50 protein-coding genes and 1 other RNA gene are annotated in these 57,671 nt (G+C 36.2%); 17 read left to right on the top strand and 34 right to left on the bottom strand.

Annotated elements, in window-relative coordinates; genetic code table 11:
* The first annotated feature begins 387 nt into the window (after positions 1–387).
* Entirely contained in the window at positions 388–1,116 is a 729-nt protein-coding gene (gene blaIND / locus DDF69_RS20210) for an IND family subclass B1 metallo-beta-lactamase (RefSeq protein ID WP_114822359.1), read from the top strand.
* 52 nt (positions 1,117–1,168) lie between these two features.
* Here the strand turns inward: blaIND and DDF69_RS20205 are convergent, their stop codons facing one another.
* The 4 genes from DDF69_RS20205 to DDF69_RS20190 all read right to left on the bottom strand — a co-directional run bounded on the left by DDF69_RS20205 (position 1,169) and on the right by DDF69_RS20190 (position 5,509).
* Entirely contained in the window at positions 1,169–2,344 is a 1,176-nt protein-coding gene (locus tag DDF69_RS20205) for an aminotransferase class V-fold PLP-dependent enzyme (RefSeq protein ID WP_228412060.1), read from the bottom strand.
* Between the two features lie 100 nt (positions 2,345–2,444).
* Entirely contained in the window at positions 2,445–3,584 is a 1,140-nt protein-coding gene (locus DDF69_RS20200; protein ID WP_034697821.1) for a hypothetical protein, read from the bottom strand.
* Positions 3,585–3,610: 26 nt separating this feature from the next.
* Positions 3,611–4,513 carry a TssN family type VI secretion system protein gene (locus tag DDF69_RS20195; protein WP_114822357.1) on the bottom strand — a complete coding sequence of 301 codons (903 nt, stop codon included), beginning with the start codon at positions 4,511–4,513 and terminating at the stop codon, positions 3,611–3,613.
* A gap of 54 nt (positions 4,514–4,567) precedes the next feature.
* Entirely contained in the window at positions 4,568–5,509 is a 942-nt protein-coding gene (locus tag DDF69_RS20190; protein WP_114822356.1) for a type VI secretion system baseplate subunit TssG, read from the bottom strand.
* A 446-nt stretch (positions 5,510–5,955) separates the two neighbouring features.
* Between DDF69_RS20190 and DDF69_RS20185 the strand changes: the two genes are divergently transcribed.
* From DDF69_RS20185 to DDF69_RS20155, 7 genes are all read left to right on the top strand, one after another.
* The gene (locus DDF69_RS20185; protein WP_114822355.1) at positions 5,956–6,747 is read left to right on the top strand and encodes a S1/P1 nuclease; all 792 of its coding nucleotides are present in this window, start codon (positions 5,956–5,958) and stop codon (positions 6,745–6,747) included.
* A gap of 365 nt (positions 6,748–7,112) precedes the next feature.
* Positions 7,113–7,979, top strand: a complete 867-nt coding sequence (locus DDF69_RS20180) for an RNA polymerase sigma factor RpoD/SigA (RefSeq protein ID WP_002979276.1) — start codon at positions 7,113–7,115, stop codon at positions 7,977–7,979.
* A gap of 186 nt (positions 7,980–8,165) precedes the next feature.
* A complete protein-coding gene (locus DDF69_RS20175) occupies positions 8,166–8,774 on the top strand; it encodes a hypothetical protein (protein WP_114822354.1) in 609 nt (202 codons plus the stop codon).
* Between the two features lie 15 nt (positions 8,775–8,789).
* Positions 8,790–9,290: a GNAT family N-acetyltransferase gene (locus DDF69_RS20170; protein WP_114822353.1), complete on the top strand. Its 501-nt coding sequence runs from the start codon at positions 8,790–8,792 to the stop codon at positions 9,288–9,290.
* Between the two features lie 55 nt (positions 9,291–9,345).
* Entirely contained in the window at positions 9,346–10,464 is a 1,119-nt protein-coding gene (locus tag DDF69_RS20165; RefSeq protein WP_114822352.1) for an FAD-dependent monooxygenase, read from the top strand.
* 73 nt (positions 10,465–10,537) lie between these two features.
* Positions 10,538–12,571, top strand: a complete 2,034-nt coding sequence (locus tag DDF69_RS20160; protein ID WP_114822351.1) for a S9 family peptidase — start codon at positions 10,538–10,540, stop codon at positions 12,569–12,571.
* A gap of 126 nt (positions 12,572–12,697) precedes the next feature.
* Positions 12,698–12,976, top strand: a complete 279-nt coding sequence (locus DDF69_RS20155) for a hypothetical protein (RefSeq protein ID WP_114822350.1) — start codon at positions 12,698–12,700, stop codon at positions 12,974–12,976.
* A 308-nt stretch (positions 12,977–13,284) separates the two neighbouring features.
* Here DDF69_RS20155 and DDF69_RS20150 read toward each other — a convergent pair whose 3' ends face one another.
* The 8 genes from DDF69_RS20150 to DDF69_RS20115 form a co-directional block, all read right to left on the bottom strand.
* A complete protein-coding gene (locus DDF69_RS20150) occupies positions 13,285–16,035 on the bottom strand; it encodes a multicopper oxidase domain-containing protein (protein WP_114822383.1) in 2,751 nt (916 codons plus the stop codon).
* Between the two features lie 105 nt (positions 16,036–16,140).
* Positions 16,141–16,614, bottom strand: coding sequence for a DUF3347 domain-containing protein (locus DDF69_RS20145; RefSeq protein ID WP_114822349.1), 474 nt, complete (start codon positions 16,612–16,614; stop codon positions 16,141–16,143).
* A 117-nt stretch (positions 16,615–16,731) separates the two neighbouring features.
* A complete protein-coding gene (locus DDF69_RS20140) occupies positions 16,732–17,112 on the bottom strand; it encodes an HYC_CC_PP family protein (RefSeq protein ID WP_228412058.1) in 381 nt (126 codons plus the stop codon).
* A 130-nt stretch (positions 17,113–17,242) separates the two neighbouring features.
* Positions 17,243–19,480, bottom strand: coding sequence for a TonB-dependent receptor plug domain-containing protein (locus DDF69_RS20135; RefSeq protein WP_114822348.1), 2,238 nt, complete (start codon positions 19,478–19,480; stop codon positions 17,243–17,245).
* A 43-nt stretch (positions 19,481–19,523) separates the two neighbouring features.
* Complete coding sequence (gene kdsA, locus DDF69_RS20130) at positions 19,524–20,333, bottom strand: 3-deoxy-8-phosphooctulonate synthase (RefSeq protein ID WP_034697782.1); 810 nt, start codon at positions 20,331–20,333, stop codon at positions 19,524–19,526.
* A 922-nt stretch (positions 20,334–21,255) separates the two neighbouring features.
* The gene (locus tag DDF69_RS20125) at positions 21,256–21,780 is read right to left on the bottom strand and encodes a DUF1697 domain-containing protein (protein WP_114822347.1); all 525 of its coding nucleotides are present in this window, start codon (positions 21,778–21,780) and stop codon (positions 21,256–21,258) included.
* A 113-nt stretch (positions 21,781–21,893) separates the two neighbouring features.
* On the bottom strand, positions 21,894–23,387 hold the full coding sequence (locus DDF69_RS20120; RefSeq protein WP_114822346.1) for a hypothetical protein: 1,494 nt from the start codon (positions 23,385–23,387) through the stop codon (positions 21,894–21,896).
* 89 nt (positions 23,388–23,476) lie between these two features.
* Positions 23,477–26,962, bottom strand: a complete 3,486-nt coding sequence (locus tag DDF69_RS20115) for a DUF2723 domain-containing protein (protein WP_114822345.1) — start codon at positions 26,960–26,962, stop codon at positions 23,477–23,479.
* 222 nt (positions 26,963–27,184) lie between these two features.
* Between DDF69_RS20115 and DDF69_RS20105 the strand changes: the two genes are divergently transcribed.
* From DDF69_RS20105 to DDF69_RS20085, 5 genes are all read left to right on the top strand, one after another.
* Positions 27,185–28,222, top strand: coding sequence for a PLP-dependent cysteine synthase family protein (locus DDF69_RS20105; protein WP_034697765.1), 1,038 nt, complete (start codon positions 27,185–27,187; stop codon positions 28,220–28,222).
* 84 nt (positions 28,223–28,306) lie between these two features.
* Positions 28,307–29,578 carry an aminotransferase class I/II-fold pyridoxal phosphate-dependent enzyme gene (locus DDF69_RS20100; protein ID WP_185144378.1) on the top strand — a complete coding sequence of 424 codons (1,272 nt, stop codon included), beginning with the start codon at positions 28,307–28,309 and terminating at the stop codon, positions 29,576–29,578.
* Positions 29,579–29,645: 67 nt separating this feature from the next.
* Complete coding sequence (locus DDF69_RS20095; RefSeq protein WP_114822343.1) at positions 29,646–30,524, top strand: DMT family transporter; 879 nt, start codon at positions 29,646–29,648, stop codon at positions 30,522–30,524.
* A 278-nt stretch (positions 30,525–30,802) separates the two neighbouring features.
* Positions 30,803–31,564 (top strand): hypothetical protein, encoded by a 762-nt coding sequence (locus DDF69_RS20090; RefSeq protein ID WP_114822342.1) that lies wholly within the window; start codon positions 30,803–30,805, stop codon positions 31,562–31,564.
* A gap of 158 nt (positions 31,565–31,722) precedes the next feature.
* Positions 31,723–33,912, top strand: a complete 2,190-nt coding sequence (locus tag DDF69_RS20085; protein ID WP_114822341.1) for a B12-binding domain-containing radical SAM protein — start codon at positions 31,723–31,725, stop codon at positions 33,910–33,912.
* 357 nt (positions 33,913–34,269) lie between these two features.
* Here DDF69_RS20085 and DDF69_RS20080 read toward each other — a convergent pair whose 3' ends face one another.
* The 3 genes from DDF69_RS20080 to atpD all read right to left on the bottom strand — a co-directional run bounded on the left by DDF69_RS20080 (position 34,270) and on the right by atpD (position 37,041).
* Positions 34,270–35,088, bottom strand: coding sequence for a hypothetical protein (locus DDF69_RS20080; protein WP_114822340.1), 819 nt, complete (start codon positions 35,086–35,088; stop codon positions 34,270–34,272).
* Positions 35,089–35,169: 81 nt separating this feature from the next.
* Positions 35,170–35,451, bottom strand: a complete 282-nt coding sequence (locus tag DDF69_RS20075; RefSeq protein WP_034697749.1) for a FoF1 ATP synthase subunit delta/epsilon — start codon at positions 35,449–35,451, stop codon at positions 35,170–35,172.
* Positions 35,452–35,532: 81 nt separating this feature from the next.
* Positions 35,533–37,041, bottom strand: a complete 1,509-nt coding sequence (atpD, locus tag DDF69_RS20070; RefSeq protein ID WP_062674887.1) for a F0F1 ATP synthase subunit beta — start codon at positions 37,039–37,041, stop codon at positions 35,533–35,535.
* Positions 37,042–37,328: 287 nt separating this feature from the next.
* On the opposite strand from atpD, the gene DDF69_RS20065 reads away from it, so the two are divergent.
* Positions 37,329–38,255 carry a bifunctional riboflavin kinase/FAD synthetase gene (locus tag DDF69_RS20065; RefSeq protein WP_114822339.1) on the top strand — a complete coding sequence of 309 codons (927 nt, stop codon included), beginning with the start codon at positions 37,329–37,331 and terminating at the stop codon, positions 38,253–38,255.
* Positions 38,239–39,288 carry an acyltransferase family protein gene (locus tag DDF69_RS20060; protein WP_114822338.1) on the top strand — a complete coding sequence of 350 codons (1,050 nt, stop codon included), beginning with the start codon at positions 38,239–38,241 and terminating at the stop codon, positions 39,286–39,288. Before DDF69_RS20065 ends, DDF69_RS20060 begins: the two co-directional genes overlap by 17 nt.
* Positions 39,289–39,297: 9 nt before the next feature.
* Here the strand turns inward: DDF69_RS20060 and DDF69_RS20055 are convergent, their stop codons facing one another.
* Positions 39,298–39,789 carry a hypothetical protein gene (locus tag DDF69_RS20055; RefSeq protein ID WP_228412057.1) on the bottom strand — a complete coding sequence of 164 codons (492 nt, stop codon included), beginning with the start codon at positions 39,787–39,789 and terminating at the stop codon, positions 39,298–39,300.
* A gap of 83 nt (positions 39,790–39,872) precedes the next feature.
* Positions 39,873–40,226, bottom strand: a complete 354-nt coding sequence (locus DDF69_RS20050) for an MmcQ/YjbR family DNA-binding protein (RefSeq protein WP_114822337.1) — start codon at positions 40,224–40,226, stop codon at positions 39,873–39,875.
* A gap of 116 nt (positions 40,227–40,342) precedes the next feature.
* Between DDF69_RS20050 and DDF69_RS20045 the strand changes: the two genes are divergently transcribed.
* A complete protein-coding gene (locus tag DDF69_RS20045; RefSeq protein ID WP_114822336.1) occupies positions 40,343–40,999 on the top strand; it encodes an NAD(P)H-binding protein in 657 nt (218 codons plus the stop codon).
* Between the two features lie 4 nt (positions 41,000–41,003).
* Here the strand turns inward: DDF69_RS20045 and DDF69_RS20040 are convergent, their stop codons facing one another.
* The 12 genes from DDF69_RS20040 to DDF69_RS19985 all read right to left on the bottom strand — a co-directional run bounded on the left by DDF69_RS20040 (position 41,004) and on the right by DDF69_RS19985 (position 52,585).
* Positions 41,004–41,909, bottom strand: a complete 906-nt coding sequence (locus tag DDF69_RS20040) for an ADP-ribosylglycohydrolase family protein (protein WP_114822335.1) — start codon at positions 41,907–41,909, stop codon at positions 41,004–41,006.
* 11 nt (positions 41,910–41,920) lie between these two features.
* Positions 41,921–42,496 (bottom strand): glutathione peroxidase, encoded by a 576-nt coding sequence (locus tag DDF69_RS20035; protein ID WP_114822334.1) that lies wholly within the window; start codon positions 42,494–42,496, stop codon positions 41,921–41,923.
* A 34-nt stretch (positions 42,497–42,530) separates the two neighbouring features.
* Positions 42,531–43,193, bottom strand: coding sequence for a histidine kinase (locus DDF69_RS20030; protein ID WP_114822333.1), 663 nt, complete (start codon positions 43,191–43,193; stop codon positions 42,531–42,533).
* 98 nt (positions 43,194–43,291) lie between these two features.
* Positions 43,292–44,014, bottom strand: coding sequence for a 3-deoxy-manno-octulosonate cytidylyltransferase (kdsB, locus tag DDF69_RS20025; protein WP_114822332.1), 723 nt, complete (start codon positions 44,012–44,014; stop codon positions 43,292–43,294).
* 139 nt (positions 44,015–44,153) lie between these two features.
* Complete coding sequence (locus DDF69_RS20020) at positions 44,154–45,140, bottom strand: phosphatase PAP2 family protein (RefSeq protein WP_114822331.1); 987 nt, start codon at positions 45,138–45,140, stop codon at positions 44,154–44,156.
* A gap of 400 nt (positions 45,141–45,540) precedes the next feature.
* On the bottom strand, positions 45,541–46,794 hold the full coding sequence (locus tag DDF69_RS20015) for a pyridoxal phosphate-dependent aminotransferase (protein ID WP_114822330.1): 1,254 nt from the start codon (positions 46,792–46,794) through the stop codon (positions 45,541–45,543).
* Between the two features lie 22 nt (positions 46,795–46,816).
* A complete protein-coding gene (locus DDF69_RS20010; protein ID WP_114822329.1) occupies positions 46,817–47,728 on the bottom strand; it encodes a hypothetical protein in 912 nt (303 codons plus the stop codon).
* Positions 47,729–47,746: 18 nt separating this feature from the next.
* Positions 47,747–49,462: a phospho-sugar mutase gene (locus DDF69_RS20005; RefSeq protein WP_114822328.1), complete on the bottom strand. Its 1,716-nt coding sequence runs from the start codon at positions 49,460–49,462 to the stop codon at positions 47,747–47,749.
* Between the two features lie 64 nt (positions 49,463–49,526).
* On the bottom strand, positions 49,527–50,228 hold the full coding sequence (locus tag DDF69_RS20000) for a GIN domain-containing protein (RefSeq protein ID WP_114822327.1): 702 nt from the start codon (positions 50,226–50,228) through the stop codon (positions 49,527–49,529).
* A gap of 189 nt (positions 50,229–50,417) precedes the next feature.
* Positions 50,418–50,807, bottom strand: a complete 390-nt coding sequence (locus DDF69_RS19995) for a hypothetical protein (RefSeq protein WP_114822326.1) — start codon at positions 50,805–50,807, stop codon at positions 50,418–50,420.
* A 208-nt stretch (positions 50,808–51,015) separates the two neighbouring features.
* Positions 51,016–51,966, bottom strand: a complete 951-nt coding sequence (locus DDF69_RS19990) for a glycosyltransferase family 2 protein (protein WP_047429937.1) — start codon at positions 51,964–51,966, stop codon at positions 51,016–51,018.
* 16 nt (positions 51,967–51,982) lie between these two features.
* Positions 51,983–52,585, bottom strand: coding sequence for a DUF4199 domain-containing protein (locus tag DDF69_RS19985; protein ID WP_114822325.1), 603 nt, complete (start codon positions 52,583–52,585; stop codon positions 51,983–51,985).
* Positions 52,586–52,716: 131 nt separating this feature from the next.
* Between DDF69_RS19985 and ffs the strand changes: the two genes are divergently transcribed.
* An RNA gene (ffs, locus tag DDF69_RS19980) (signal recognition particle sRNA small type) lies at positions 52,717–52,814 on the top strand.
* A 117-nt stretch (positions 52,815–52,931) separates the two neighbouring features.
* Here the strand turns inward: ffs and DDF69_RS19975 are convergent.
* The 5 genes from DDF69_RS19975 to DDF69_RS19955 all read right to left on the bottom strand — a co-directional run bounded on the left by DDF69_RS19975 (position 52,932) and on the right by DDF69_RS19955 (position 57,620).
* Positions 52,932–53,618 (bottom strand): metal-dependent hydrolase, encoded by a 687-nt coding sequence (locus DDF69_RS19975; RefSeq protein WP_114822324.1) that lies wholly within the window; start codon positions 53,616–53,618, stop codon positions 52,932–52,934.
* 114 nt (positions 53,619–53,732) lie between these two features.
* Positions 53,733–54,182 carry an SRPBCC family protein gene (locus tag DDF69_RS19970; protein ID WP_114822323.1) on the bottom strand — a complete coding sequence of 150 codons (450 nt, stop codon included), beginning with the start codon at positions 54,180–54,182 and terminating at the stop codon, positions 53,733–53,735.
* Positions 54,183–54,198: 16 nt separating this feature from the next.
* Complete coding sequence (menA, locus tag DDF69_RS19965) at positions 54,199–55,128, bottom strand: 1,4-dihydroxy-2-naphthoate octaprenyltransferase (RefSeq protein ID WP_114822322.1); 930 nt, start codon at positions 55,126–55,128, stop codon at positions 54,199–54,201.
* Positions 55,129–55,209: 81 nt separating this feature from the next.
* Complete coding sequence (locus DDF69_RS19960) at positions 55,210–56,046, bottom strand: 1,4-dihydroxy-2-naphthoyl-CoA synthase (protein WP_034697698.1); 837 nt, start codon at positions 56,044–56,046, stop codon at positions 55,210–55,212.
* Positions 56,047–56,367: 321 nt separating this feature from the next.
* A protein-coding gene (locus DDF69_RS19955; protein ID WP_114822321.1) for an IS3 family transposase occupies positions 56,368–57,620 on the bottom strand; the annotation gives its coding sequence in 2 pieces (ribosomal slippage) (positions 56,368–57,293 and positions 57,293–57,620; 1,254 coding nt in all).
* Positions 57,621–57,671 lie beyond the last annotated feature (51 nt).

Here is a 57,671-nt window from a genome sequence, read left to right as displayed (position 1 = left end):
CAGCGAAACGTTACTTACTGCTCTATCCCAAATAAACCTAACAGGTTTTTGAAACCTGTTAGGTTTGCTTTAATTCATCAAAAAATTTAAACCATTAAGGAAGATTTAAGAAATAAAGTACCGTTAAGATAAATCATTCTGATTTTAAGCTTACAGCGAAAAGTTACTTACTGCCCTATCCCAAATAAACCTAACAGGTTTTTGAAACCTTTTAGGTTTGATACTCATACAAATCTGCATTTATTATCTTCCTCAAACTGTTAAAAAACGGTTAAACTCTCCTTCTCTAAATAGCCGAAAATTTATTTTTACCTAGGTTTGCAAAACTTTCTACAGGCTTTGTCTTTCCGACAAATACCCAATCTTTAATTATTACTTAAAAAAATTATGAAAAAAAGCATTCCGTTTTTTATTATTTCGATGTTGCTAAGTCCATTGGCAACGGCTCAAACCACTCAGGTAAGAGATTTTGTTATTGAACCACAGATTCAACCCAATTTTTATATTTATAAAACTTTCGGAGTATTCGGAGGGAAAGAATATTCTACCAATGCGGTTTATCTGGTGACAAAAAAAGGAGTTGTTTTGTTTGATGTTCCCTGGCAGAAAACACAGTATCAAAGTCTTTTAGATACTATTCAGAAAAGACATAACCTTCCAGTTATTGCGGTATTTGCCACTCATTCGCATGAAGACAGAGCCGGAGATTTAAGCTTTTATAATAAGAAAGGCATCAAAACCTACGCTACAGCGAAAACCAACGAGCTTTTGAAGAAAGATGGAAAAGCAACTTCTACTGAGCTTATTAAAACAGGAAAGCCATATCGCATTGGTGGAGAGGAATTTATAGTTGACTTTCTTGGGGAAGGACATACTGCTGATAATGTAGTGGTTTGGTTTCCGAAATATAAAATACTGGACGGAGGATGTCTTGTCAAGAGCAAAGCAGCCGTTGATCTTGGCTACACGGGAGAAGCCAACGTTGCCCAATGGCCACAAACCATGACAAAACTTAAAAACAAATATTCACAAGCGACCTTGATCATCCCTGGACACGATGAATGGAAAGGAGGCGGACACGTAGAACACACCCTTGATCTTCTGAATAAAAAATAAATTTAAAGAGCCCTGGCGAATGCCAGGGCTCTTTAAATTTAAAACCATCATTTTAATGTTGTATATTTTCTAAAAGTTGTGATATTTTTTCAATTTCTTCCATTGTATTGAAGTAATGAGGGGATAAACGGATTGCATGATCTACATTTCTAGAGGTAAAATCAATTAATGCATCCTGTCTGCGGTTTTCCTTAAAAAACACGTTATGATCACTCAAAGCTTTATGAATCTTTTCAACCTTTCCATCTGTCTGGCAAAAAGTCACAATACTGCTTAGCCTGTTTCCTTTATCAAGTACTTTGAAACCATTATTCTGCAGATTAATTCTTAAAGTATCGGTCAATTTCCGGTTGTAATTCTCAATTTGATCCATTCCAATCGCATTGGCATAGCGTAAAGCCTCTGCGAATCCAGCTAAAGCAACATAAGGTCTTTCAAAAAGCTCAAATCTTTTAGCAGTATCATGGAGCTGAAAATCATCAAATAATGTCCATTGAGCACCAAAACTATCTAAAAACAGAGGATACATTTTCTGGTTTAATATTTTATCTGAAACGTATAAAAATCCAGTTCCTCTGGGCCCTCGCATAAATTTCCTTCCGGTTGCCGTCAGAAAATCACAATGGATTTTTTCTACATCCACCACAATCTGTCCTACTGACTGACAGGCATCCACAAGATACAGAACATCATACTGTTTACATAACTTCCCCACTCCTTCTACATTCTGAATTAAACCGGAATTGGTAGGAATGTGAGTAACAGCAATTAATTTAGGGTTATGTTTTTTGATCAGATTTTCAAAATCTTCAAGATCCAATTCATGGTCAGGAAGATTGGCCACTCTGATGATTTCAATACGATATCTTTTCTGCAACGAAATAAACGCAATCTGATTAGAGATATAATCATCATTGGTGGTGATGATACAATCTCCTTCTTTAAAATCAATACTGGATAAAGCTTTTGCATATCCATCTGTAGAACTGCTTACAAATGCAATATGGGAAGGTTTTGTATTAATCAATTTTGCAGTCTCTTCATAAAACTGATTGATGATATCAGGGTTTTGCACCGCCGCTGCATATCCTCCCAATTCCTGTTCTTCATATAAAAACTTAATGGTAGTCTCCACAACCGATTTAGGCATTAATGAAGCCCCTGCACTGTTTAAAAATATCTTATCCGAACATCCCGGAGTTTCCTGTCTTATAACCTCTAAATTCATTTTATCAATCCTTACAACAAATGTACTTTTAATTTTTGCTAAATAGGCCTATAAAAAATCCCGAATTTTCATCCGGGACTCTATTTTTTATTCAATGATTTTAATCTAAAACACTCCAACCTCTTTTTGGGTTTGTGTTTGTGGAAACTTCCTGCTCATTAACGATAATATTTTCTTTTCTCTGACCGATATAATCCAGCTCGCTCAGTTTAGAGAAGATAATTTCAAGGCTTCTCAACATCTGTTGAATATAAAGCAATGGTTCACCACAATTATGGTGGTCATAGTTTGTTTCTGCTACAATAGACAACTGGTTCAGTAAAGTATGAGGGGCAATTTCACTCCATTCCAAACTGTAGTTCAGCATTTCCTCCAATTCTGCAGGAACAAGAAGCTGGGTTGAATTGTATAAATGAAGCGCCAGTCTCGCAAAAGACTCAATTAAAAATACTGGCGGCTGCCAAGGCGTAATATTTCTGAACTGGAAATACATATCTCCAAAAGTATTCACCATAGTAGTACACAAGAACTTAACGTTTTGTGCCAATGCGGTATTCTGATTTTTATGGGATGCTTTCTGAATGATTTTAAAAGCATACTGCTGAAGATTTCCGATAGACTTCGCATAGCTGCTGTAATAATCCACCAAAGCCGGATGACTCTGTACAGAAGTACAAGGTGGAATAAAGTTGGAGTCCACCTGAGCAATATTTCCTTTTAAATCTACCTTACCGATGATAAGATAATTTCCTCCGGAATAGCTGCTGTTTAAAGACGTTACAGGAAGCAGTTCAATATGGTGATTCGGCTGTGCACTCGGGTGGCGTGGCGGAATTTCCTCAGGATCAATATCTCCAAAAGGTACTTTATCAAAAGGATTTACAGAGATCAAAATATAATATTCACCATCAGCCTGCTCTTCATTCATTGATTTCGCCAATGATTTCACGCTGATTCTTCGGTCCGTAAGTTCAATACGGTACCCTGCCATTGTCACAGCGCTGCAACGCTTGATGACCAACTGTACATCATTGGTTGCCGTGTTGTGAACATCAAAAATGGTACGGTCTGTAAACTCATTGGAAATAGGTAGAAGCCCGTAGTTATATGTAGTAATTCCAAGGGAATTGGAATCTCTAATGGTATCAATTAAGAAATTATCCTGATCATTAAGGTGTCTCTGGGAAACTTTCATCCCATCCACCCAATTGATGGCAAAATGTTTAATAGGCTGTATCATGTTTAATACTTTTTAATTTTTTGTGTTTATGATTTTCTTGTGACTCCCTCCTCTTCATGCTGAATAACTCTCTTACAAATCACCACTTCATTTTCAGAAATGTTGTTTGTCGTAATGTCGTGGTCGAAATCTATATATTTTCTAAAGCTGAAAAACGATTTTTTGGTGTAGAAGATCCAGTAATAAGGTTCATTTCCTTCGTCAGAAAGATGAATAATGGAACCTGGATTTTTGTGGTTGTAATCATCTACTACTCTATAGAACCAATCTCCGAAAGTAACCCCTGTAGGAAGTGTTTTCGCTTTAATTCTGAAACGGTTGGTATCTTCCAGTTTCTTGCTCAGTTCAACATTCAGTACCATTAGTCTGTCAAAATCTGCCCCTTCAAAATCTGGCAGCTTCTGCTCCGGTGAATATCTCCATGTTTTATAAATATCAAAAGGAATGCTGATAAACTGGATATAGCAGTAATAAAATACCATCGGAACCACAAAGATCACCATACTTGTTGCCGCCATCACAGCGTATCCTGTGCCTTTGCTCATCCAGTTGAAGATCAGGGTGAAAAGATATCCGCCCAAAGCAATACACGTCAATGAAAGGATAGATTCAAACAAAATACTCATTGCCAGAGAATCAATATGCTTTTTGAAATATTTATGCAGCAGATTCACATGAATAATCCCAAAAATAAGGTAGATCACCTGTGCAATAAGATACCAGTACGGATTAAAAAGATTTCCTGCAAATCCAAAAACGCCCGGGATAGCCAGACATAAGCTGCAAAGGAGTACATATATAATAATAACTTTAATTTTGATCGCAGGTTTATTTCTCCTGATTACACCGAGTATAACCATCATAATAATTGCGATTAAAGGCATTAAGATATACCTTAAAAAAATACCTTTTACTGAAGAAATTTCCATTTGTTTCTTTTCGAATTTATACTTTGTTGGTAGTTGTAAATATAATAAAATAATTTAGAGGAATGTAGAGTATCCAAGGCGGCTGGCATTTCTTCCATCGTCTTCAAGACTGAATGAATATTCCTCTTTTTCTGTAACAAAATTCTCTTCCACATCCACTGTTACAGGAAGAAAATAGTCATACAGTGACTGAAGCACATTTCTGAACGGACTTCCCGGAATATACTTCTTCATATCCCCATAAGGAATAGGGCCAATGTTCACCACCCAGTTTCGCTGCCCGTCCATATGAGGACCGCTTGGAATATAGGTGACTCCCAATCTTGAATTTCCCAATAACATGGAATCATCATTTTTCTCAATTCCGTCAATAATATTAGGTGAAAAAGTTACTTGTACCGGTACCTGCAGAAAAGCAGTCATACATCTTTCAAACCATCTTTTGTCTCCTCTGATCTGATGGAAAAAAGGTAAAATATGCATAAAAATATAGGCACTCTGCTTGTCCAGCATTTTGATCATGGGCCAAAGCTCACTTACTGTTTCCAGCAAAGAATCTGTACTGCTGGTGATATCAAATTCTGATTCTTTAAGCAAAGCACTGATTTCCGTAAAAAATACTTCCAGCTCAAAAGGTCGGAAAAACTTACGGGCATCATCCTCTACCCTTTTCTGTTTACGGATTTCCCTTACCACAGTATCAACATTCTTTCTGGAAGCTCCCAGAGACGGCGGATGAAATAATCCTTCCGGAAGATAGTCGTAAATACCTTCTCTGTAACTCTCTATAGTAAAAACTTCCTCGTCAAATCCTAAATAACTGCTTGAAATACTTTTTATATCCTTCAGGTAAGCCCTGTCGTTCACGCCGACACGCTCAATGAATATATTGCTTACCGCACGATGGTATTTCAAGAGGTTTACAGCCACAGCTTCAGCCTTAAAGTCTGTCTGCAGCTTATTGTAATGCATATCTACAATATTATTCTCATACATAGTGTTTCCTCTGATTATGACTTGTAAAGATAATATATCTCATAAGTTTGAAAAAATATTTTTACAACAATTTTATCCTAAAAGTAGTAATTTATTGACACTAATAGGAATATTTTTCTACAAATTCCGTGAAAATACGGTAAATAGCCTATTTATTTGCTTTTTTAAATTTAAAATTAACTATTCAGAATCAATCGATTAAAGGGTTTTAATTTATAGTTTAAAGTTCAAGGTTTAAAGTTGTGATTCACGTTTTAAATTGTAATCTGTATTGTTCTCTGCTGTCCCTTTATTACCGGAAAAATTCAAGCCGTCAAACCTACTGTAATTGCTTCTTTTATTTAAATTAAATTTTATTAATATCATCATATGGAATAAATTCAGGATAAAGCATGCTCATTCCGAAAGCGGGCCGTATCTTTGCAGACTGAAAATTGTTATTTAAAATGAAAAGTATTTATTCTAAAATTCTGATTTTAGCATTCATGGCCTCTTCACTTTATTCTTATGCGTGGGGATTAACGGGACACAGAGTGATTGCAGACATTGCACAAAACCACCTTTCCCGCAAAGCAAGAAGAGAGATTAAAAAGATCATGGGAAAAGAACGTCTCGCTTACTGGGCAAACTGGCCGGATTTTATCAAATCGGATACCACAGGTGCATGGAAGCAGGCTTCATCATGGCATTATGTAAACATTGATCCGATGACTGATTTTAAAGCATTTGAACAAAATTTAAAAGCACAGGCAGGACCAAGCCTTTATACACAGGTAAACACATTGTCAAGTCAGATCAAAGACAAAAACACTTCTGAAAAAGACAGAAAAATTGCTTTAATCTTCCTTATCCACATTATGGGAGATCTTGCACAGCCTCTACACGTAGGAAGAGCTGAAGACTTAGGCGGAAACAAAATCAATGTTACCTATTTCGGGGAAAAAACCAATTTACACTCTGTTTGGGATGGAAAGTTAGTAGATTCTCAAAAATACAGCTATACTGAATATTCTAAACTTCTGGATATCAAATCTAACGAAGAAGTGGCACAGATCCAATCCGGAACCCTGGAAGACTGGTTGTATGATTCTCATAAAATCGCCAACAAAATCTATGCACAGACTCCAAACGATTCTAAATTAGCTTACGACTATCAGTACAAGTTTAATGAAACAATGGAAAGACAGCTTCTATACGGTGGATTAAGACTGGCAAAAATATTGAATGAGCTTTTCTAAGTAGATTTCGAATTGCGGGTTGCGGGTTTTTAACCCAAAACCATTTACAATATAGCTCTTAGAGATAAAAACGGGACTTCGGTTTCGTTTTTTTTTGTTCAAAGTTTAAGGTTTAAGGTTTAAGGTTTAAGGTTTAAGGTTTAAGGAAATTACGGGATTCTAAGTAGTGTTTTCATTATTAATTTAAATTTTATCCCGTCATCAAGAAAAAGATCAAACTACTCATTATCAGATAATTAAATTTATTTAAAATAATACTAATACCTTCTGCATTATTCATTGTACAAAAAATATTGCACCTTGTGTAACCTTTTTACCTTTTCATACGTATATATTATAGTAACTCTTTTTTGAGGATAAAATAAATGAGACAATTAAAAATCACTAAGCAGGTTACCAACAGGGAAACTGCTTCATTAGACAAGTATTTGCAGGAAATTGGTAAAGTGGAACTGATCACTGCGGACGAGGAAGTAGAATTGGCACAAAGAATACGTGCAGGCGACAGAGCCGCACTTGAGAAATTAATCAAAGCCAACCTTCGTTTCGTAGTATCTGTATCTAAACAATACCAAAATCAAGGTCTTTCTTTACCCGATTTGATCAATGAAGGTAACTTAGGATTAATGAAAGCGGCAAAAAGGTACGATGAAACTAGAGGTTTCAAATTTATCTCTTATGCAGTATGGTGGATCCGTCAATCAATCTTACAGGCATTGGCTGAACAGTCAAGAATTGTAAGATTACCGTTGAACAAAATTGGATCGATCAACAAAATCAATAAAGCATACGCTCACCTTGAGCAGGAAAATGAAAGACCACCTTCTCCGGAAGAATTGGCTGAAGTTCTTGACATGAGCGAGGAAGATATCAAAGAATCTATGAAAAACTCCGGAAGACACCTGTCTATGGATGCGCCTTTGGTAGAAGGTGAAGATTCTAATCTTTATGATGTATTACGTTCAGGAGAATCTCCAAGTCCTGATAAAGATCTGATGCTGGAATCTCTACAAATTGAGATTGAAAGAGCATTGAATACTTTGACGCCAAGAGAGGCTGATCTGGTAAGATTGTACTTCGGACTGAACGGAAAACACCCAATGACTTTAGAGGAAATTGGTGAAACTTTCGATCTTACAAGAGAGAGAGTTCGTCAGATCAAAGAAAAAGCAATTAAGAGACTAAAACACAATACCAGAAGCAAGATCCTTAAATCTTACCTGGGTAAATAATTTTAGCGTAAAAAATTTTATAGGCGGAGTCTGGTTTCAGGCTCCGTTTTTTTATGGATGTAACATTTTTCAAGGTTTGTTCAACTAATTAAAATCATATCCTTTGATCACCTGTATTAGCATTGAAATGATTAATTTTAGTTGCTTTGGATATGATGCTGATCTTCAACCAAAACAAAACATACTATGAAAAAAATATTTTTCGCTTCTATTCTGGCTTTATCTCTAATTTCCTGCAGCGAAAACAAATCGAAGCAGGCACCTGTAGTAGAAAATGCAGTTGACAATGCTGAATCTTCAGTTTCAGGAGCTATTAAGAAAAACACCAGATACTCCTCACGTGAGGGAAACCTTGTTCATGAAATCTATCAGGAACTTATAAAAAATGACAAAGCTTTACAGGATCTTGATACGAGAATAGACAATATTCAAAAGGAAGCTGAAACCTCCATTTCGGAATATGATGATATTATCGGTAAATCGGAAACATATTATAATGATGCAACGGCACTATCAAATTCGGTAACCGATTCTGTTACAAAGAAGCAAATTGAAAAAGAGATAAAAGCAAGTGCTGAAAAATATAATGTAAAAACACAGACGATCAAAGACCTCATCGCAAAAATAAAAGCAAACAGGACCACACTTCATGATCAATATCTTGTATTCAAAATCAGAAAAACACTTCCTGAAATTGAAAAATATCAAAAGGCTCACCCTCTGAAAACAGATAGTCTCAATCAATTTATCAACAAGCAGAATACATTGCTGCAAGAACTGAAAAATTTAAAATAAAAACCATCACACTTCATGAAATATACTACCCAATGGCTTACCGATAAAAGCCGAGTAAAAGACCTCGTAGACTTTTTTATTACCCATAAAACAGATTCTTATATTTCTCATGGCGAAATGATGTCCGGCAGAGCCATAGACTCTCACCATTGGAATCCTGATCTTGAACTGATCCTGACAGAACAGTTGATCACCGATTTTAATTCTGACGGCAGTTCCAAACTGAATATTCTGATCGCAGAAAATGAAGGTGGAGAAATTGTCGGTATGATGGTTTTCAACGTCATCAACAGTCCTTTTAAAAAATACGCCATTCTGGAGGATATGCTCCTGGATCAATCTGTAAGAGGTCAGTCCCTGGGAAGTACCCTTTTGGAGAAAGCCATTCATGAATCTAAAAACTGGAATATCAGTTTTATTTTATTGGAAAGCGGAGTCAACAACCATGGCGCTCACAACTTTTTCAGTAAATATGGTTTTAAAAAAGTATCGGAGAGTTATATTTTAACGTTATAGAGTAATCAAACAGAATCTTTCGCAACGTTGTGAAAATCTGCAAAAAACAATATCCATGAAAACTATTTCAATCATCGGAGCCGGAATAGGAGGACTTACCCTCGGAAATGTACTGAAACAGCATCAGTATGATTTTACGATCTATGAATCTGCTCCCGAAATAAAACCCGTAGGAGCCGGAATTATGATGGCCGTCAATGCCATGCAGGTTTTTGACCGTTTGGGTTTAAAAGAAAAGATTGAAAATGCAGGTAATAAGATCCATAGAATCGTTATCGCCAATGAGTCTTTGCAGACCATCTCCAAAACAGAAATTCTGGAATTGGAAAAGCAGTATAATTCCTGTAATGTTGCCATTCACCGGGCTGAACTTCAGAAAATTCTGGCAGAAAACCTTTCGTCTGATTGTATCAAATTAAATCATTCATTACAAAAAATAAGAAAAGAGGAAAACTATATTTTAGATTTTGACAATGGAACCCGGATTGAAAGTACCATTGTTTTTGGTGCAGACGGCATAAAATCTCCTATCCGTAATCAGATCCTGAAAATGGGTATCATAAGAAACTCCGGGCAGAAATGCTGGCGTGGACTGGTAGATTTTGATCTTCCGGAAAAACATCATCAGGAAGCTTTTGAAATGTGGGGCAAAGGAAAACGTTTCGGTTTTGTAAAAATTTCTGATAGAAAAGTATACTGGTATGCCTGTATCAATGAAAAAAGCTTCGGGAGATATCTTGAAATTGCAGAGATTTTTAATGATTTTGATCCTTTGGTCTTACAACTTATTGAAGCTACAGCAAACGAAGATATTATTTGTAATACAATTTCCGACCTCGCTCCTATTCCCAAATGGTATTCTGAAAATCTATGCCTGATTGGTGATGCTGCTCACGCCACAACTCCCAATATGGGACAAGGTGCCTGCCAGGCCATTGAAGACGCTTATATCATTGGGAAATTGCTGGAAAGTCATCAGGATTTCAATACTATTTTCAAAAAGTTTCAAAGTACCAGAAGGAAAAAGGTTGATTATATCGTTCATACAAGCCGTACCATCGGAAAGGTTTCTCAATGGGAAAAAGGGAATTCCCTACGTAACTTTCTGTTGGGTTTAATTCCGGAAAGCATAAATCAGAAAATGGCAAAAAAAATCATTGAACTGGAAATGTAGTTCATTATTATAAAAATTGATAAAAATTTAAAAATCATCAACAATTTATTAATAACAACTAAAACTTAAAAACATGAAAAAAATCTTTTATGTATTGCTCCTGCTCATAGGAGTACATACAGCACGAGCACAGGAAGTCCCGGTACTGGACAGAGCTTTATTCTTTGGTAACCCGGAAATTGCCGGAGGACAGCTGAGTCCCGATGGGAAATGGATTTCCTTTACAAAAGAATATGAAGGGATTATGAATATCTGGGTAAAAAAAATTGATGAACCTTTTGAAAAAGCACGTCCTTTAACAAACAGCAAACGCCCGTTGAATGGATATTTCTGGACAGAAGACGGAAAATATATTCTGTATGTAAAAGATAATAACGGTGATGAAAACATGAATATTTTTGCAGTAGATCCTATGGCAAAAGTAACAAAAGGAGTTCCGGAATCAAGGAATATTACACCGCTTAAAGACGTAACTGCCAGTATCTACATGGCAAGCAGAAAAGATCCCGATTTGCTGATGATCGGATTGAATAACCGCGATAAAGCATGGCACGATCTGTATTCGGTGAAAATTTCTACAGGAGAACTGAAAAAGATTTACGAAAATACAGACCGTATCACAAGCTACGACTTTGACTGGGATGAAAAATTGAGAGTTCTTTCCAAAACGGATGATAAAGGAACGACACAGTTTTTTTATAAAGAAGGTGATAAACTGACTCCTATTTACGAAACACTGGTTACAGAAAGTGCTTATATCTCCAACTGGAACGAAGACAATTCTAAGTTTTATCTGGTAACCAATAAAGGAGATCTTGATAAATCTGCACTATTCCTGATGGATCCGAAAACAAAACAGATTACAAAAATAGAAAGTGATCCTAAAGATAAAGTAGATTTTGGAGGACTGTTCCTAGACAGAAATACAAGAAAAATGATCTACACTTCTTACACCGGAGATAAAACAGAATATTACTGGAAAGATAAAGCCTGGGAAGCTAACTACAAATTCCTGCAAAGTAAATTCCCTGGAAGAGAGGTTGGTTTTGCAAGTTCTACCAATGATTATTCTAAGTTCCTTGTTTCTGTAGGAGGAGATAAATATGCTTCAGAAGCCTATTTCTTTGATGCCAAGACAAAACAGCTGATATTCCAGTATACACCAAGAACAGAACTGAAAAAAGTTGAAAAGTATCTGGCAGCAATGACTCCTATCAGCTACAAAAGCAGTGACGGACTTGAAATTCCGGCTTACCTGACTTTACCTGTAGGTTCATCTGGCAAGAATATTCCTGTTGTTGTTTTGGTTCATGGAGGCCCGAAAGGTCCAAGAGATTATTGGGGATATAACTCAACCGTACAGTTTTTAGCTAACAGAGGGTATGCCGTGCTTCAGCCTAACTTCAGAGCAAGTGGCGGTTATGGTAAAAAGTTCCAGAATGGTGGAGATCTTCAGTGGGGAAAACTGATGCAGGATGATATTACCTGGGGCGTAAAATATCTGATCGATCAGGGAATTGCAGATAAAAATAAAGTAGTCATCATGGGAGGAAGCTATGGTGGATATGCAACGCTGGCCGGGCTGGCTTTCACTCCGGATGTATATGCTGCAGGAGTAGATATCGTAGGACCAAGTAACTTATTTACTTTACTGGATTCAGTTCCTGCTTACTGGGAAGCTGCCCGGGCATTCCTTTATGGGATGGTAGGTGATCCAAAAACGGAAGAAGGTAAAAAACGTATGCATGATGCAAGTCCCCTATTCAGTGTAGATAAAATCAACAAACCTTTACTGATTGTTCAGGGAGCTAATGATCCAAGAGTAAAGCAGGCTGAAGCAGATCAGATTGTCATCGCTCTTCGTGATAAAGGAAAAAAGGTAAACTACATTCTTGCTGATGATGAGGGCCATGGATTCCGTAAACCTGTGAACAATATGGCGATGTATGCTGAAATCGAAAAATTCCTTGCTGAAGTAATCGGAGGAAGATATCAGAAAGAAATGCCTGAAAATGTGGCAAAACGTCTGAAGGAAATGACGGTTGATATTTCAAAAGTTACTTATACACCAGCAAAGACTGAAAAAGCAGCAGGAGCTTCTAAATAAAAGCATTTGCATCAATTACATAAAGCCATCTCGTGAAAATGAGGTGGTTTTTGTTTTTAGCTAAATTATTAACATTTTTCTTATTAAAATTATACTCATCAATTACATAAAACCAACACATTACATTTGAATATTAATAATAAAAATTACTATTATGAATGTAAAAGAAAAAGAAAAATTGAAAAGCTAGTTAAAAAGCAATTGTCTCAATTTATTACTCTTAAAAGACTTACTAAAAAGAATAATAGATTGGTGAATCCGGTAAGTTTCCTAAGGAAAGTAACTTTAGCAAAGGAGTTTGCATCTAAATGTACATATCAAAATTATGACTTTGAAGATGGCAAAGCTTACTTTGACAAAGAAGTTTCCAAAGCCTGTAAAGTAATTATTGATCATTACTTATAAATAAATGTAAAAGTAATAAGTATGCAGATATAAAGACACTTTGCAGGGTAGTATTTAAAACGCAAAGGTTTCATTTTTAATCTGTAGTATTTTAAGAGAGCAAAGCCAGAATCAATTTCATTGATTCTTTCTAAGCAAATGTATAACTTATAGCTTCATCAGCGACAAAGTCGCAGCTCATTGCCTCCTAAAATTAAGCATTAGAATACTCTATTCTTTGCGTCCATAAAAAGTTTCCCTACGACATGTATCTGATCAAGAAAAGCTGCCTCAATAAGAGACAGCTTTTTACTATAGTCTGATTTTATTTAGTAGGTTAAAGTAACACCTGCACCCCAGCCCATTTCATTATCATAATTTCCTGAAAGAGACAGCCATTTCTGAACGATATATCTCAATCCTGTTGAGAACTCACCATCTGAATTGACACTGAAATTTCCTCTCAGCCTTCTGGAAAGCGGTATATCTTCTCGGCTAAGTTCCAATAACACTTTTCCGTTTTGATCAACACTTGCGTCAGCAGTAATCAGCATTGGCAATACATACTGCATACCAACAATGAATGCAAATCTATTTTTCGAAGCCTTCTGCTGTCCGAACCAGGTCTTTTTCCCATGAAAATCCATTCCCAGATCTTCTGCCATCTGTCTCTCCATGATCTCATGATTTTTCTGAACCCTGATTCCTGCATAAGGTAATGCCCATTGAAATTTTCCTAAGAAACGCCCTACCTTTGCACTTCCTTCAAAATGATCAAAATTCCAGTTGGAATGAAACTCATTCAGATTGGCCCATCTCGGTCCGAACATCGTCATTGTTTCTGCGTGGATCTTATTACTTGCAACATCCAGCATCGCCATGGAACTGGTCATTTTATTATCCTGTATAAAGTTTTTCCAGGCCAGTTTTCTGTTCGGAAGCTGAGGATTGGGTTTTGAGTTTTCATAACTGAAGATTCTTCCCATTCCAGCCATCATATGATATAGAATATGACAGTGGAAAAACCAGTCGCCATCCTGATTCGCAGCAAATTCTATTGTTACGGTTTCCATCGGCATGATATCCACAACGTTTTTCAATGGAGAATACTCTCCTTTTGAATTAATTAATCTGAAATCGTGACCATGAAGGTGCATCGGGTGACGCATCATAGAATTATTATACATCTTGATTCTAAGAACCTCTCCTTTTTTAATCAGAATTTTATCTGTTTCTGTAACCGTTTTATTATCCAGTGTCCACAGATAATGATTCATATTCCCCTCAAGCGTAAATTTCATTTCACGAATGCTGTCTGTGGGAAGAATGGTTTTCTCAGGAGATTTCAAAATATTGTAAGACAGTCTTTTGATTGTTTTCTCTTCTTTCATCTCCATTCCTGAGTGTTGAGAATGATCTTCTTTCTTATCATCTTTCGTCTTCACACCCATCATTTCATTGATATGCTTCGCTGTAGTTTTCCTTTGATTTTCAGACAATTCCGGATACATCACTTCATTCATATCCATCATTTGATTTCCCATCGTCATATTCATCGGCTTCATATTTCCGCTCATTTCCATCATACCATTCATCATTTTCATTCCTTCAAAAAGCATTAATCTTGGAAGATTGGGCGCTTCAACCTTTTCACCTGAACCCAGCCAGAGAGAAGCGTGCCCTATCCTGTCTTCAGAAGTCGCCCTGAACTCAAAGCTTTTGTTTTCAGGAATGGTCACTTCAATATCATAAGTTTCAGAAACTCCTACAATCAGACGGTCGACTTCTATTGGAACAACATCATTTCCGTCATTTCCCACTACTTTTATCTTTCCTCCACCATAGTTCAGCCAGAAATAGGTAGATGAACCTCCATTGGCAACTCTCAGTCTTACTTTATCACCAGCTTTTACATTAGAATAATCTGAACTTGGTGCACCATTGATTAAGAATTTATCGTAATAAACATCACTTACATCCATGGCTTCCATTCTTTTCCATTCATTCAGGGCTTTTGTTCCTAAATTCCCGGACTTAATGGCTTCCCAGTAACTCTGTACCGCATTTTTCTTTACCGCATACCAGTCTGTATTGGCCATATGAAGCCTTCTTGCAATCTGCATCGGATCATCATCACTCCAATCTCCAAGTAATACCGGAATTTCAGCATTGTATATTGTTTTCGGCTCACCTTCTCTTTTTTTGAAAACCAGAATACCGTTCATCCCAATCTGTTCCTGAAGGGCTTCATGAGAATGGTACCAGTACGTTCCATTTTGCGAGATTCTGAATTTATATAAATGCGTCTCGCCCGGTTTTACAGGCTTGGTCGTAAGATAGGGAACACCGTCATGCTCATTGGGAAGGATCACTCCGTGCCAGTGCAGCCCTGTATTTTCTTTAAGCATATTGTGCAGATAGATCTCTGCAGTATCTCCTTCGGTAAAATATAAAGTCGGAGCCTGAAGTTTACCATTGATTGCAATGGCTCTTCTGTTTTTTCCTGTAAAATTGACGATAGTATCTTTTACATACAGATCATAACGAATCGTTTTTCCTCCAAAAGTAATCTTTCCATTTTCTGAATTACGTTTTAAAATAGATTTTTCTTCTTTAGGATTTTCAGCCTGTGTATGGGACTGAGCTTCTTTTTCTACCAGCTCCATTCCACATTTAGGACATTTTCCCGGCTTGTCCGAAACTATTTCCGGATGCATAGTGCAGGTATAGGTAGTTTGAGCTTGAGTTAAAGCCTGATTTTTTACCGGCAATACCTTTTTTACCTCTGGCTTAACAGAAGATTTTATAATCTTAGTTTTCTCAGCAACTTTTGCTTTACTAACTTTATTTATTTTAGTTTCTGTGGGTTTTGTTTTCGACTCTGTTTTAGGGACAGGTTTCGTTTCCGGTTTTGCAACTACTTTGGGTTTTATGATAACGGTCTTTTTTACCAGGGTCATTCCGCATTTGGGACAGTCTCCAGGTTTTGAAGACACTACTTCCGGATGCATCGGACAAGTATAATACGTTTTTGTAGTTTGTGCAAAAGTAAAAACAGTGAATAACAGCATCAGAAACATTACAAGCTTTTTCATAATATTTCGAACTTTTTGCAAGTTGTACAGCTTAAAGTTAAAGATAACCTAAAACCATACAACTTATTGTTTTAAAGAATAATACAGCAATTATTTAATTTCTGACTTTACACTTCCGCAAGAAAGCATAGACTTCCCATAGTATGGGTTAGCGATTTGTTTTTCATCGCTTAGCCAGCTTCCGTCTGCCATTGGGCAATATTGAACGTAGACTGGTTTTTCAGAAAGTTTGAATTGTTTGGTCAAGGCGATCATATTATCCGAAAGATTGAAAAAGGTTTCCCTTTGTGCTGCAATAGTTCGGGAATCAGAAATTACAGAAGCGTCTTTTCTTAAAACATTAAGATTTCCCTCAGAAACTACTTTATAATCAATGGCTGAAGCTGTCTTGATAAATTCTGTTGCGGCTTTTGAAGTTTTATCCGCATCATCCGAAGCTAATGCTGACTTGATAGCAATATAATTCTGATACAGTTTAGAAACCTGCGCATCCTTTTTAGATTGTGCAGATAATGACACGATTGAGAATAAAGATAGGGCTGCTGTGATAATATATTTTTTCATTGTTTTAAATTTTAGAATTAATTTTTAATAAAGAATAATGGATCACGCATCGGTAAATGCGTCAGAACATGTCGTCCCATAGCAGTACATGTTTATACCGGAAACGACTGACGGATTCTAAATTCTAAAATTACAATGATTGATGTAGATAGGGACCGGCCGGAATTCAGGCGGCGCATTAATCTGAATTTGAGTAAATTTGGTTGCAGAAAACGATTTGTCAATAACAGTGAACTGATGTTTCACCGGAATTTCTGAAACTGCACTTAAGAAATCCACATTCAGATAATCTGATTTCTGTGAATCGTCTACTTTTACGATTTTGATCTCCGTTTTGCAGCATCCTTTTTTTTCCTTAACGCCGCATTTAGCACAGATATCATCCGCTTTCTGGCTTACAGAAACAAATTCTTTCATACAATAATGAATGCTAAAAGCTGCTCCGGAAGAAAACCCGAAGTAGAAAATAGAAAACACTATGGCAAGAATCTTTTTCATTGGTAAGACAAAGTTAAAAATATATCTGAAACCGTTGTTATAGAATTTGGTAATGTTGTTATAAAATTCGGGTAAACAAAAAAGCCTCCGGATTCTCGGAAGCTTTCTGCTATTTTATTTTTAATCGTAACTATAGTTTGAATTCCAGTTTCACATTAAAGAAACGTCCTGTAAGACGTACCGGAACAGGATACATATAATTGCTGTTATAGTCTGTGATCCATTGGTTGGCAACCGTATTATTGATATTAAATGCATTGAAAACCTGAACACCTAACGTCAGTTCCTCAAAATTACCCCAGAAACCGGATCTCTTATTTTTTTCTTTCGGATCAATAAAGACCTTTGTTAATCCTAAGTCTACTCTTTTATAAGAAGGCAGCGTCTGCTGATAATTATAAGCTGAACCAAAATCTGGTTGTCCGTTGCTGTTAAACATTACAGGAGCTCCCGTAGGCAATCCCATAGCATACACTAAGGTAAGGTTCACACGCATACTCGGAAAGCTTGGCATATAATCCTGATAGAACATCGCAAACCTCAACCTCTGATCTGTAGGTCTTGGAATATCTCCTCTGCCATCTATATTTTCATACACTCTGGCATAACTCGCAGATAGCCAAGAATCTACACCTGGAACAAATTCCCCGAATAATCTGGTATCAATACCATACGCATATCCTTTGGAATTATTCTGCCCTGAGTAACGGATTCTTACATTATCCATATAATACGGGATCAGGTTATCCAATTTTTTATAATAAAGTTCCGTAGTAAGCTTGAATGGTCTGTCGTACATCTGGAACTCATAATCATTGGCAAGAATGACCTGGATAGAACGCTGCGATTTTATATTAGAGTTAAAATTACCATCCAAATCCTTGATTTCTTTATAGAAAGGAGCCTGGTAGTAGATTCCCCCTGAAATTTTGAACAACATATCGCTGTCCCAATCAGGCTTTATCGCAAACTGAGCTCTTGGAGAAAATATTATTTCTTTATTAAAACTCCAGTTCGCTACACGTACTCCCGCATTCACGAATACTTTACTGGCTCCCCAATAAAACTTCTGTGAATACTGTGCATAGGCAGAAAGTCTTGTTGGTTCGATATTATTTTGTCCGGCAATATAATAAGCAAGCTTAAGATCTCCTGTAGTTCCGGTTCTCGGGTCAATGACTTCGGGTCTTGGAATGCTGTATCCTGCAGAATCTACCAATTTCCATTCGTTGGTAAGATCTTTCAGATTTTCTTTTTCATATTTAAATCCAACCTCAAAGTCTGTATTGACATTGGGGGAGAATTTTGCTCTGAACTGCGTCCCATATGTTCTTACAAACAAGTCATTTCTGGCATGTTCTATCTGCCCTCCAACATCGAAAGACGTTACAGGTTGCTGCGTAACAGGATCAAAAGTCTGAAGCTCGTAGGCTGACTGTATTGTGTAATACTCTCTTTCTCTGTTCTGATAAGCAAAGGCATCCAGGGTAAGCTTCCATTTGTCTGCAGGCTTATAGTTCATGGAAAATGTACCCATCATATTTTTATACTGGTCATTTTCCTGTCCTCCATAGCCAATATTTACGGTTATAGGCTGCTGAAGGCTTCCGAATGTAACACTTTTTGCCCTTGGGATCATTTCATAATCATTCTTGGAATAATATCCGATGAATGACATCGTGAATTTATCACTGACATGATAGTTCAGATAAGACTGAAAATCCCAATAGGTTGGATTAAAGTCTGTATCTTCTTTTAAGGTATTAAGAACAAGATTGGTGTTTCTGTATCTACCGGAAAATAAGGCTGTAAATTTTTTATTTTTTGAAGCCAGACCTGTTGTAAGCCTGCCTCCGATTAAACTTGCCTCCCCTGAAACTTCAAATTTTTCAGGCTCACGGTAATAGATATTTAAAGCAGAAGACATTTTATCACCATATTTGGCTTCAAATCCTCCTGCAGAGAAATTCACTGTGGAAACCATATCCGGGTTAATGATACTCATCCCTTCCTGCTGAGAGTTTCTGATCAGGAAAGGTCTGTAGATTTCAATATCATTAATGTAGATAAGGTTCTCATCATAGTTTCCACCACGAACCATATATTGTGAAGACAGCTCGGTGTTGGAGTTTACGGAAGGTAGTGTTTTAAGCAATCCTTCAATTCCTCCATTAATAGAAGCTACTGATTTCGCTTCTTTCGCTGAAATTCTTACGTTGGTAAGGTCATTGGTTCTTCCTGTTGCTTTTTTCTGGAAGACAACTTCCTCTATATCGGTTACTTTAGTAGTCGCTGTATCTTTTTTCCTTTGTTGGGAGAAAAACAGTACAGGGACCATAAGGCTTAGCGGTAAAACTAGTTTTTTCAAAAGAAATGTTTTAGAATTTCTAAAATTAATGTTTTTTTAACAATTACAAAATCGATTCTCTAATTCTTGTCAATTTTTGTAACAAATCTTCTAATAAATCTAATCTTAACATGTTGGCACCATCAGATAATGCCGTTTCCGGTGTAGGATGCGTTTCGATGAAAATTCCGTCTGCTCCTACGGCAATTCCTGCTTTGGCAACGGTTTCAATAAGATCTGGTCTTCCTCCTGTAACGCCTGAACTTTGGTTAGGTTGTTGTAAAGAGTGTGTAACATCCAAAATCACTGGAGCGTATTCTCTCATCGTAGGAATTCCTCTGTAGTCTACGATCAGATCTGTATATCCGAAAGAATTTCCTCTTTCAATAATCGCTACTTTCTCGTTATTGGAATCTGTAATTTTCTGAACCGCAAACTTCATCGCTTCCGGAGAAAGGAACTGCCCTTTTTTCAAAGTCACACATTTTCCTGTTTGGGCTGCAGCCACCAGTAGATCGGTCTGACGTACAAGGAATGCAGGAATCTGTAAAACATCTACATATTGTGCTGCTAATGCCGCATGCTCATTTTCATGAATATCGGTTGTGGTAGGAATATTGAAGGTCTCTCCTACTTTTCTAAGGATTTCAAGAGATTTCTCTTCACCAATGGTTGTGAAAGAATCTACACGGCTTCTGTTAGCCTTTTTGAAGCTTCCTTTGAAGATATAAGGAATATTGTATTTATCGGTAATGCTGATTACTTTTTCAGCAATTCTTAATGCCATATCTTCCCCCTCAATAATACAAGGTCCGGCAATAAGGAAAAAGTTTTTTGAATCTTTGTGCGAAATATTATCTAAATACTGAATCATTTTTGTTGTAATTAAAAAGTTCAGTAAAAATACTGAGAAAGTTTCACAAATGGAAATTATTTGATTGCTTTAACAGGCTATGGCTGCAATAGTTTTTGGCTTTTGGATTTCCGATTATTTATTGATAGATGCTTCGACAGGCTCAGCATGACAACGCTAATACTAGCTGTGATATTAAAGTGAAAACCAGAATAAGAAGCAGAGTAATCAAAAAACTACTGAATCTCTAATTATTAACTCGTAGATGCTTCGACAGGCTCAGCATGACAACGCTAATACTAGCTGTTATATTAAAGTGAAAACCAGAGCAAGAAGCAGAGTAATCAAAAGACTTCTGAATCTATGATTCTTAAAGTAATAGATGCTTCGACAAGCTCAGCATGACAGCTCTAATACTATCTGTTATATTAACATGAAAAATATAATAGCTAATGATTTATCCAATTATCCAAAAAGCATCGGTTAATGCTACATTAAAAGTTAATTTATAACGGTGTCATGCTGAGCCTGTCGAAGCATCTGCAATAATATATTTAGAATTTCTTCAAAACCTTCTCAAACATATTCACACTCCTGCTGGTAAACTGATCTTTTAGACTTTTCCTCCCCTGCACTTTTCCCAAGATAAAATCTGTGTAAATCTGAGAAATCTGTGGGAAACTCTACATAGCTACAAAGATAGGTTTTGGCTGAAGCCAATGGCTTTCACTTTTATGGATAAACTATTGAATCTAAAATTATTAAAGTGATAGATGCTTCAACAAGCTCAGCATGACAGCTCTAATACTATCTGTTTTAACATGAAAAATATAATAGCTAATGATTTATCCAATTATCCAAAAAGCATCGGGTTAATGCTACATTAAAAGTTAATTTATAACGGTGTCATGCTGAGCCTGTCGAAGCATCTGCAATAATATATTTAGAATTTCTTCAGAATCTTCTCAAACGTATTCACGTTCCTGCTGGTAAACTGATCTTTTAGGCTTTTTTTACCCAGCACTTTTCCGAAAGTTGAATCTAAGGTATTTCCTTTCGGAATCTGCCAATAAAATATATCATTAACGATTGCAGCCTTTTCATTTTCTACCTGACCTGCTTTCTGAAACTCTTCCATTAAAACCTTATCCACTCCCGGAATTCCGACAAAACCATAAATATGAAGTTCGTCTTTTTTTTCAAAAGGAATACTGTTCCAGAAAACTTCTGTTTCTTCCTGAGATTTTACAAACAAAAAGGCTTCATAAGAAAAATGTTCCGACATCGCTTTTTCCAGAATGGTTTTTAATTCTGTCGTATTTTTATCTGAAGAAAAAACAATATTTCCGGAAGCCAGTATTGAACTCACTTCTTTCATCCCTGCATCTTTAAAAACCTGGCATACATCCGCCATTTTCATATTGGTTCCTTTTACGTTGACGCCACGGAGAAAAGCACAGTATTTCATCTTTTTCAGGTATTAGGTTTGTTTTGAGTTTGAGGGTTTGAGAGTATTAGAGTGAAAGAGTTATTATAAAACTTTTTTTCTGAATACTTTCAATTTCTAAATATTTTAATCTTTTAATCAACCCTAATGTACAAATTATAGTCTGTACCGGAAGGTTTCAGGTGGTAAATTTTTTCTAAAATTTTGTTGTCACTTTTCAGATGATCTTTAACTCTGAACTCTTTTAAAAGTCTATAATGAGTTTTATAGTATTCTGAATTGGCATTCTTTTCTTCGTATAAATTCTGATAAGAAAGAAGATATTTCGGTTTTCTGTTTTTTACCGTGTTGATCCAGTAATTAACCTTGTCCTTTTTAATTTCCTCCTGAATCTGTTTATCAACCAATCCAACCTCATCGATTGTTTTTAATCCTGAAAAATAAGGCACATAACCTGCGGGTTCCAATAAGATCCACTGGTTTTTGTCTTTTTCATATTGATTTAAAAAGGTACCAATTGTTCTGCGGTAGTTCCATTCTCCGTTTCCTGTTGCAATACAGTGAACTGTCTGGAAGACAAGCATTGGGAAGATATAGAATATCACAAGCAATGACAACCATAGGTTTCTCTTCTCTTTCTGTTCCAGTACAAAAATAAGAACGGGAACGAAAAGTAAAAGCTGTGGCACCCAGTAATACCAGTCGAACAAGCTTTTCTGAGAAATAAAAATAATTTGTTTTGCCCATCCGAAAAGAAAAATCATCCATAAAAAATAGTTTCTCTTTTCTCTTTGTCTGATCAGGTAAATAAAGCAAAGCAATTCAAAAATCAATACTACAATCGTCATAGGATTAAAATCTCCCGGAACTTTCAGCATTCCCCAGAAGTTTCCGAAACTTTTAAAGAAATACCCAATATGCTGCTGGATGGTAAAATTTTCACTGTACAGCAGTTTTTTTGCAGTAATGGTATTGTTCACCAGTTCGCCAAAGTAGAACCAGTTGAAAGCCACTGTAGCTAAGACTCCTAGCGCTCCGCCAAAAATATAATTCCATCTGATTTTTCTGTTCCAGAATAGATCTACAAGAAATACAATTCCGAGGAAAATTACTGTATCAATTCTCGTAAACATAATTAATACAGGAAGGAATGTCACAACCCATTTTTTCCCTTTATGGAAGCCGTAATACAGCAATGCAATCTCCAGAAAAAACAATATTCCGTATTCCATTCCAAGGATTGAAATTTTAATGGAGGGCGGCAAAATCCCGATCAGAAATATAAAGATGGCTTTATGCCATGGATTTTTTAAAACCAGATGAGACAGCCATAACGTTCCTATGGTAAACAGTAGAGAATTAAAAATCAAAAGAGGTTCAATAAAGTTTTCTTTTCCAAAAACTAGATTGAAAATATAGGATACAAATACATACAGATGTGTGGTGGAGGCAGAAATCTTGGTGTCTCCATTGAAGCCAATGACTCCATAATCCAACAGATTCTGGGCAACCCTCCAGGTGATAAATGCATCTTCCTGAATGTAGTGCGTTAATAAAAATAGAAGTTTAAAAAGAACCGTAGCAATGACGGCATAGATTGGGAATTTGCTATTTTGTGTTTCGGACATTATGTATTTTTACTTTCACAAATATAACCTTAATATTCAGGATTGCCAATAATAAAAAAACGGAACCGAAGTTCCGTTTTAAAGTATTTTTATTTTGTCGCTTTAATAATCGCGTTGGTAATCTGACTTTCCTTTTCTTTTGAATACGTAGAATCATAAGGTTCCATGACATCAAATAAGTACTGATAGAATGGCGTGATCTGCTGAACATTTTCAGACTCTTTCATCGCCTTATCTCTTCCCATTTCCTGTAGATCTTTGATAAATACATTGAACTTCTTGTCAATCGGCTCTATGGATTTTACCAGATAAGCATATGCTTTTTCTTTCTGTCCAATCTTGGTGTAAGCATCTGTTACTGCAGAAACCACAAGAGAGTATTCCATAGGTTTTGTTCTCATCTGTCTTCTCAGGTAGCTTTGATCCGCTTTGGAAAGACTTAAATAATAATCATACTCTTCGAAGATTCCTTTCTTAAGTACCTCAGCAATCTGAAGACCTTTCTGCTCCTGACCAGCGATAATATATCCTGAAACAATTGAACTTAAAGAACGAGGATCATTATATTTCTCTGCCGGAATTTCTTTCGCTGCAAGATCCAGAATTTCTAATGCTTTAGCTTTCTGTCCGCTTAACGCCAGGGCTGAAGCCGCTCTGCTTGCTGACATTCTATAGCTGATGATATTGGAAGTAGCTGTTTCATCAAAGTGAGCATTTAAATTCTTAAAGTTCCCCCATCTGAAGTTTTTCACTACATTATAAAGAGAATTGGCATCCACTCTTCCCATATCTCCATCAGCGCTCGGAGGTGTCTGGATAGGAATTAATCTGTAACTGAATCCATCAAACTGAAGGTAATCATTCAGATAGAAAATATTCTCACTGTCGTAAATACCTCCTGATGAGAAGTTGATCGGACGCTTCCAGTCGAAGTTCGCTAAAAGATCCATCAAAATCAGGTTGTTCTTATAAAGCGTGTTTCCTTTGTAAGTAATCATGATCTGATTGGCTACGTTTGGAAGATCTTCTTTGTTGATGATTCCTGCTTTTAAAGCATTTTCTTTATTCACAGGAAGGATGAATTTGTTTACCGGAAGGATATTGTATTTTTCAAATTTCTCTTCTCCGAAGTACATTTTTAATAACTCATCTTTTTCAGGAGATTTGAACTTAATGAATTCAATTGCTTGTTTCAACGTTAAAGAATCCTGAGTAAGATATTTTCTGAACGACTGGAATTCTGTTTCCGGAGCTCCCTGCTCTTTCAGCATAGAGAAAACACCTTCCCAATCTTCCTTCTTCATCATATAGATCTGATCGTTTACCCCATCTCTGTAATCTTCATGTGTTAGCTGGCTAGGGATTCCCATCGCATTGTAAGTTCTTCTTTTGATCTGGTCAAGGTTCCAAGGAGTTGAAGCCAGGGTAAAGTTAACCACCTTCACATCATCCCTGAACTGTTCCGTCTCCTGAATAGCCCAAACTGGGTAAGTATCGTTATCTCCGTAAACGAAAAGGATATCGTTTTTCGGTAATGATTTTAAAACGGAATATGCATAATCATACGCTGTATATCGGTTGCTTCTGTCGTGAACATTGTAGTTCTGGAAGCCCATCATGAAAGGTACTCCTAATAAAACTACTCCTAAAGCAATGTTAGCTCCGTTTGATTTTATTTTAGACTGTAAGAACCATAGGATGGCTCCTGCCCCCAATCCGATCCAGATCGCAAATGCATAGAAAGAACCTACCATCGCATAATCTCTTTCTCTCGGTTCAAAAGGTTTTACTCCAGTGTAGAAGATAATCCCTACACTTGTTAGAATAAATAAAGATAACAGGGCATAGAATCTTCCGAAGTCTCTGTTCAATTGGAAAAAGAATCCGATCAAACCTAAAATTAATGGAAGGAAGAAGAATTTTACCGTACTCTCATTCTTGAATTTAGCAGGCATTTTATCCTGATTTCCCACCGTAGCATTATCAATAAAAGGAATACCGGAAATCCAGTTTCCTTTTGTGCTTTCCATATTTCCTTCAAGATCATTCTGTCTTCCTACGAAGTTCCACATCAGATATCTTACAAAGTAATATCCGTTCTGGAAAGTAATAAAGTAATCCATATTCTGAAGGAATGAAGGCTTCTGAACATTGATCAGGTTATAAGGTTTTACTTTCAGATAATCTGAAGCAGTAATGGATTTGTCTTCATATTTAACTCTCAGTTCATCAAAAATCTGCTTAGCCTGCGGATTGTCTGCCACATCTTCATTACTATAGTTGAATGTAAAATCAGGAGCACCATACATAGAAATATAGTTCGCCATTACATCCTTGTCCTCATTAAACATTCTTGGCATTAAGCTTACCTGAGACTTGTTGAATACATAATTGAAACGGTCTCCGGTTTTTCTGTAGGTTCCGGTTTTTTCGTCTTTTTCGTAAATTTCTCCGGTTTTCTGTGTCTTAAAGCTTCCGTCTTCGTTTTTCTCAATTCCGTTAGCATCAAGGAAAGCCGTGTAGTTTTGTCCGTAAATCGTTGGCCAGTCACCATACTGCTCTCTGTTATAATAATCCAGCATACCAATTGCTGTATCCGGATCATTAAGGTTCATCGGCGGATTAGCATTCGCTCTGATAGGAATAACCATCCAGCAGGAGAACCCGATCATCATGAAAACTACAGATAATGCAGCCGTCTGATAAATGTTCCTTTTTGCCTTTCTTGCATATTTGATTAAGAAGTAGCAGATCGCTACCATTAAAATAAACGCTGCAATTGTTCCTGAATGGAAAGGAAGTCCAAGACCATTTACGAAGAAAATCTCAAGTCTTCCGAACATCGTCATAATTAAAGGGAAGATAATTTTGAAAACGATAATCAAAATTCCCAGTGTAATAAGGTTTGCCCAGATAAAGTTTTTCCAGGTAAACTTATAATTTCTAGCATAGTATACCAGACATACTGCAGGAATAGCAAGCATACACATCATGTGTACTCCCACAGAAAGTCCTAAAACGAAGAAAATAAGAATAATCCATCTTTCACTGTCTCCCGCCTGATATTCATTCTCCCATTTGGTGATTAACCAGACCAAAAGCGCGATAAACATTGAAGCCATAGAGTAAACCTCTCCTTCTACTGCCGAAAACCAGAATGTATCTGAGAACGTAAAGCAAAGTGCTCCTACTGCTCCTGCAAATAAAATAGAGATTTCCTGATGTTTTGTAATTTCTTCAAAATCTTTGTTTAAAAGTCTTCTCACAAAATGGGTGATCGTCCAAAACAAAAATAAAATAGTCAGCGCACTGAACAATGCAGACATCGCGTTGATCACGATAGAATAGTTTTCGCCTTTCCCTAATGCAAAAATGGCTGCCACGGCACCCACTATCTGGAATAAAGCAGCTCCGGGAGCATGCGTTACTTCAAGTTTTACTGCAGAAGAAATGTACTCGCCACAATCCCAGAAACTGAAATTGGGTTCTATGGTGGACAAGTACGTGAAAAAAGCAATGACGAAAATCACCCATCCTGAAACGGTGTTCCATTGCCTAAAAGTCCAATTTTTCATAGTATTAAATCAATTATGCGAAAATAAGGCTTTTATCTTATTTTATGCGGGTTTTAACAAAATTTAAAAATTTTGGCGTAGTATTTGCGATTATACTCGTGTCAAAACTGAAAATACTAAAATATTTTTTTACAAACTATGCCCTAGAAATCAAACAAAAGTTTAGTAATTATTTATTTTTTTGTATTTTTGCAGTCAGATTTTTATTGAAAATAACAAATAATGAGTAATGTTTACGATAATATTCTTGGCCTGATAGGACACACTCCGATGGTGAAGCTAAATACTGTTACAAAAGATATTCCAGCAACCGTTTACGCCAAGTTAGAATCATATAATCCTGGACATTCCACCAAAGACCGAATCGCACTTCATATTATAGAAAACGCAGAGAAAAAAGGCCTTTTAAAGGAAGATTCTGTAGTTGTAGAAACTACTTCCGGTAATACCGGGTTTTCTATTGCGATGGTGTGTATCATTAAGGGATATAAATGTATTCTTGCAGTAAGTGATAAAACAAAACCTGAAAAAATTGCTTATCTGAAAGCATTGGGAGCCACGGTGTATATATGCCCGGCCAATGTACCGGCAGATGATCCGAGATCATATTATGAAGTAGCTAAAAGAATCGCTCAGGAAACACCTAATTCTATTTACATCAATCAATATTTTAATGAGCTTAATATTGATGCACATTATCAGACAACAGGTCCCGAGATCTGGGAACAGACGGAAGGTAAGATTACTCACCTTTTTGCCTGCACCGGAACGGGTGGCACGCTGTCGGGTTCTGCGAAGTTTCTGAAAGAAAAAAATCCGGATATCAAGATTATCGGAGTAGACGCAGATGGTTCTATCCTGAAAAGCTATCACGAGACAGGAGAAATCCACAAAGAAGATGTACATCCTTATCAGATTGAAGGAATGGGTAAAAACCTTATCCCTTCTGCCCTGCTTTTCGACAAAGTAGATGAGTTTGTAAGGGTAAATGATGAAATGTCCGCGTACAGAACCCGTGAAATCGCTTTGAAAGAAGCTATTATGGGAGGTTATACTACCGGAGCTGTAACCCAGGGATTGATGCAGTATGCCCAGTCTCATGAGCTTACAGAAAATGATATAGTTGTTTTAATATATCCTGACCACGGTTCCAGATATATCACAAAAGTATACAGTGATAAATGGATGGCCGAACAAGGATTTGTCAACAACTGTGTTCACAATTACGACGAAGTTTTCAAAACGGAGTTTATCAAATAAGAACGAATAAAATCACGATACAAATAAAGCCTTTTGCGTGTTCAGACAAAAAAGGCTTTTTTACTTAAAAATTACGATACAATGTTGGATATTTTTGAAAGAATAAAAGAAAATCCAGGACCACTTGGACAATTTGCAGATTATGGTGAAGGCTATTTTATTTTCCCGAGATTAGAGGGACCTATCGGCCCTAGAATGCAGTTTCAGGGGAGAGAAGTAATTTTCTGGAGTGCCAATGATTATTTAGGATTGTGTAATAATCCTGAAGTAATAGAAGCGGATGCAAAAGCGGCTGCAGAATACGGGATGTTTTATCCAATGGGAGCAAGAGCAATGTCTGGAGAAACAGATCAGCACCTTCAGCTGGAAAGAGAACTGGCGGACTTCGTAAAAAAAGAATCAGCTTATCTATTGAATTTCGGTTATCAGGGAATGGTTTCTACCATTGATGCTTTGGTAAGCAGAAATGATGTTATTGTTTATGATATGGATTCTCATGCCTGCATCGTGGATGGAGTAAGACTTCATTCCGGTAAAAGATTTACCTACAAGCACAATGATATGGCAAGTCTTGAGAAAAACCTTCAGAGAGCAACCAAGGTAGCTGAAGAAACAGGAGGAGGTATTCTTGTGATTACGGAAGGTGTTTTCGGAATGAGAGGACAACAGGGAAAAATTAAAGAGATCTGCGATCTTAAATCTAAATACCAGTTCAGACTTTTAGTAGATGATGCTCATGGTTTCGGAACACTTGGAACAACAGGGGCAGGTGTAGGTGAAGAGCAGGATTGTAACGATCAGATTGATGTATACTTCTCTACTTTTGCTAAATCTATGGCAGGTTTCGGAGCATTCCTTGCGGGTGACAAAGAAATCATCAGATATCTGAAATTCAACTTAAGATCACAAATCTTTGCAAAATCTCTTACGATGCCAATGGTAATCGGAGGATTAAAAAGACTGGAGCTATTGAGATCAAGACCTGAGATCAAGGCTAAACTTTGGGAGAATGTTTACAAACTACAGAACGGACTTACAGAAAGAGGATTCAATATTGGAGACACCAATACTTGTGTAACTCCGGTAATGATGCAGGGAACTCCTGTAGAAGCTACTCTATTGGTAAAAGATTTAAGAGAAAATTACGGTATCTTTACCTCTGTGGTGGTATATCCGGTCATTCCGAAGGGAATGATTCTTTTAAGGCTTATTCCTACCGCTTCTCATACCGATGCAGAGATCAATGAAACTCTGGCAGCGTTTGAAGCAATTCATGATAAATTAGTAGGTGGCTACTACAAAGAGCAGGAACAAAAATTACTGCAGGAACAAGGATTAAGTTTTAAACCGATTTAATATCTTAAAAATAAAAGAAAGCCACTGATTGATTCAGTGGTTTTTTTGTTTAATAACTATAAAGCACATGAAACTTAGAGGTTACACATTGGGAATTTTATCAGCCGTTTCCTATGGTCTGATTCCTATTTTTATCCTGCCTGTTAAACAGGCACACTTTTCAATGGATATTACATTGTTTTACAGATTTTTCTTTTCTGCTCTAATGGTGGGAGGATATCTGCTGTATTCTAAGGAAAGTTTTAAAATCAATAAAAAAGAAGCCTTAATTCTGGCCATCCTTGGAATTTGCTATGCCCTTTCTTCGGAGTTTCTGTTTTTAGGATATGATTTTCTCACGCCGGGAATTGCCTCTACCGTTTTATTTATTTATCCGATTATTGTAGCACTCATCATGCTTTTCTTTTACAAAGAGAGATTGACCAGGCTATCGGGGGCGTCTTTACTTCTTGCTTTCGCGGGAGTTATTGTTTTATGTTTGAAGGGAAACGGACTGGAAATCAATTTTGCAGGATTGGGAATCGTAATGCTCAGCTCACTATTCTATGCTTTATATATGGTGATCGTCAACAAATCAAATATAAAGGTTTCAGGATTTAAGCTTACGTTTTATTCTATGCTTTTCACCTCCATGTTCTTTATGACCAAAGCTTTGATGGCCAATGAATCTTTTGCTATTCCTTCAACAGCAGTTTTTATTAACTTCCTTATTTTCGCATTTCTGACTACGGTTATTTCCAGCTTATGTCTTGTATTTGCTATCAAATATATCGGATCTACTCCTGTTGCCATTTTAGGAGCTTTGGAACCTGTAGTTGCTGTACTGATCAGTGTTTTGATGTTTCACGAAAAATTTACACCCAATTTGCTCATCGGGATTACTTTAATTCTTTTCGGAGTTACTCTTAATGTAATCGGAGATCAAAAGAAAATAGGACATATTTAAAACAGATTAATATGCTGATATAAAGCATCATCATATGATTAATTCCACCTGATCTCTTTTATATCAGCATTCATTTATCGTAAAGGAAGTCTAAAAAAACAGATTTGCAGTGAAAGGAATATAATATCTGAACTTAAGAAATCATCTATAAGAAAAATATTTGAAAAAATAAATACATCACTTTATGGCATAACCAAATTTATCTGATTATATTGCATTGGTCTATTAACAGGTGTTTCCCCCACTGAATAGATCCATGTATATACTTTTAAAAACCGATGAAAGAATTGCAAAAACTTACCAAAGACCAATTATACAAACAGCTCAAAGAAAAATCAGAAGATCTATATAGCATTGTTCATGAAGCCCTGGAAAACAATTTTTTCAATGAAAGCTATTTAGACGAGGAAAGCCTTGCTGAATTTCTCGAAATGCTGGATGATGAAACAGCAGAAAAGATCAAAGATGCTTCTCTGTATATCAACAATGAGGATAACGCCCCTGAAATTGTTCTGATAGAAAATGAAGACAACATTTCTCTTGAATTAATTACCACTGAAGATGAAGGATACAAAATAATTCTTATAGAAGGTGATCTTCAGCTATCCAAAAAACTGTTTGTGGAAGATTATATTGTTCTCATTGTTACAGGTAATATACAGGCTGAAAATATTATCGTCAACGGGTCATTATATTGCTCCGGAAATGTTACCTCAAAAGTATTGTTTGGGGCTTCGGGGAATGATAATGAAACCTATATCGGAGGAAGCATTATGACTTCTCTTATTGCAGAAAACGGACATTACACTGTAGCTGAAGGAAATATTTATTCCAGATACTTAATCAGTTTTCATAATGAAATAACAGGGAAAACCGGAAAGTTTATCGAAAATATAAGCCTTGAAAAACCAGGTGAAATCGGATTGCTGAAAGCTGAAATTCTGGATGAAGACGGATATTTTGACGAAGATGCTTTTTTGACATTTATTGACAGCTATTCTCCGGATGCTTTGTTTAATAAACCTTCTAATTTGTTCTAAAATAATTTATTGTTTTTATGAATTGGCAATAAGAAGAATCAAGAAAATCGAATAGTAATAAAATGCAATATCTCTAAAGACTTTTCTTCACTGTTTATAATCAGGAGAAAAAATTTTTTTCTAAAAAAACTTTAGAATAACTTTGCAAAAAATTTCTGTTGAAAGACCTGCTTCTTATTACTCCGCCTTTTACCCAACTTAATACTCCTTATCCTGCAACAGCTTATATAAAAGGGTTTTTAAATACCAAGAATATTTCAAGCTATCAGGTAGATTTGGGGATCGATGTTATTTTGGAATTATTTTCAAAGGATGGAATCCAGAAGATTTTCAGTAAAGAAATTGACCTTCATAGCACCTCTGAAAACTCTCAGAGAATCTATGCCTTAAGAGAGGAATATTTAAAAACAATAGATCAGGTCATTACTTTTTTACAGGATAAGACTCCTACACTGGCAAGACAGATCTGCAGCATGAACTTTCTTCCCGAAGCTTCCCGTTTCAACCAGCTGGATGATATGGAATTTGCTTTTGGAAATATGGGACTTCAGGATAAAGCCAAACATCTGGCTACTTTGTATCTGGAAGATATTTCAGACTATATTGTAGAAAATATTGATGCTGATTTTGGCTTCAGCAGATATGCGGAACGCCTTGGAAAAAGTGCTAATTCTTTTGATGAATTATATTCTAAACTATCTGGTGAACCTACATTCATAGATGAGTTCACTTTAAAAATTCTTCAGGAAAAAATTGAAACTGTTCAGCCAAAGCTTGTTTGTTTTTCCATCCCGTTTCCTGGTAATCTGTATTCCGGATTCAAATGTGCCCAATGGATCAAAAAGCATTATCCTCACATTAAAATTGCTATGGGAGGAGGATTTCCCAATACGGAATTAAGAGAAGTCAAAGATCAGAGGGTATTCGAATTTTTTGATTTTATTACTTTAGATGATGGTGAACTTCCTCTGGAACTTCTTTACCAGAATTTAGAAACTGCATCTGAAGACGGAGAATTTAAAAGAACTTTTCTTCTCGAAAATAAAGAAGTTGTCTACAAGAACAATTCTAAAAGACACGACTTCAAACAGTCTGAAATAGGAACTCCTGATTATACAGATTTAAAACTTGATCAGTATATTTCCGTTATCGAAATTGCCAATCCGATGCACAGTTTATGGAGTGACGGACGATGGAACAAACTGACGATGGCACACGGATGCTACTGGGGAAAATGTACATTCTGTGATATTTCTTTAGACTATATTAAAATCTACGAACCTATTTCTGCCAAAATTCTGGTAGACCGAATTGAAGAATTAATCCGTACAACCGGCGAAACAGGATTCCATTTTGTAGATGAAGCAGCACCACCTGCCTTAATGAGGGAGGTTGCTCTGGAAATTCTCAGAAGAAATCTTGTGGTTACATGGTGGACCAATATCCGCTTTGAAAAAAGCTTCACCCGTGATCTCTGCTATCTTCTGAAACTTTCAGGATGTGTTGCCGTTTCCGGTGGCCTGGAAGTGGCCAGTGACCGATTGCTGAAGTTAATTGATAAAGGAGTTTCTGTGGATCAGGTAGCGAATGTAACACGAAATTTTACCGAAGCCGGAATTATGGTTCATGCTTATCTGATGTATGGCTACCCTACCCAAACCGTTCAGGAAACAGTAGATTCTCTGGAAATGATTCGGCAGATGTTCGAGATGGGAATTCTTCAAAGTGGTTTCTGGCATCAGTTTGCCATGACAGCCCATTCACCTGTAGGAATCAACCCTGAAGATTTTGGAGTGGTTCCGGTAAAGCAGGAAATTTTGTTTGCCAATAATGATATTGACTTTAAAGATAAAACCGGAATCGATCACAATAAGTTCAGCTTCGGATTAAAAAAATCTCTGTTTAATTATATGCATGGAGTCAATTTCGAACTGCCGCTTCAGGAATGGTTTGATTTTAAAATTCCAAGGACTACCATTCACCCGGATTATATTCATGACTGCCTTTTGGAAGATGAACAGTTCAGTCTGAAAGCAAATTCAAAAGTTGTCTTTTTGACCAAAAATGTAATCGCTGAGAATCGCGTAAAAAATAAAAAGAAATATTCTGGTACGTATACGTTGCTTACATTCCACTTAAAAACCAATATTGTGAAGGTGGAGCTGGAACAGGAAAAGGCAGAATGGCTGATGAATGTATTGGAAGAAAATGCTATTGAAAATTCTAAAAAACCTACAGTTCAACAACTTAAGAATCAATTTGAAGAAAATTTCGATGATTTTGAGTTATTCTGGTTCTCAAAACCGATACAGCAATTGAAGGAAAATGGGGTGATTTTAAGTTTATAAAAACTTCTACTTTTTTCTCAGGGATTTTTAAAATTGGTGAATTTTCTATGAATTGTTAATTTTCTGTATGAATAAAACCTGTTTCGATTGAATGATAACCTCTCGCTGATTTTGCAGATTAAGCTGATTTGGATTTGAGAGGATAAGACATTCCATTTTCACATTCAGAAGAGATTAATCCAAATTTCTAGCTGCCATAGATAAACCGGCAAAATATTCCCCTCCTCCGGAGGGGTGGCAAAACATTCAAAGAATTTTTGACGGGGTGGTTTAGAGTTTTGGCTAAAGCCGGATGAATTTGATCCATAATAAAAAAACGGGCTAAAGCCCGTTCCTATTGATAAAATCTGTATTACATTAATTAGGGGTCTCTTTTGAAACAGTACCTACGTTTACTTTTTCCTGTATTTTGATAAAATTGGGATCCATAATGGCCATGCGTTCTGCAAGTGCTTTGTAAGTCGGAAACTTCAGGATAGAAGCTCTGCCCGACATTTCCCTATAGATTGTAAAAGACTTTCCACCCGCTGTTTTCAGCTGTTTTGTTGTGGTGATATATCTTCCGATAAGTTTACTTTTAGCATCATAGATTTCAATATCAATAGGTGTTTTGTCCATAATGGTATCTTCCGAACCAAAACTTACCGGCAGATTGGTAAAATACCCTACAGGAACGCCATTACTAAGGATCTCTCCTACTTTATTGACCTCAATATTCATTTTATCAATTTTCTTTCGGATGGCATATGCATCTTTCGTCTTGGTATCCAGTTTTCTCTTGGGTACATTGGAGAAAAGCTCATCAAGATTTTTGACATTGATTCCTTTGTTATCAATGATTTTAAGATCTTTAACTGAAGTAAAGACAGCCGATTTTTCTTCTCCGGAAAATGCAGAAGGTGATGAATAATCAATTTCGATAGTTTTATCCCTGTTGTAGACTCTGTTGACACTGATATAGCTGTCACGAACGGAATCAACGATGCTTTTATCAATAAATTTTATCGTATAGAGCGGAGTCTCTTTTAAATCCATAAAAGTATATTCGCTGGATTTGTTGGAGAGCTTAGCTACCGGAATACCGTCAAGATTAATAATTCCTCTCTTGGTTTTAATATTCTGAGCATGGAGGAAAATACCCAGAACTGTAAAGAATATGATTATGCCTTTCTTCATACCATCAGACTTTTACATCAATAAAAAAAAGTGTAACACAAAGTTACACTTTCTTGAAAATATATTTAGCTTTTCATTTAATTATTCACAAAGGATAATTCCTTTATTATGATTAAATTCTACAACACCGCTTTTGATAGCATAAGCAAAAACAGAGTCTTTTCCAGTTTCTTTAGTGAAGTTTTTAGCATAAGCCTCATCAATAGAATTAGCAAAAAGCTTTACATCACCACCGATTAAAGAAGAAACAATTCCTGCGTGGTTTTTCATGATGTGAAATTCACCATTTTTTCCAGGCAATAATACTGAGTCTACTTCTCCTTCAAAAACTACGTATTCTGGTGTTAAAATTTTTATATTCATAGAAACAAATTTGAAATTTGATGTTTGAAATTTGAAATTACTCATCGAATTTCAAATTTCAAATCTCAAATTGTTAATAATTTATGCGTTTTCAGCTAACATTTTTTGTCCTGCTTCGATAGCTTCTTCGATGGTTCCTTTCAAGTTGAAAGCTGCTTCTGGTAAGTGATCTAATTCACCATCCATAATCATGTTGAATCCTTTGATTGTATCTTTGATGTCTACCAATGATCCTGGGATACCTGTAAACTGCTCTGCTACGTGGAAAGGCTGAGATAAGAATCTCTGAACTTTTCTTGCACGGTATACAACAGCTTTATCTTCTTCAGAAAGTTCTTCCATACCAAGGATTGCAATGATATCCTGAAGTGCTTTATATCTTTGAAGAATTTCTTTTACTCTTTGAGCACAGTTGTAGTGATCGTGACCGATAACTTCCGGAGCAAGGATTCTTGAAGTAGACGCTAGTGGATCTACCGCTGGATAGATACCTAATGAAGCAATCTTTCTGTCAAGTACTGTAGTTGCATCCAAGTGAGCAAACGTAGTTGCAGGAGCCGGGTCAGTTAAGTCATCCGCAGGTACGTATACCGCTTGTACTGAAGTAATTGAACCATTTTTAGTAGAAGTAATTCTTTCCTGCATCGCACCCATTTCAGAAGCTAGCGTTGGTTGGTAACCTACTGCTGATGGCATACGACCAAGAAGTGCAGATACCTCAGAACCAGCCTGTGTAAAACGGAAGATGTTGTCTACGAAGAAAAGTACGTCTCTACCTTGTCCGCTTTCTCCACCATCTCTGTAGTACTCAGCTAATGTAAGACCAGAAAGTGCTACTCTAGCTCTTGCACCTGGCGGCTCGTTCATCTGTCCGAAAACGAATGCAGCTTTTGAATCTTTCATAGCTTCTAAGTCTACTTTAGAAAGATCCCAACCTCCGTTTTCCATAGAGTGCATGAAATCATCACCATACTTGATAATACCTGATTCCAACATCTCTCTCAAAAGGTCATTTCCTTCTCTCGTTCTTTCACCTACTCCGGCGAATACAGAAAGACCTCCGTGTCCTTTTGCAATATTGTTAATCAACTCCTGGATCAATACTGTTTTACCTACACCGGCACCACCGAACAATCCAATTTTACCTCCTTTTGCGTAAGGCTCAACTAGGTCGATTACTTTAATACCTGTAAATAAAACTTCTGCTGAAGTTGATAATTGATCAAATTTTGGAGCTGGTCTGTGAATTGGAAGACCACCATCCTTAGAAATATCTTGAAGTCCATCGATAGCATCACCAACAACGTTGAATAGTCTTCCGTTTACCGCCTCTCCGATAGGCATCATAATAGGATTTCCGTATCCAATTACGTCCTGCCCTCTTTTAAGACCGTCAGTAGCGTCCATTGCGATACATCTTACTGTATCTTCGCCAATATGTTGTTCTACCTCTAAAACTACTTTTTCACCGTTTTCTTTTGTAATTTCTAACGCGTCATAGATTGCTGGAACAGCTTCCACATCTGTGAAGACAACGTCGATTACCGGACCAATAATTTGAGAAATTTTACCTTTAATTTGGTTTGCCATTGCTAAATTTTTTCTTGGTGCAAATATAGTGATTCTTCATAAACCCGCAATTGGTAAAAAAAAGATTTTTATCATGCTTTTGAAGAGATGAATGAGTTTGTCATTTACTAGGTAAAATTCAATATTTATCATTATATTTAACAGCAAATTTGCAATTCATCAATTTGTTGTTATTATAATATTATATATTGCAGAATATTTTCAAAATTTTTCATTTTCAAATTTTCAGGTTCCCTCCGCTACATTAAAAATAAAGGTTTTATATTTGCAATCAAAATTTTTCCGTTTTGAAAGTTTTCAAGAATTTTACAGATTACTCCTCACAGAAGCCATTAGCATTGTCTTTAGGAATGTTTGACGGGGTACATCTAGGGCACAAGAGTATTATCGATGAACTGACTAAAATAGGTACAGAAAATAATCTGGAAACAGCAATCCTTACTTTCTGGCCGCATCCAAGATTTGTTTTTAATCCTAATGAAGATTTAAAACTCCTGAATACACTGGAAGAAAAGAAACAGCTGGTGGAGAAATATGGCATTGATAATTTGTTCCTGAAAGAGTTTGATGAAGAATTCAGAAATCTGACCGGAGAAGAATTCGTACGTCAGATTTTAGTTGATAAACTGAATGTAAAATATCTTATTATAGGATACGATCATTCTTTCGGAAAAAATAAAAGCGGAAATTTTGAGCTTCTTCAGAAATTATCAAAAGAACTTGATTTTGAGGTAGAACAGATGGAAGCGATTAATATTCATGAAAATAATATCAGTTCCACGAAAGTGCGTAATGCGCTTTTAGCAGGAAATGTTAAAGAGGCCAACGAAATGCTGGGATACTTCTACTCTGTTTCCGGAACTGTAGTTCATGGAAAAAAGATTGGAAGAACCATCGGATATCCAACAGCTAATATTGATACGGAATCTATCAAGCTTTTACCTAAAAAAGGAGCTTATATTGTAGAAGTATTTGTAAAAGGCAACCAGTATAAAGGAATGCTGAGCGTGGGAACCAATCCTACGGTAAACGGTGAAAAACTAACTGTGGAAGTTTATATCCTTGATTTTGATGATGATATTTATGAAGAAAAGATTACGGTAAGTTTCAGGGATTTTCTTCATGATGAAATCAAATTTGAAGGTCTTGACAAGTTGATTGAAAGACTGGATGAGGATAAAAGATTAACACAAATATATGAATTCAAGGAGTAATAATTTTGACTTTCTAAGGCTTGTTTTTGCAAGCTTTGTTGTCATTTCCCATTCCTATGCTCTTTCAGGAGCTGCTCATGGTGATCTACTGTCACAGCTTACCAGCGGCCAGATGGAATTTTCTTATCTGGGAGTTCATGGTTTTTTTATTATCTCCGGATATCTGATTTTTAAAAGTCTGCTTCGTTGCAAAAGTCTTCCCGATTTTTACTGGAAAAGACTTTTACGACTTTTTCCGGCACTCTTAGTGGTACTTTTTCTTACTGTTTTATTAGCACCTGCAGTCTATGAAAGTTCTGTTCCTTATTTACAGAACAAATCTGTATACACATATATTCCTCAAAATATAACACTATTCTTCCGTCAGAAAGGTATCGACGGTGTTTTCGAAAACAATCCTTACAAACATAGTATCAATGGAAGTTTGTGGACTATATGCTACGAATTCAGCATGTATGTCATGGTTTCACTACTTTTCTTTATCCGGGAAAAAACATTTGTGAAAACGGTCATCATTCTTCTATTTATATCAAGTTATCTCTTAAGTCTTTTTCATCCCTATTTCCTTCACGGACTATTCATGAAAATGGAACTGGGAAGTAATCACTTTTATAATCTGATGTGCTTTTTCGTTGGAGGAATGATCATGACTTATCTGAATACCAATAAAAGAACAGAAAACATTCTTATTATACTGTCTTTCGCTGTTCTTATTGCCAGTGTTTATTTAAATATTAATCAGTATACCTGCTACATTACCCTGCCTCTGCTGGTTATTCTTCTTGGGAAAAGCTCTACCCGATATCTTAATAAAGTTGGAGAGACTATCGGAGATACTTCTTACGGTATTTATATTTATTCTTTCCCTATACAACAGACGCTGATGTATTTCGTTAAACTGGATACAGCGATGTTATTTATACTTTCATTACCGCTATCTATTCTATTTGGATATGCTTCCTGGCATCTGATTGAAAAGAAAGCATTAGAATATAAAGATTTATTAAAAAGTAAGGCTATTCTCACCGAATAGCCTTTATGATTATTTCAATACTTTTAAGTAGATTTTCTGGGTTTCATTGTTCAGTTTCACATTCGGGAACTGCTTGTCATAATCAATGAAGATGTCTCCTTTTTCATCCGCTTTTCCGTTTCCATCCGAATCCCAGCTTATCGTTACATAGTATTTTGCAGGACCTGCGGGTTTTGGATTGATCTTGCTTTCAGCATCTTCAGGTATTGGTAGATTGATGGTGAAAGGTATTGATTTCTGTTCATATTCCTGTTCTGTAATTAAAGTAGCTGGAGCATCAGCCAGTTTTTCGTCCATTCCATATAAACTCACTTTCAGTCGGGCATTTTTAATGGTAAATGCGTCTGTTCCTGAAAATTCTAATTTAAGAGTTTCGGGAGATTTTTCAGAGGCTGATACAGCAGAAGTGCTTTTTTCGGTAGTGTTCTTATTTATCGGCTTGGTGCAGCCTGACAGCATCAATGTTCCGGCTGCTGCGAATAATAAAAGGTGATTTCTCATTTGTTATTTATTTTATTAACGTTAAATATGTTATTTCACCGGTAATAGATAACAAATTCCGTACCTCAAACTTATTTTATTTACTATAAAGAATTGACTTCATTCTGAGCTTTTTTTGTCAGAGATTTAAAAACCAGGTCATAGGATTGGTCAATAAGCTTAAAAATCAGATCTCTTTTCAGGCCATCTACTGCTACGGAATTCCAGTGGGTTTTGTTCATATGATAAGCGCCCGTGATCTGAGGATATTGCTCACGAAGTTCTGCACTCCATTCAGGATCGGTTTTTACATTAATTACTAATGGCTGTCTTTCAAGTCCCATCAGTAAAAACATTTTGGTATCTACTTTCAGTACAAGTGTTTCATTATCAAACGGAAAACTTTCCGTAACTCCTTTTTTGGCAAGGCAATAGTCTAAAATATCGTTGGCATCCATATTCAATATGAGTAATGAGTGATGAGTAATGGGGTAATGATTAAATTAATTCTTTAATCTTTGAATCAAATTTAGTAAATTTAAGAAAGAAATAATCTCACAAAATCGCAATTATTATGAAAGCTCTGGTAATAGGTGCTACAGGTGCCACAGGAAAAGATCTTGTCAATCAGTTATTGAATGACAAAGAGTTTGATGAAGTGGATATTTTTGTCAGAAAACCTGTCGATATTCAGAATAATAAGCTGAAAGTTCATGTGGTGAATTTTGAAAAACCGGAGGAATGGAAAGAGATGGTGAAAGGGGATGTTGCATTTTCGTGTCTGGGAACTACTTTAAAAGATGCCGGAAGCAAAGAAGCCCAAAAGAAAGTAGATTTTGATTATCAGTATGAATTTGCAAAAGCGGCGAAAGAGAATGAAGTGGAAGATTATATTCTGGTATCAGCTTACGGAGCCAATCCACAGTCTAAAATTTTCTATTCCAAAATGAAGGGCGAACTGGAAGAAGCTGTAAAACAACTGCATTTCAATAAGATCACTATTTTTAAACCGGGAATGCTTGAACGAAAAGATTCTGAAAGAACCGGAGAAGTATTGGGAAGCCGCATTATTAAATTTGCCAATAAACTTGGGCTGTTAGAAAGTCAAAAACCTCTGCCAACAGATATTTTAGCAAAGGCGATGATTAATTCTTCAAAAATAAAAAGTAATGGCTACTCTAGTATCAAACTGGGGAATATTTTCTGTTTTGCGGAGAAAAGCAATGGATAATGATTCAACTGATTTTCTGTTTTGTTGCATCAATAATTGGCTTGATCCATTTATAATCCGGTAGTTTTTTAAGTTTCAAAATTAATTCATGGGGAATATTTTCAGTTCCGATCAATGTTCCTGCAATTTGTCCGGCAATTGAAGCATTAGTATCTGTATCTCCTCCCGAACTGATAATTTGTTTCAACATTTCTTCCAGACCTAAATCAATAATTTTGGTTGAACAATAAATTGCGAAAGGAACTGAATTAACAACATAGCCATTATTACCCAATTTTGATATTTCTGAAATTGAAGAATTATTTTCTGTTGAATTAATTTCGATTAACCTGTCTCTTACATTGGTATCAGGAATTTCCGGAATGATAATATCAAAAAGATTATTTTTCCCATTCCAATCCGAATTGAGGATTGCTTTTATAGAAAGAAAAACAGCCAAAGCTCCAGAAAAGGCTTCATCATTTCTGTGTGTTACCTTACAAGCATCGTAAACATCTTGTCTTGTAATATCTGAGAAAAAAGCAAAAGGAGCAATTCTCATCGCTCCTCCGTTTCCTGCGGCAAACTCTCCAATTCTACCAGCCTGACTCCAATGAATACCAGCTTCTGTATCTAAAATTGCCTTAAGTGTAGAAGCTCCAATTCCTGTTAATTTATGGCTTCTGTAATATTTTAAAAATTTATTGATAAGATTTTCAGGAGTAAAGCTGCCTTCAGACAAAACTTCACAAGTTGCCAAAGTCATTTGTGTATCATCCGTAATACTCCAAACTCTTTGCTTTATATTCTTTTTTCCTAGATAATAAATCTGTGAATCATCGGTTTCAACTTCATTTTCATAGCTGCTTCCCCACGCATCTCCAATTGCTCCGCTAACAATGCAAGCTTCAAACCGATCCGGAAAATCCATATAATAATTTATTATTTCAGATACTTTGTGATCGCCTGATCAGTAGGCTTTGTAGTACTTACGAAAGAGTCGATCAGTTTTCCGTTTTCGTCTATCAGGAATTTGGTGAAGTTCCAAAGGATGCTTGTATTCTTTACTCCGTTCAATTCCTGTTCAGTTAGGTATTTAAAGATAGGAGCTGTATCATCACCTTTTACAGAAACTTTAGCTGCCATCGGGAATGTTACCCCATAATTTTTCTGGCAGAAAGCACCAATTTCAGTATTGGTTCCAGGTTCCTGTCCACCGAAGTTGTTTGCAGGGAAACCTACCACTACCAATTTATCTTTATATTGTTCGTATACCTTTTCGAGATCCGCGTATTGTGGGGTAAATCCACATTCTGAAGCGGTATTGACAATCAGAATTTTCTTTCCTTTAAAATCTGCAAAATTGATTTCTTTGCCATCAAGACTTTCTACTTTGAAGTCATATATTGTTTTTCCCATAAGTTCTGTGGTTTTAGCTTTAGAAATTTCACTTTTCTGGTTGGTGCAGCTTTGCAGAAATGCCATGAAAGAAAGCAGCAGTAAAAAAATCTTTTTCATTTCTTATAATTTTGTGCAGCGAACTGCCATTGAATTAAAATTTAAAAATATTGGCCGGGAAAACTTTATTGATGTCTACCTTGTTTAATAACATCACATAATCTCCGTCTTTTTTAGCACTTGAAGATTCAATTCTGAAAGGCATGATCAGGTTTCCAACTTTTTTAAAATCAGAATAGATCAGCGTTTCATCTTTTTTCACTTCTTTGATCAGCATATACGTTTTTGTATCAAAATAATACATATTCTTATTGACATTTTTGGTAAGCTCTACCTTATGACAGTAGATCTCTCCTACTTTTTCTTTTCCAAGATATTTGGCGTCAAATCCTTTGTTTTCCCAATCAATGAAGTCATTATCAAAACTTTCCGGCACATATTCAGGGTATTCCTGAAGCTTGTTGGCCGCATAATTCATTGCATACCCTTTGGAACCGTCAAAACCTTCAATAGCACTTTCTTTTCCTCCGGTCGTAATCAATGTTTTAGTAAGATTTGGACGCTGTTGAAAAATTCTTATCGGATATTCATCTTTAATTCCCAGAATTACTTTTCCCTGAAGCAATACTGAGTTTAATAATTTCCAATTGGTTAACCCTCCGGATAATTCAATGTTTTTGTCAATAATTTCCTTTGCGGTCTGTCCGAATATCACATGCGAAAATATCAGTCCAAATACTAATAATAACTTCTTCATTAATTTTATTTATAAATTCAAATATAGGGGGATTTATGTAAAATTGCAAAAACACGACAAATCTAAAAGGCCAATTTGTTTTGTTGGTTCTTCTGATTTTAAATTAACTTTCGTGCTTTTTCAAGATCTTCCGGAGTATCAATGCCTACTCCTACGAAATTGGTTTCTATCATTTTGATTTTCATTCCATATTCAAGATAGCGGATACATTCAATCTTTTCTGATATTTCCAATGGTTTCATAGCCAGCTTTGAAAACTGCAACAGCGCTTCTTTTCTGAAGGCATAAACACCGATATGTTTAAAATAACTTACATCATAAGAAACTTCTCTGTGAAAAGGAATTACAGAACGGCTGAAATACAAGGCAAAACCATTGTTATCAGTAATCACTTTTACGTTATTCGGATTTTCAATTTCTTCTTTTTCATGCAGTTGTATTTTCAAGGAAGCTAAAGATATTTCCTGCTGGTCGTCATGTTTAAAAACTTCAATCAGCTGACGTAAAGGTTCTAACTTAAGGAAAGGTTCATCTCCCTGAACATTAATGACGATATCACAGTCTATATTCTGTACTGCTTCAGCAATACGGTCGCTTCCGGTCTCGTGTTGTCCTGTCATTACGGCTTTTCCTCCGTTTTTTACGATTTCATCAAGAATAATTTCAGAGTCTGTGGCGACAAATACTTCATCAAACAGTCCGGTTTCCACTACATTCTGATAGGTTGTAGTAATCACGGTTTTTTCTCCTAAAATCTGCATTAGTTTCCCTGGAAAACGGCTTGCTTCATAACGGGCAGGGATGACAGCGATTATTTTCATTCAATACAATATTAAGTAATTCTTTTTAAATCAGGAGGTTTCATTCCGGCATTTATAAAAGTCCGGATACACCTTTTATCCTGAGATCAAATGTAGTGAAAAGTATTTTATTTCCTCTACAAAACAGAGATTTCGGAGTTTAAAAAGAGAGTTTTACGCCTACCATATTGTATTCCCATTGGCGGGATGCCGTGAAGTTGAGATTATATTTTGTCTTCCCTATAGTTCCTTCTGATGAAGTATATCTGCTTTTTGAGATGGTTTTTCCTATAAAATATCCCATTAATAGGGCTAGCGGATAGTCTGAAGCCCAGTGAACTTTACTCTGCATCATTTGAAAGCATAATGCTCCTGCCAGTGTATATCCTACAGGCTTGATCCATTTGGCATCCGGATAGTTATCTGCAATGACTGTGATTCCAGCCATGAAGGTGGTTAAATGCCCCGACGGCATGGCATCGTAATTCGAGGTGTTTTTACTGAATGCGGAGAAACTTGGAAACGGATTCCATGCGCCTCCTTTGTGTCCGTATTCTTCGGCAATAAACGGACTTTCTCTTCCGGTAATTCTTTTAAGGGTCTGGGTGAAAACTCCGGAAAGAATTAAACTTTCCATCAAACCGCTCGCTGTAGCCTGTGCTCTGTAATCATTTTTAATCAATCCATAGGTACCGAAACCAATTCCTAGCAATACTAATGTGGAACCATTTCCTATCAGGTACAGTGCAGATCCTACATCTTTAGGGATTTTAAAAACGCCTCCTACTTTGTGGTAGTTATTGTCCTTATCCATTCCCCATTTTTCTGCAAGCTCTCTTGAGTTGTCAATCAGTTTCTGATCAAATGGCAGAAGAATCAACGTAGCGGCAACAGCACCTCCCAGATAATAAGCATGATCTTTGGCTACGAAATCTTTATTGGTGTTGATAAAGTTTCGGGGTAATTTGGTTACAAAATCCAATAATTTAGGTTTGGGATAGGTGCGGACAGATCCGTCTTTTAAGGTGTAGGTTTGTACTTTTGGTAATTCAAGTTCCTTGGGAAGCTCTTTTACCTTCAAGGTATCAACCTCTTGTGAGCATACCAGTATTGAAACTGGTAAGAGTAGAAATCTCAGTTTTTTCATCGTGTAATTTTCGACTTTATTATATTCAGGTGTGTAAAAGTCTCAAAGATAATTCCTTGTTATGTGTCGTACAAAGAGATTATTTAACTTTTAATATTTATTTAATTTTTTGATTAATAAACGCAGCTTCAATGCAAATGTTTGATCAGAAAAATAATTCAATACATGCAGGAAATGTAAAGAAAAGAATAGAAAAGTCCGAACCCGAAACTTTTTAACATCATCCGTGTTGAAAAAACACGTATTTTGTTTCAAAAAAGGATTTCCAAGGAAGTTTCATGGTTTTATAGGGTGTGTAAAACGCTTCGACTCCGCTCAGCGTGACATTGCTAATACTAAAAGATATATTTTAACGATGCCATGCCGGACAGAGTCGAAGCATTTATATTTTATGTAAAGATTACTTTAATTTGTTCAAAGCACTTTCCAGTTTTGGAAGCATTACTTTGATCTCATCTACAGCCAATCCTCCTACAGAAGCACGGAACCAAGGTTCTGATTTTTCCTCTCCGAAAGCTGAGAATGGTACTAATGCCACTCCTGCTTCATTGATTAAGTAGAATACCAGGTCTGAAGAGTTTTCAAGTACAGCTCCGTCTGGTTTTGTTTTCCCGATATAATCTAATTTAATAGTAAGATAAAGAGCTCCCATTGGTTCAATACTGTCAACAGCAAGTCCTTTTCCTTTTAAATCCTGAACTCCGTTGTGAAGTACTTTTAAGCTGTTTTCAAGTTTAGCTTTAAAATCATTCACGAAAGTATCTACATTCTCTGAATTTTCATAGAATTTAGCCGTTGCTTCCTGCTCTGGTTTTGGTGCCCATGCTCCAACGTGAGTAAGAAGTGCCTTCATTTTATCCAGGATATGAGCTGGTCCGAATCCCCATCCAACACGTACTCCTGTTGCTGCAAGGCATTTTGAAATACCGTCGATATAGATGGTGTAGTCTTTCATTTCAGGGAAAAGAGAAACCGGATCTACGTGCTCAGCACCGAATGTAAGGCAAGAGTAGATCTGGTCATACATTAAGTATAACGGTTTTTCGTCTGCTCCTCTTTTTTTGTTTTCAGCAATGACCAGTTCACAGATTTCTGAAAGCTGTTCTTTTGTAAACATGGTTCCCGTAGGGTTCAATGGAGAACACAAAGCTAATAACACCGCTCCATCCAAATGAGGTCTTAAATCATCAGCAGTCGGAAGGAAATTGGTTTCAGGTTTTGTTTTCACTTCTACGGCGTTGGCTGAAGTAAGGTAAGCATAGTGATTGTTGTTCCATGATGGTGTAGGATATACTACTTTATCTCCTTCATCTACGATGGTTTTGTACACAGCATAGATCAAAGGTCTTGATCCTGCAGTAATCAGGATATCTTCGGGAGAATAGTCAAGATTCCATCTTTTTTTAAGGTCTTTGGAAACTTCTTTTCTTAAAGATAAAAGTCCGTTGGCAGGCGGATAGTTCGTCAGATTATTCTGATATGCTTTCTGAATCTCTTCCTTCAGCAATGCCGGAATAGGATAGATATTAGAATTCAGATCACCAATAGTAAGATTGGCAATTTCCGCTCCTTTTGCTTTTAAATCATTTACTTCGTTACCAATTTTTACAATTTCAGAACCGATCAGGTTCGCTGCTAATTTTGAAACTTTCACTTTTTCTTATTTTAAATTTATATTATCGTTCTCCATTGATTCTCTCATCTATTTGATCTACGGGTGTTTGTGCATCAAAAAGGATCATTACTTCTTTTGCTTTTTTTGCCGTATTGGAATTCGGATATTTTTTAATCATCCTGTTGAATTCCGCTCTGTTTTCATCGTTTAGTTTTCCGGTTCCTTTGTCCTGTTCTCTTTCATAGGTGGGTGTATTATCCATTCCTAAAAGATAATCGGACAAATAGTAGTTATAGTCTTGTTTTACAGTCTTTATCAGCTTGCTTTCAGGATATTTATTCATGAAATTCTCCCAGAAAATCAATCTGTTTCCTAATTGTTCCCAGCTGATTATCAATCCTGCATCTGCTGCATAATTGGTTTCACTCTCTTTATCCGTTTGTGAAATATAAGCTTCATAATCCGGAGTCACTTTATTTTTAAAAAGAGAGGAATAATATCCCGGAATGGTCCATATTTCAGTCATTCCTTCTCCCACTTCCCTGAATTCAAGACCAGCTTTTTTCAGTTCTGAGGCTATTTTTTTAACGTTATCCGGAAAATTGTACTGATCCTTCTCGTAATTATAATAATTTACATATTTATCCAAAACATCAGTATGAAGATTCATCAGACATCCGGTATACTTCCCTCTTATTTTTAAATAATCTTCGTATACTCTGTCATTCTGTTCCGGACTGTTAGCTGCCATCTCTTTTTCGATTTTCGTACGATACCATTGAAGAGACGTGATATAATCCTCCGTTTTGTTAGCGGATGAACAAGCGGTGTCTATGGGTTTGTACTGATCTTCTTCGGATTCAGTTTTGGTAATCGAATCGTTTACCGGTTTTACTTCTGAAACTGCAGTTTCCTTTTTACAGGAAACTACAGCTGCAGATAGTATGCATATTGCTATAATTCTTTTTATCATCTGCTGTATTTCAGCGCATTAATCCAGTTTCAAATCTGTTTTAACGGCTCCAATTTTAGCTTCCAATGATTTTAATTTGTCTCTGAAATCAGCTTCTGAAGTAATGGAATCCTTCACTGAAACATAGAACTTGATTTTAGGTTCTGTTCCTGAAGGTCTTACGCATACTTTTGTTCCATCCTGTGTGTAATAGATCAAAACGTTAGACTTCGGAATATCATTCATTACTTTTTTCTCGTTCGTAGAAATGGTAAGGCTTGTCTGTTCTTTAAAGTCTTTCACTTCTTCTACTAATGAACCTGCCAATTCTTTTGGAGGATTTTCACGGAAGTCTTTCATCATATTCTGAATTTCTTCAGCGCCTTCTTTTCCTTTTCTAACGATATTGATTAATCCTTCATAATACATTCCAAGATCTTCGTAGATTTCGATCATGTATTGGTACATAGTTTTTCCGTTGGCTTTGCACCATGCAGCAATTTCACAAGCTACAAGGATACTTCCGCAAGAGTCTTTATCACGTACAAAATCTCCGGTCATGAATCCGAAACTCTCCTCACCACCGCACACAAATTTCTGCGTTCCTTCTGCTTCACGGATCATTTTTCCGATCCATTTGAATCCGGTAAGACCTACTTTGCATTCTACCCCAAATTTCTGTGCAATATCAAAGAAGATATCTGAAGTTACGATGGTAGAACCTATGAACTCTTTTCCGGTAATTTTCCCTTGTTTTCTCCACTCATTCAGAATGTAATACGTAAGAATTGTATTGGTTTGGTTACCGTTCAATAATTGCATTTCACCATCAAGGTTTCTTACTGCAATTCCTAGTCTGTCTCCATCCGGATCTGTTCCGATCACGATGTCTGCATTGGTAATTCTTGCCAGATCCATTGCCATTTCCAAAGCTGCAGGTTCCTCCGGGTTTGGAGAATCTACGGTAGGGAAATTTCCGCTTGGGATCATCTGTTCTCTTACAAGATCTACTTTTTTGAATCCTGCTTTTTCTAAAGCTTTCGGGATTGTAGTATACGTTGTTCCGTGGATAGAGGTGAAAACAATATTTAAATTTTCTTTTCCAACATTCTGATACGTAGAGTTTTCAATACACGCATCGATATACACATCGTCCTGCTCCTCTCCGATCCATTCGATCAGATCATCATTTCCGTTGAATTTAATTTCTTCGAATTTTACAGAATATACTTCATTGATAATCGCTTCATCATTAGGTGGAACAATTTGTGCTCCATCATTCCAGTATACTTTATAACCGTTATATTCCGGCGGGTTGTGAGAAGCTGTTAAAACAATTCCTCCATTACATTTTTTATCACGTACCGTGAATGACAATTCCGGAGTCGGTCTGTGATCTTTGAAAAGTAAAACTTTAATTCCGTTAGCTGTCAAAACATCTGCTACCAGTTTCCCGAATTCTTTTGAGTTGTTACGAACATCATAAGCGATAGCCACTTTAATCTCTTCTCCTTTGAACTGCTGAAGCATATAATTGGCCAATCCCTGAGTAGCCTGCCCTAATGTATATTTATTCAAGCGGTTGGTTCCTACTCCCATTATCCCACGCATACCTCCTGTACCGAATTCCAGTTCTCTGTAGAAAGAATCTTCCAGATCAGGGGAATTGCTGTCAATCAGTAATTGTACAGCATCTCTCGTTTCCTTATCGAAGGTATCACTTAACCAAAGTTTCGCTTTTTCTAGTGTATTCATATTTATAAGTTGTTCTTTTATAGTTTGTAAAGTTCCTAGTTTCTAGTTTAAATAATGCTGTTTTTTAATCCAGCTTTTTGTTTTCGACTTTCGTCGTTTTATCAATTTTGAACGCTCTGATCGGATCGTTGTAATAAATAAATTTTGCAGTGTTCTGAATATGCCCTTTTAAAGAATCTTTTACATTTACTTCTGCGTAATTTCCGTTTTTAGAATCAATATTCAAATTGGTAATTTTCCAGTAAGGAGCAATTAAACTTGCTGTATCTGAAATCTTTATAAGAGCATCTTTAGACAATCCCAGAAAGTTGGCGCGGCTTCTGTTGTGCATTTCCACTTCTGCTCTTCTGGTATTCACAGATCCCATGAAGCTTGCATTATTTTTCATAGTAAGCCTGAAATTGTCTGTTTTGATTTCACTTGAGATATTCACTTCCACAGAATCAGAAACAGCAACTTTTTCCAGATTATATTTGGAATAAATCGTTACATTGTAAAAATCTACCCCTTTTGTCCCTCTTTTTTCTTTAATAAAAAGGGTTTTATCTTTTACATCCACATCCAGATTGCTCGCTACATTCGGATAGGTTTCTATTTCTACAAAATTTTTCGGACCTCTGGCATAAAATACACGGAATTTACCTTCCAGATCAAGGTTAACGAATTCCGAAACATCCACATCTTTCTTTTCAATATTCCCTTTTGGAGAAACTTTTCCACAGGAAACGACTGCCACCAGCATCAATGTGTATACAACTTTTTTCATATTTAATTTTAAATATTCTATATTATAATCGTGACGATCTTTACTGAAAATCTCTGAAAGCTTTTTTCAGGTCTCTCACAGGACTTTCAATATTATTTTGAACAAAAATAGGATTAAAATTTCTAAAAATCTTTGTCTTTTGACAATAAAATACCTGATAATTTTCAATTTTTTACTTTTCAGGAGAGGCTATTTCTTATTATCAATTCCTTTTACTTTTTTATAAAACCATGTTTTAGGACTTCCCGCCATTGAAAATAAAAGAAGATAATTTTTACTTACATTGGAAATTTTCATCGGGGTTATATTTTCATCGTCATTATACTTCATTTTCAACAGTTTATTTTCTATCTGGTAAGTTCCATTGTTCCCCATTGAAGTGAAAGTTTTATCCTGATAAAAGGTCAGAATTCCTGTTCCGTATCTGGAATTATTTGTTTTGCTTTTCAGTGTATCTGTCTGGTGAATTTCTCCATCATAAATATTGATAAACTCCCACGAACCAGAGAGTTTGTTGGATGAACAGGAAATTATCAGGAATAAAAGAAGATAAAAAAGGATTGATTTGAGTTGAAACATTGAGATTAAAAGTTTTTATAAAATTACAAAAAAGCACCCTGTTGACAGAGTGCTTTTATTTATTAAGATGAAGTTATTATTAATTGTGGTTATTAAAAACCACTAATTACACAAATTTTATACACTAATATCCACTAATTTTATTCACCAATATCACAAACACCTATAGTGTCATTTGTGAAGCATTCGTGCCATTAGTGTTTAAAGATTATATCACTTCATCAATATTATAATTCTTATGCTCACGGTTGGTTCTTATGATCATTTCTCCCAAGAATCCTGCGATAAAGAGAAGGGTTCCCATAATCATCATGGTTAATGCAATAAAGAACCAAGGGTTATTGGTAATCAAATGTCCGTAAATTCCTCTTGCCACATCAATCAGTTTAGAAATTCCCAGCCAAAGTGCGGAAAGAAAACCAACAATAAACATTAAAGTTCCCACAGCTCCGAAGAAATGCATTGGTCTTCCTCCAAAACGGCTTACAAACCAAAGCGTTATCAAATCCAGAAAACCTCTTACAAATCTTTCGGTCCCGAATTTTGAAGTTCCGTAAGGTCTTGCCTGGTGCTGTACTTCTTTTTCCGTGATTCTTCTGAAACCAGCGTTGGCCGCCAATACCGGAATATAACGGTGCATATCCCCGTAAACATCCACAGATTTTACCACCTGTTTTTTGTAGGCTTTCAAACCACAGTTAAAATCGTGAAGATAAACTCCGGAAACTTTTCTTGCTGCCGCATTGAATAGTTTTGACGGAATGTTTTTCGTCATCACATTATCAAAACGCTTCTTTTTCCAACCGGAAACGATATCATAATTATCATGAATCACCATATTATACAATTCCGGAATTTCTTCCGGGAAATCCTGTAAATCGGCATCCATTGTGATGACGACATCTCCGTTTGTTCTTTCAAAAGCGGCATGAAGCGCCTGTGATTTTCCATAATTTCTGGAAAATTTAATAGCGTGGATCTGAGGATACTGAACTTTCATATTCTCAATAATACTCCACGACAAATCCGTACTTCCATCGTCTACGAACCAGATTTCATAAGATAAATTGCTGGTTGTGCATACTTTATCAATTCTTGAAAAAAGCTCTTCCAGAGAATCTTCTTCGTTCAGTAACGGAATAACTATAGATAAATTCATTTAATTTTAATAAAAATTAGGCTTGATTGGTTTCTTCGGGCTGATGTATCGTTCTTGTTCTGAAAAACGCTCCGAAAAACACCGACAAAACTACGTAAAATATAAGAATTGCTGCAAAATATCCTGAAAAATGACTTGCGGTAAGCATATCTTTTCCTTTAACCGCCTCTGGCGTGAAGCTTTGCAGTCTTTCTTTGTATTTCTGATCCAGCTCATCAATATCCTTCTGATGCTTGAGAATTTTTCTTGCAGAAGTGTATTCTGTATCCAGTTCTGATTTTTGTCTCTGAACATATTGATAGTTCAAAAGGCTTTTTGCGGCAGGATCAACGAAGGTTAAAAATGCATAAATACTGAAGATGGAAAGAATCCCTCCGATGAACATCGGAACGAACGCTCTCTTAAAAGCTTCTTTGAATTTTACGACTCTATGGTTGTTCCAAAACGATTTTACAGACCAGAATGCAGCTCCGGCATATAAAAGAGGCAAAACAAAAGCATTGGCTTTCAAAGAGATATCAAAATAATTGATTCCTGAGAAAAAAGTATATACTACAAAGAAAACGATCATTGTAGCGATAAAAAGTATAATTCCTAGTGTTGATGGACTTTTCGTCATATTTAAATTTTTAAAAAAAAGTTGAAAATTTTTCCCTCTAAATGTCAGGCGTTTAGCTTTACCACTGCATTTTTTCAACTAATTTTCTTTGATAAAGTTTTGAAGTTTATAAAATATTCCTACCTTTGCAACGGCAAGTCCTAAACAACCAGCTCCTGAGAATCCTCCAGGGTGGGAACGCAGCAAAGGTAATCGGTCGTAGCGGTGTGATTTAGGTAGCTTGCCATTTTTTTTTGTTTTAAAGTAAGAAGAGAGGTAATTTGATAATTATCTTTTTTTGTTTTTAATACCTTACGCATCATTTTCATTTTTCTAATTTTCAGATTACCTCCGGTTCAGTTATTGATTAAAATTCGAACGTCTCTCCTAATTTTGGTAAAATAAGTTCTACATTTTTATCAGCAAAATGTTGTAGTGCACTTTCATGATTGATTTCGATTGCAGGGAAAGTATCAAAGTGGCATCCGATTACTTTCGGTGTTTTTAATAGCTCTGCTGCTGCAAAAGAAGCTTTTCTAGGACACATAGTGTAGTGGCTTCCGATGGGAAGAATAGAAAGATCGATGTTTCCGTATAGTCTCGGGAACAGCTCCATATCAGCCATTACTCCTGTATCACCTGCCAAATAGATGTTCTTACCTTCAGGAAGTCTGAAAATATATCCTACAGGAACGCCTCCATAGCTTCCATCCGGGAAAGAACTTGTGTGGTGAGCCGGAACCATGGAAATTTTAAGATCGTCGATTTTTGCCGATCCTCCTAAGTTCACATCGTCTTTATTTTTAGCCTGCTGGAAATAACCGCATACTTCAGGAACTCCAATGATGGTAGCATCCGGATGATGCTGTAATACTTCTGCTACATCGGCGATATGATCACCATGTGCATGAGTCAACAGAATGTAGTCGATTTTTTGAGCAGCGATATCAAAACCTGATTCTGCTTTTTTGTAGTTGTAAAAAGGGTCGCTCAGAATTGTTTTGTCCTTGTACGTGAACAGGAAACAATTTTGCCCTAGGAATTGTATTTTCATTTTAAATTTAATTTCAATTATTATTAAACACAAATGACTCAAATAATTTCACAAAGAGCACATGAGATTAGTGATATTCGTGAAAGCATTCGTGCCATCTGTGTTTTCTTTAATTTATTTTTTCGCCGGGAATTTATCTTCAATCAATCTTAAATTAATCCCATGTTCCAGATATGCTTTACAACCGTCTAAAACTGTGGTAAAACCTCCTGTATTGTCATTAATTACTTTAAGCAGATCTTCACCCGTTTGGCTGAATCCATAGCTTTTAATGATAACAAGAGTTCCTTTTTCCATGGTTTTGAATTCATAGTCTACGTTGGTTGAATGCTCTCCCCACTCTGTTCTGATCAGCTGATTGGGAATGATCTCGTGAACTTTCACTACGTTTTTTACTCCGTACATTTCCCATTCCCAGGTAACGGTCTTGCCTTCTTCCAATTTTCCGGTGGATTTGGTAAACCAGAAATTCGTAGTTTTTTCAGGATTGATGAATGCTTCAAAAACATCTTCAACCGGTTTTCTGATAAGCATTTGAGCTTCAACATAGACATTAGAACTCATGATATACTATTTTGGATTAGTTAAATAAATTAAGTCCGGCAGCTGTAAGAATCGCCATTACAAAAGTCATGATCCCTACCTGCTTCAAATATTGATCTAATTCTTTCGGTTCTTTTACAGATAATATCTTTCTTCTTAGTTTTGATAGTGGAAACAACAGAATCATTACGATGAAGACATAATAGTTTTGCTGTTGCATAAATCCATTCATTCCTAAAAATACAAGAATAAGCAATAATGGCAGCTGCAACAGAACCATTTCATAGATCATCGCATTTTTGAATCCGATTCTCAATGCAAAGCTGTTTTTCCCAGATAGTCTATCACTTTCGATATCTCTCATATTGTTCAGGTTAAGAACAGCCATACTCATCATTCCAACTGCTGTTCCGGGTAATAATATATCCCAGCTGAAAGTTTTTGTGAATAAAAAATAGCTTCCACATACAGAAACCAGTCCAAAAAAGATAAACACGAAGATGTCTCCCAATCCCATGTATCCGTAAGGTTTTTTACCTACCGTATATCCAATTGCAGCAAGAATGCATGCTACTCCCAATCCTATGAAGATATAGAATTCATTCATATAATTTGGAATGAAGGCTACATATAGCAAAGCAATGGTAGCAATGAAAGATAATGCTGCGAAAAGGATTACTGCATTCTTCATTTGTTTTGCAGTAATTTTGCCTGATGCTACAGCTCTTGCTTCTGCTTCATTGATTCTTTTGGCATCGGTTCCTTTTACTCCATCCCCATAATCATTCGCATAATTTGATAAAATCTGGTATAAAAGCGTAACCAAAAGAGCGAGCGCAAGGATTTTCCAGTCCCAGACTCCTCCCTCTCCATAAAGTCTCCATTTTGCAATGAAAGCCCCCATAATTATTCCGCTTAGGGAAAGCGGTAAAGTTCTTAGCCTTGCGGCTTTTATCCAATGTGTCATAAATTTATAAGTAATAGGTAATGGGTAATGGGTAATAAGTAATGAAAAATATTGCTCATTACTTATTACTCATCACTCATGTTATGATATCCATTGATCTTCTCCGAAGTTGGGCTTTCTTTTTTCAAGGAAAGCATTTCTTCCTTCCTGAGCCTCTTCTGTCATATAAGCAAGACGGGTAGCTTCTCCCGCAAAAACCTGCTGTCCTACCATACCGTCGTCTGTAAGGTTCATGGCAAATTTCAGCATTCTGATAGAAGTTGGAGATTTGGCTAATATTTCCTGTGCCCATTCGTAAGCAGTGTCTTCTAATTCTGCATGAGGAACTACTTTATTGACCATTCCCATTTCGAAAGCTTCCTGAGCAGAATAATTTCTTCCTAAAAAGAAAATTTCACGGGCTTTTTTCTGTCCTACCATTTTAGCAAGGTAAGCCGAACCATAACCACCATCAAAACTGGTAACATCAGCATCTGTCTGCTTGAAAATAGCATGTTCTTCACTTGCCAAAGTAAGGTCACATACTACGTGAAGTGAGTGTCCTCCACCAACTGCCCATCCCGGAACCACGGCGATTACTACTTTCGGCATGAAACGGATCAGACGCTGAACTTCAAGGATGTTCAAACGGTGTCTTCCATCTTCTCCTACATACCCCTGGTGTCCTCTGGCTTTTTGATCCCCTCCGCTGCAGAATGCCCAGCCACCGTCTTTAGGACTTGGCCCTTCTCCTGAAAGTAATACAACCCCTATTGAAGGATCTTCATAGGCATCATAAAAAGCATCGTATAATTCTGAAGTTGTTTTAGGTCTGAAAGCATTACGCACCTCAGGTCTGTTGAAAGCAATTCTTGCTACTCCGTTAGATTTTTTATAGGTAATATCTTCGTATTCCTTGGCGGTTTTCCACTCGATCATCTTAGAAAAATTTTTCTCAAAGATACGGAATTACAGAGAAATTCTCAGGTTGAAATTTAAGGTTCATCTCTATAAAAAACAGAAATTCTGAATGCATGAATCCGGTATGAAGAATTTTCGACAGAAACTGCATAGGAGGACCGGTAACAAATTAAACCTAACAGGTTTTAAAAACCTGTTAGGTTTATAGAATTTCACTCAAAATCCCCCCCAAAAAAAACTCTTACATAAAAGATAAAATCCGGATAAGAGGCTCGTCAGCACTTTTTGTTTACTGACTAGTCCTGAAAAAGGTTGACTAGTTTAATATTTCAAATATACTTAAATCAGAGTAGGAATTTTCCTATTCTGATTTTGTTTTTTGTATGTTTTTAATTTCACGTTATTTTTCATATGCACTTGGCTAGGGATGTTATAATTTAGGGAAAAATGAGGTCTTAAATTATTATAATAATAAATTGATTGATCAAGCTGCTGTGAGAGATTCTTAAAGTTTTCAAAAGTATCAATCAATCCAAACTCATATTTCAGAATGCCGTTTACCCTCTCTGCTACAGCATTCTCATAAGGATCCGAGTTCTCGGTCATACTGATAAGAATATCACTTTTCCTTAACGTTTCAGTATATTCTTTACTACAATACTGCAATCCTCTGTCTGAATGATGAATTAAAGAATGTTTATACACCCTGTTCTTTATGGCTTGTTTTAATGCTTTCAATGTGGAGGCAGTCTGTAAATTATCACTTAGTTCATATCCTACAATTTTCTTTGAATAGGCATCGGTAATCAAATGAAGATAATAATTTTTCTCTTTAGTCTTCAGATAGGTAATATCTGCAACCCAAACTTTTTCTGAACATTTCAACTCCTTTTCTTTAATAATATTCGGGTATTTCTTCATCCAATGTCTGGAATTGGTTGTTTTAAAATAACTGTGTCTTCTGGGAATTAAAAGATAATTCGATCTTAAAAGTTGAAATAGCCGATCTCTTCCTATACGAAGATCCTCTTTTGAAAAATCATTTTTAAGTAATACATAAAGTTTTCGAGTCCCTATTTTAGGCATCTTCTTACGAATTGATAATACCAGTTCTATAATCCTTTTTTGATTATTGATAGAATCAGGCTGTTTCTTCCTTTTATAATAAGCTTGTTTACTGTATCCAAACAATCGGCAGATATCTTCCAGTGAAAGATTTGTATACGGCCTTATTTCCTGGATTGATTGGAACCAGACTTTTTTACAATTTCAATCTTCAACTCACGCTCTGCGATTTCTATAAATCTCTTAAACACTTTGAGCTCTTCTTCCTTTTTGGATAAAGCAGCTTCAAGCTCTTTAATCTTTTGTTTCTGTGGATCTTTCATAGGTCTGCCTTTACTTAATTGTTTTTCATAAGTAAAGTTACCATATTTTATTAACCAACTTGAAATGCATGAATTACCCCGAATATTGTATCGAGTTTGCAATTGGGATTTTGTATATAATCCCCGTTCATATTCAGAGACAACTTGTCGTTTGAATGCCTCACTGTATTCTTGGACAGGGGACGATGTTTTTTTTAGATTCATAAGGGTGACTAATTTTATGGTTTTTTAGTCAACCTTTTTCAGGACGAGACA

This window comes from Chryseobacterium sp. KLBC 52 (genome assembly GCF_003347605.1).
Classification (GTDB): Bacteria; Bacteroidota; Bacteroidia; order Flavobacteriales; family Weeksellaceae; genus Chryseobacterium.
The sequence above is the reverse complement of the archived record's forward strand: the minus strand, read 5'-3'. Positions and strand labels throughout refer to the sequence as shown.

Bases quoted from the DNA above. Each gene is read 5' to 3' on its own strand.
- DDF69_RS19975 (WP_114822324.1), bottom strand. From the start codon at position 53,618: ATGAAAATACAATTCCTAGGGCAAAATTGTTTCCTGTTCACGTACAAG.
- DDF69_RS20035 (WP_114822334.1), bottom strand. From the start codon at position 42,496: ATGAAAAAGATTTTTTTACTGCTGCTTTCTTTCATGGCATTTCTGCAA.
- DDF69_RS20150 (WP_114822383.1), bottom strand. From the start codon at position 16,035: ATGTTTCTGATGCTGTTATTCACTGTTTTTACTTTTGCACAAACTACA.
- DDF69_RS20115 (WP_114822345.1), bottom strand. From the start codon at position 26,962: ATGAAAAATTGGACTTTTAGGCAATGGAACACCGTTTCAGGATGGGTG.
- DDF69_RS19985 (WP_114822325.1), bottom strand. From the start codon at position 52,585: ATGACGAAAAGTCCATCAACACTAGGAATTATACTTTTTATCGCTACA.
- DDF69_RS20205 (WP_228412060.1), bottom strand. From the start codon at position 2,344: ATGAATTTAGAGGTTATAAGACAGGAAACTCCGGGATGTTCGGATAAG.
- DDF69_RS20195 (WP_114822357.1), bottom strand. From the start codon at position 4,513: ATGGAAATTTCTTCAGTAAAAGGTATTTTTTTAAGGTATATCTTAATG.
- DDF69_RS20120 (WP_114822346.1), bottom strand. From the start codon at position 23,387: ATGTCCGAAACACAAAATAGCAAATTCCCAATCTATGCCGTCATTGCT.
- blaIND (WP_114822359.1), top strand. From the start codon at position 388: ATGAAAAAAAGCATTCCGTTTTTTATTATTTCGATGTTGCTAAGTCCA.
- DDF69_RS20080 (WP_114822340.1), bottom strand. From the start codon at position 35,088: ATGAAGAAAGGCATAATCATATTCTTTACAGTTCTGGGTATTTTCCTC.
- DDF69_RS20005 (WP_114822328.1), bottom strand. From the start codon at position 49,462: ATGAATACACTAGAAAAAGCGAAACTTTGGTTAAGTGATACCTTCGAT.
- DDF69_RS20145 (WP_114822349.1), bottom strand. From the start codon at position 16,614: ATGAAAAAATATATTATCACAGCAGCCCTATCTTTATTCTCAATCGTG.
- DDF69_RS20055 (WP_228412057.1), bottom strand. From the start codon at position 39,789: ATGAGAAATCACCTTTTATTATTCGCAGCAGCCGGAACATTGATGCTG.
- atpD (WP_062674887.1), bottom strand. From the start codon at position 37,041: ATGGCAAACCAAATTAAAGGTAAAATTTCTCAAATTATTGGTCCGGTA.
- DDF69_RS20060 (WP_114822338.1), top strand. From the start codon at position 38,239: ATGAATTCAAGGAGTAATAATTTTGACTTTCTAAGGCTTGTTTTTGCA.
- DDF69_RS20075 (WP_034697749.1), bottom strand. From the start codon at position 35,451: ATGAATATAAAAATTTTAACACCAGAATACGTAGTTTTTGAAGGAGAA.
- DDF69_RS20160 (WP_114822351.1), top strand. From the start codon at position 10,538: ATGAAAAAAATCTTTTATGTATTGCTCCTGCTCATAGGAGTACATACA.
- DDF69_RS20170 (WP_114822353.1), top strand. From the start codon at position 8,790: ATGAAATATACTACCCAATGGCTTACCGATAAAAGCCGAGTAAAAGAC.
- DDF69_RS20030 (WP_114822333.1), bottom strand. From the start codon at position 43,193: ATGAAGAAGTTATTATTAGTATTTGGACTGATATTTTCGCATGTGATA.
- DDF69_RS19970 (WP_114822323.1), bottom strand. From the start codon at position 54,182: ATGAGTTCTAATGTCTATGTTGAAGCTCAAATGCTTATCAGAAAACCG.
- DDF69_RS20200 (WP_034697821.1), bottom strand. From the start codon at position 3,584: ATGATACAGCCTATTAAACATTTTGCCATCAATTGGGTGGATGGGATG.
- DDF69_RS20190 (WP_114822356.1), bottom strand. From the start codon at position 5,509: ATGTATGAGAATAATATTGTAGATATGCATTACAATAAGCTGCAGACA.
- DDF69_RS20165 (WP_114822352.1), top strand. From the start codon at position 9,346: ATGAAAACTATTTCAATCATCGGAGCCGGAATAGGAGGACTTACCCTC.
- DDF69_RS20045 (WP_114822336.1), top strand. From the start codon at position 40,343: ATGAAAGCTCTGGTAATAGGTGCTACAGGTGCCACAGGAAAAGATCTT.
- menA (WP_114822322.1), bottom strand. From the start codon at position 55,128: ATGACACATTGGATAAAAGCCGCAAGGCTAAGAACTTTACCGCTTTCC.
- DDF69_RS20050 (WP_114822337.1), bottom strand. From the start codon at position 40,226: ATGGATGCCAACGATATTTTAGACTATTGCCTTGCCAAAAAAGGAGTT.
- kdsA (WP_034697782.1), bottom strand. From the start codon at position 20,333: ATGATTCAGTATTTAGATAATATTTCGCACAAAGATTCAAAAAACTTT.
- DDF69_RS19990 (WP_047429937.1), bottom strand. From the start codon at position 51,966: ATGAATTTATCTATAGTTATTCCGTTACTGAACGAAGAAGATTCTCTG.
- kdsB (WP_114822332.1), bottom strand. From the start codon at position 44,014: ATGAAAATAATCGCTGTCATCCCTGCCCGTTATGAAGCAAGCCGTTTT.
- DDF69_RS20010 (WP_114822329.1), bottom strand. From the start codon at position 47,728: ATGATAAAAAGAATTATAGCAATATGCATACTATCTGCAGCTGTAGTT.
- DDF69_RS20185 (WP_114822355.1), top strand. From the start codon at position 5,956: ATGAAAAGTATTTATTCTAAAATTCTGATTTTAGCATTCATGGCCTCT.
- DDF69_RS20125 (WP_114822347.1), bottom strand. From the start codon at position 21,780: ATGAAATACTGTGCTTTTCTCCGTGGCGTCAACGTAAAAGGAACCAAT.
- DDF69_RS20095 (WP_114822343.1), top strand. From the start codon at position 29,646: ATGAAACTTAGAGGTTACACATTGGGAATTTTATCAGCCGTTTCCTAT.
- DDF69_RS20020 (WP_114822331.1), bottom strand. From the start codon at position 45,140: ATGAAAAAACTGAGATTTCTACTCTTACCAGTTTCAATACTGGTATGC.
- DDF69_RS20000 (WP_114822327.1), bottom strand. From the start codon at position 50,228: ATGAAAAAAGTTGTATACACATTGATGCTGGTGGCAGTCGTTTCCTGT.
- DDF69_RS20105 (WP_034697765.1), top strand. From the start codon at position 27,185: ATGAGTAATGTTTACGATAATATTCTTGGCCTGATAGGACACACTCCG.
- DDF69_RS20180 (WP_002979276.1), top strand. From the start codon at position 7,113: ATGAGACAATTAAAAATCACTAAGCAGGTTACCAACAGGGAAACTGCT.
- DDF69_RS19995 (WP_114822326.1), bottom strand. From the start codon at position 50,807: ATGTTTCAACTCAAATCAATCCTTTTTTATCTTCTTTTATTCCTGATA.
- DDF69_RS20140 (WP_228412058.1), bottom strand. From the start codon at position 17,112: ATGAAAAAGATTCTTGCCATAGTGTTTTCTATTTTCTACTTCGGGTTT.
- DDF69_RS20175 (WP_114822354.1), top strand. From the start codon at position 8,166: ATGAAAAAAATATTTTTCGCTTCTATTCTGGCTTTATCTCTAATTTCC.
- DDF69_RS20040 (WP_114822335.1), bottom strand. From the start codon at position 41,909: ATGGATTTTCCGGATCGGTTTGAAGCTTGCATTGTTAGCGGAGCAATT.
- DDF69_RS20090 (WP_114822342.1), top strand. From the start codon at position 30,803: ATGAAAGAATTGCAAAAACTTACCAAAGACCAATTATACAAACAGCTC.
- DDF69_RS19960 (WP_034697698.1), bottom strand. From the start codon at position 56,046: ATGATCGAGTGGAAAACCGCCAAGGAATACGAAGATATTACCTATAAA.